This is a genomic window from Terrabacter sp. GCM10028922 (assembly GCF_042666095.1).
In the GTDB taxonomy this organism is placed as follows: Bacteria; Actinomycetota; Actinomycetes; order Actinomycetales; family Dermatophilaceae; genus Terrabacter.
Window position 1 is genome coordinate 204,246 of sequence record NZ_JBHTFG010000009.1, and the last position, 55,121, is coordinate 259,366.

Annotated in this window: 56 protein-coding genes (2 of these 56 cut by a window edge); 34 read left to right on the plus strand and 22 right to left on the minus strand. The window is 71.5% G+C overall.

Going from position 1 to position 55,121, the window contains the following annotated elements; genetic code table 11:
* A protein-coding gene (locus tag ACFQU3_RS09775) for a sugar phosphate isomerase/epimerase family protein (RefSeq protein ID WP_385909135.1) crosses the window boundary here: on the plus strand, positions 1-572 show its 3' portion. The gene continues 226 nt to the left of window position 1, outside the view; only the last 572 of its 798 coding nucleotides appear in the window; its start codon lies beyond the left edge, outside the window; the stop codon is at positions 570-572.
* Positions 573-739: 167 nt separating this feature from the next.
* On the opposite strand, the gene ACFQU3_RS09780 is transcribed toward ACFQU3_RS09775, so the two are convergent.
* Together ACFQU3_RS09780 and ACFQU3_RS09785 are read right to left on the minus strand one after the other, a co-directional pair.
* A complete protein-coding gene (locus ACFQU3_RS09780) occupies positions 740-1,966 on the minus strand; it encodes an acetyl-CoA hydrolase/transferase family protein (RefSeq protein ID WP_385909137.1) in 1,227 nt (408 codons plus the stop codon).
* Between the two features lie 128 nt (positions 1,967-2,094).
* Positions 2,095-3,069, minus strand: a complete 975-nt coding sequence (locus ACFQU3_RS09785; RefSeq protein WP_385909139.1) for a Ku protein — start codon at positions 3,067-3,069, stop codon at positions 2,095-2,097.
* 18 nt (positions 3,070-3,087) lie between these two features.
* Here ACFQU3_RS09785 and ligD (ACFQU3_RS09790) point away from each other — a divergent pair, with 18 nt between their 5' ends.
* Positions 3,088-4,035, plus strand: a complete 948-nt coding sequence (ligD, locus tag ACFQU3_RS09790; RefSeq protein ID WP_385909141.1) for a non-homologous end-joining DNA ligase — start codon at positions 3,088-3,090, stop codon at positions 4,033-4,035.
* Positions 4,035-4,919 carry a non-homologous end-joining DNA ligase gene (gene ligD / locus ACFQU3_RS09795; RefSeq protein WP_385909517.1) on the plus strand — a complete coding sequence of 295 codons (885 nt, stop codon included), beginning with the start codon at positions 4,035-4,037 and terminating at the stop codon, positions 4,917-4,919. The genes ligD (ACFQU3_RS09790) and ligD (ACFQU3_RS09795) overlap by 1 nt, the downstream gene beginning before the upstream one ends.
* 92 nt (positions 4,920-5,011) lie before the next feature.
* Here the strand turns inward: ligD (ACFQU3_RS09795) and ACFQU3_RS09800 are convergent, their stop codons facing one another.
* Together ACFQU3_RS09800 and ACFQU3_RS09805 are read right to left on the minus strand one after the other, a co-directional pair.
* The gene (locus ACFQU3_RS09800; RefSeq protein ID WP_385909143.1) at positions 5,012-5,341 is read right to left on the minus strand and encodes an Lsr2 family protein; all 330 of its coding nucleotides are present in this window, start codon (positions 5,339-5,341) and stop codon (positions 5,012-5,014) included.
* 209 nt (positions 5,342-5,550) lie between these two features.
* Entirely contained in the window at positions 5,551-5,775 is a 225-nt protein-coding gene (locus ACFQU3_RS09805) for a hypothetical protein (RefSeq protein WP_385909145.1), read from the minus strand.
* A 63-nt stretch (positions 5,776-5,838) separates the two neighbouring features.
* Between ACFQU3_RS09805 and radA the strand changes: the two genes are divergently transcribed.
* From radA to ACFQU3_RS09820, 3 genes are read left to right on the plus strand one after another with little or no spacing between them, the layout of a single operon-like run.
* Entirely contained in the window at positions 5,839-7,254 is a 1,416-nt protein-coding gene (radA, locus tag ACFQU3_RS09810; RefSeq protein ID WP_385909147.1) for a DNA repair protein RadA, read from the plus strand.
* A gap of 55 nt (positions 7,255-7,309) precedes the next feature.
* A complete protein-coding gene (gene disA, locus ACFQU3_RS09815; RefSeq protein WP_385909149.1) occupies positions 7,310-8,386 on the plus strand; it encodes a DNA integrity scanning diadenylate cyclase DisA in 1,077 nt (358 codons plus the stop codon).
* Positions 8,387-8,408: 22 nt separating this feature from the next.
* Positions 8,409-9,302 (plus strand): A/G-specific adenine glycosylase, encoded by an 894-nt coding sequence (locus ACFQU3_RS09820; protein ID WP_385909151.1) that lies wholly within the window; start codon positions 8,409-8,411, stop codon positions 9,300-9,302.
* 337 nt (positions 9,303-9,639) lie between these two features.
* Here ACFQU3_RS09820 and ACFQU3_RS09825 read toward each other — a convergent pair whose 3' ends face one another.
* Both ACFQU3_RS09825 and ACFQU3_RS09830 read right to left on the minus strand, forming a co-directional pair.
* Positions 9,640-10,029 (minus strand): PPOX class F420-dependent oxidoreductase, encoded by a 390-nt coding sequence (locus ACFQU3_RS09825; RefSeq protein ID WP_385909153.1) that lies wholly within the window; start codon positions 10,027-10,029, stop codon positions 9,640-9,642.
* Positions 10,030-10,099: 70 nt separating this feature from the next.
* Positions 10,100-10,657 (minus strand): gluconokinase, encoded by a 558-nt coding sequence (locus ACFQU3_RS09830; RefSeq protein WP_385909154.1) that lies wholly within the window; start codon positions 10,655-10,657, stop codon positions 10,100-10,102.
* Between the two features lie 79 nt (positions 10,658-10,736).
* Here ACFQU3_RS09830 and ACFQU3_RS09835 point away from each other — a divergent pair, with 79 nt between their 5' ends.
* From ACFQU3_RS09835 to ACFQU3_RS09845, 3 genes are read left to right on the plus strand one after another with little or no spacing between them, the layout of a single operon-like run.
* Positions 10,737-11,531, plus strand: coding sequence for an ABC transporter permease (locus ACFQU3_RS09835; protein ID WP_385909156.1), 795 nt, complete (start codon positions 10,737-10,739; stop codon positions 11,529-11,531).
* 4 nt (positions 11,532-11,535) lie between these two features.
* Positions 11,536-12,354, plus strand: a complete 819-nt coding sequence (locus ACFQU3_RS09840; RefSeq protein WP_385909158.1) for an ABC transporter permease — start codon at positions 11,536-11,538, stop codon at positions 12,352-12,354.
* Positions 12,351-13,283 carry an ATP-binding cassette domain-containing protein gene (locus ACFQU3_RS09845; protein ID WP_385909160.1) on the plus strand — a complete coding sequence of 311 codons (933 nt, stop codon included), beginning with the start codon at positions 12,351-12,353 and terminating at the stop codon, positions 13,281-13,283. The genes ACFQU3_RS09840 and ACFQU3_RS09845 overlap by 4 nt, the downstream gene beginning before the upstream one ends.
* A 177-nt stretch (positions 13,284-13,460) precedes the next feature.
* Here the strand turns inward: ACFQU3_RS09845 and ACFQU3_RS09850 are convergent, their stop codons facing one another.
* From ACFQU3_RS09850 to ACFQU3_RS09895, 10 genes are all read right to left on the minus strand, one after another.
* A complete protein-coding gene (locus tag ACFQU3_RS09850) occupies positions 13,461-13,985 on the minus strand; it encodes an amino-acid N-acetyltransferase (RefSeq protein ID WP_385909162.1) in 525 nt (174 codons plus the stop codon).
* Positions 13,982-15,163 carry an LCP family protein gene (locus ACFQU3_RS09855; protein ID WP_385909519.1) on the minus strand — a complete coding sequence of 394 codons (1,182 nt, stop codon included), beginning with the start codon at positions 15,161-15,163 and terminating at the stop codon, positions 13,982-13,984. Before ACFQU3_RS09855 ends, ACFQU3_RS09850 begins: the two co-directional genes overlap by 4 nt.
* Before the next feature lie 160 nt (positions 15,164-15,323).
* The gene (locus ACFQU3_RS09860) at positions 15,324-15,614 is read right to left on the minus strand and encodes a hypothetical protein (RefSeq protein WP_385909164.1); all 291 of its coding nucleotides are present in this window, start codon (positions 15,612-15,614) and stop codon (positions 15,324-15,326) included.
* 121 nt (positions 15,615-15,735) lie between these two features.
* Positions 15,736-17,073 (minus strand): FtsX-like permease family protein, encoded by a 1,338-nt coding sequence (locus ACFQU3_RS09865; protein ID WP_385909165.1) that lies wholly within the window; start codon positions 17,071-17,073, stop codon positions 15,736-15,738.
* A complete protein-coding gene (locus ACFQU3_RS09870) occupies positions 17,070-17,873 on the minus strand; it encodes an ABC transporter ATP-binding protein (RefSeq protein ID WP_385909166.1) in 804 nt (267 codons plus the stop codon). Before ACFQU3_RS09870 ends, ACFQU3_RS09865 begins: the two co-directional genes overlap by 4 nt.
* A gap of 212 nt (positions 17,874-18,085) precedes the next feature.
* Entirely contained in the window at positions 18,086-20,704 is a 2,619-nt protein-coding gene (locus ACFQU3_RS09875) for an ATP-dependent Clp protease ATP-binding subunit (protein WP_385909167.1), read from the minus strand.
* Between the two features lie 283 nt (positions 20,705-20,987).
* Complete coding sequence (locus ACFQU3_RS09880) at positions 20,988-21,473, minus strand: nucleoside deaminase (RefSeq protein ID WP_385909169.1); 486 nt, start codon at positions 21,471-21,473, stop codon at positions 20,988-20,990.
* Positions 21,470-22,222, minus strand: coding sequence for an SAM-dependent methyltransferase (locus ACFQU3_RS09885; protein ID WP_385909171.1), 753 nt, complete (start codon positions 22,220-22,222; stop codon positions 21,470-21,472). The genes ACFQU3_RS09880 and ACFQU3_RS09885 overlap by 4 nt, the downstream gene beginning before the upstream one ends.
* Positions 22,223-22,382: 160 nt before the next feature.
* Positions 22,383-23,669, minus strand: a complete 1,287-nt coding sequence (locus ACFQU3_RS09890; protein ID WP_385909173.1) for a lactate 2-monooxygenase — start codon at positions 23,667-23,669, stop codon at positions 22,383-22,385.
* Positions 23,670-23,788: 119 nt separating this feature from the next.
* Positions 23,789-24,598 carry a maleylpyruvate isomerase N-terminal domain-containing protein gene (locus ACFQU3_RS09895; RefSeq protein ID WP_385909175.1) on the minus strand — a complete coding sequence of 270 codons (810 nt, stop codon included), beginning with the start codon at positions 24,596-24,598 and terminating at the stop codon, positions 23,789-23,791.
* A gap of 162 nt (positions 24,599-24,760) precedes the next feature.
* On the opposite strand from ACFQU3_RS09895, the gene ACFQU3_RS09900 reads away from it, so the two are divergent.
* The 4 genes from ACFQU3_RS09900 (at position 24,761) to ACFQU3_RS09915 (ending at position 27,683) form a co-directional block, all read left to right on the plus strand.
* Positions 24,761-25,711: a proline dehydrogenase family protein gene (locus tag ACFQU3_RS09900; RefSeq protein ID WP_385909177.1), complete on the plus strand. Its 951-nt coding sequence runs from the start codon at positions 24,761-24,763 to the stop codon at positions 25,709-25,711.
* 9 nt (positions 25,712-25,720) lie between these two features.
* The gene (gene proC, locus ACFQU3_RS09905; RefSeq protein WP_385909179.1) at positions 25,721-26,527 is read left to right on the plus strand and encodes a pyrroline-5-carboxylate reductase; all 807 of its coding nucleotides are present in this window, start codon (positions 25,721-25,723) and stop codon (positions 26,525-26,527) included.
* Positions 26,528-26,542: 15 nt separating this feature from the next.
* Complete coding sequence (locus ACFQU3_RS09910; RefSeq protein ID WP_385909181.1) at positions 26,543-27,046, plus strand: GNAT family N-acetyltransferase; 504 nt, start codon at positions 26,543-26,545, stop codon at positions 27,044-27,046.
* A gap of 100 nt (positions 27,047-27,146) precedes the next feature.
* Positions 27,147-27,683 (plus strand): GNAT family N-acetyltransferase, encoded by a 537-nt coding sequence (locus tag ACFQU3_RS09915; RefSeq protein WP_385909183.1) that lies wholly within the window; start codon positions 27,147-27,149, stop codon positions 27,681-27,683.
* A gap of 15 nt (positions 27,684-27,698) precedes the next feature.
* On the opposite strand, the gene ACFQU3_RS09920 is transcribed toward ACFQU3_RS09915, so the two are convergent.
* A complete protein-coding gene (locus tag ACFQU3_RS09920; protein ID WP_385909185.1) occupies positions 27,699-28,367 on the minus strand; it encodes a potassium channel family protein in 669 nt (222 codons plus the stop codon).
* A 50-nt stretch (positions 28,368-28,417) separates the two neighbouring features.
* Here ACFQU3_RS09920 and ACFQU3_RS09925 point away from each other — a divergent pair, with 50 nt between their 5' ends.
* The 6 genes from ACFQU3_RS09925 (at position 28,418) to ACFQU3_RS09950 (ending at position 35,242) form a co-directional block, all read left to right on the plus strand.
* Positions 28,418-29,614: an acetoin utilization protein AcuC gene (locus ACFQU3_RS09925; protein ID WP_385909187.1), complete on the plus strand. Its 1,197-nt coding sequence runs from the start codon at positions 28,418-28,420 to the stop codon at positions 29,612-29,614.
* A gap of 414 nt (positions 29,615-30,028) precedes the next feature.
* Positions 30,029-31,336 (plus strand): aspartate--tRNA(Asn) ligase, encoded by a 1,308-nt coding sequence (gene aspS, locus ACFQU3_RS09930; RefSeq protein ID WP_385909189.1) that lies wholly within the window; start codon positions 30,029-30,031, stop codon positions 31,334-31,336.
* 183 nt (positions 31,337-31,519) lie between these two features.
* Complete coding sequence (locus ACFQU3_RS09935) at positions 31,520-31,720, plus strand: helix-turn-helix domain-containing protein (RefSeq protein WP_020145054.1); 201 nt, start codon at positions 31,520-31,522, stop codon at positions 31,718-31,720.
* A 225-nt stretch (positions 31,721-31,945) separates the two neighbouring features.
* Complete coding sequence (locus ACFQU3_RS09940) at positions 31,946-32,044, plus strand: 30S ribosomal protein bS22 (protein ID WP_003792170.1); 99 nt, start codon at positions 31,946-31,948, stop codon at positions 32,042-32,044.
* Positions 32,045-32,309: 265 nt separating this feature from the next.
* A complete protein-coding gene (locus ACFQU3_RS09945) occupies positions 32,310-33,356 on the plus strand; it encodes an NAD-dependent epimerase/dehydratase family protein (protein WP_385909220.1) in 1,047 nt (348 codons plus the stop codon).
* Positions 33,353-35,242, plus strand: coding sequence for a 1-acyl-sn-glycerol-3-phosphate acyltransferase (locus ACFQU3_RS09950; protein ID WP_385909222.1), 1,890 nt, complete (start codon positions 33,353-33,355; stop codon positions 35,240-35,242). Before ACFQU3_RS09945 ends, ACFQU3_RS09950 begins: the two co-directional genes overlap by 4 nt.
* 49 nt (positions 35,243-35,291) lie before the next feature.
* Here ACFQU3_RS09950 and ACFQU3_RS09955 read toward each other — a convergent pair whose 3' ends face one another.
* Both ACFQU3_RS09955 and ACFQU3_RS09960 read right to left on the minus strand, forming a co-directional pair.
* On the minus strand, positions 35,292-36,668 hold the full coding sequence (locus ACFQU3_RS09955) for a hypothetical protein (RefSeq protein ID WP_385909224.1): 1,377 nt from the start codon (positions 36,666-36,668) through the stop codon (positions 35,292-35,294).
* 375 nt (positions 36,669-37,043) lie between these two features.
* Positions 37,044-37,781: an RNA polymerase sigma factor gene (locus tag ACFQU3_RS09960; protein ID WP_385909226.1), complete on the minus strand. Its 738-nt coding sequence runs from the start codon at positions 37,779-37,781 to the stop codon at positions 37,044-37,046.
* Between the two features lie 196 nt (positions 37,782-37,977).
* Between ACFQU3_RS09960 and ACFQU3_RS09965 the strand changes: the two genes are divergently transcribed.
* The 9 genes from ACFQU3_RS09965 to ACFQU3_RS10005 all read left to right on the plus strand — a co-directional run bounded on the left by ACFQU3_RS09965 (position 37,978) and on the right by ACFQU3_RS10005 (position 46,941).
* Positions 37,978-38,241, plus strand: a complete 264-nt coding sequence (locus ACFQU3_RS09965) for a glutaredoxin family protein (RefSeq protein WP_385909228.1) — start codon at positions 37,978-37,980, stop codon at positions 38,239-38,241.
* A 237-nt stretch (positions 38,242-38,478) separates the two neighbouring features.
* On the plus strand, positions 38,479-39,162 hold the full coding sequence (locus ACFQU3_RS09970) for a redox-sensing transcriptional repressor Rex (RefSeq protein WP_385909230.1): 684 nt from the start codon (positions 38,479-38,481) through the stop codon (positions 39,160-39,162).
* The gene (hemA, locus tag ACFQU3_RS09975; protein WP_385909231.1) at positions 39,159-40,541 is read left to right on the plus strand and encodes a glutamyl-tRNA reductase; all 1,383 of its coding nucleotides are present in this window, start codon (positions 39,159-39,161) and stop codon (positions 40,539-40,541) included. The genes ACFQU3_RS09970 and hemA overlap by 4 nt, the downstream gene beginning before the upstream one ends.
* The gene (hemC, locus tag ACFQU3_RS09980; protein ID WP_385909233.1) at positions 40,538-41,533 is read left to right on the plus strand and encodes a hydroxymethylbilane synthase; all 996 of its coding nucleotides are present in this window, start codon (positions 40,538-40,540) and stop codon (positions 41,531-41,533) included. The genes hemA and hemC overlap by 4 nt, the downstream gene beginning before the upstream one ends.
* Positions 41,534-41,637: 104 nt before the next feature.
* Complete coding sequence (locus ACFQU3_RS09985; RefSeq protein ID WP_385909235.1) at positions 41,638-43,179, plus strand: uroporphyrinogen-III synthase; 1,542 nt, start codon at positions 41,638-41,640, stop codon at positions 43,177-43,179.
* Positions 43,180-43,191: 12 nt separating this feature from the next.
* Entirely contained in the window at positions 43,192-44,157 is a 966-nt protein-coding gene (gene hemB / locus ACFQU3_RS09990; RefSeq protein ID WP_385909237.1) for a porphobilinogen synthase, read from the plus strand.
* Positions 44,158-44,192: 35 nt separating this feature from the next.
* Positions 44,193-44,678 carry a MarR family winged helix-turn-helix transcriptional regulator gene (locus ACFQU3_RS09995; RefSeq protein ID WP_385909239.1) on the plus strand — a complete coding sequence of 162 codons (486 nt, stop codon included), beginning with the start codon at positions 44,193-44,195 and terminating at the stop codon, positions 44,676-44,678.
* A gap of 177 nt (positions 44,679-44,855) precedes the next feature.
* Positions 44,856-46,193 (plus strand): glutamate-1-semialdehyde 2,1-aminomutase, encoded by a 1,338-nt coding sequence (hemL, locus tag ACFQU3_RS10000; protein ID WP_385909241.1) that lies wholly within the window; start codon positions 44,856-44,858, stop codon positions 46,191-46,193.
* A 127-nt stretch (positions 46,194-46,320) separates the two neighbouring features.
* Positions 46,321-46,941: a putative quinol monooxygenase gene (locus tag ACFQU3_RS10005; protein ID WP_385909243.1), complete on the plus strand. Its 621-nt coding sequence runs from the start codon at positions 46,321-46,323 to the stop codon at positions 46,939-46,941.
* A 43-nt stretch (positions 46,942-46,984) separates the two neighbouring features.
* Here the strand turns inward: ACFQU3_RS10005 and ACFQU3_RS10010 are convergent, their stop codons facing one another.
* Entirely contained in the window at positions 46,985-47,602 is a 618-nt protein-coding gene (locus ACFQU3_RS10010; protein WP_385909244.1) for a LysE family transporter, read from the minus strand.
* A gap of 174 nt (positions 47,603-47,776) precedes the next feature.
* Here ACFQU3_RS10010 and ACFQU3_RS10015 point away from each other — a divergent pair, with 174 nt between their 5' ends.
* From ACFQU3_RS10015 to ACFQU3_RS10040, 6 genes are read left to right on the plus strand one after another with little or no spacing between them, the layout of a single operon-like run.
* Positions 47,777-48,448, plus strand: coding sequence for a histidine phosphatase family protein (locus tag ACFQU3_RS10015; protein ID WP_385909248.1), 672 nt, complete (start codon positions 47,777-47,779; stop codon positions 48,446-48,448).
* Positions 48,448-49,062 (plus strand): TlpA family protein disulfide reductase, encoded by a 615-nt coding sequence (locus ACFQU3_RS10020; protein WP_385909250.1) that lies wholly within the window; start codon positions 48,448-48,450, stop codon positions 49,060-49,062. Before ACFQU3_RS10015 ends, ACFQU3_RS10020 begins: the two co-directional genes overlap by 1 nt.
* Before the next feature lie 7 nt (positions 49,063-49,069).
* The gene (locus tag ACFQU3_RS10025) at positions 49,070-49,813 is read left to right on the plus strand and encodes a cytochrome c biogenesis CcdA family protein (RefSeq protein WP_385909252.1); all 744 of its coding nucleotides are present in this window, start codon (positions 49,070-49,072) and stop codon (positions 49,811-49,813) included.
* Position 49,814: 1 nt separating this feature from the next.
* Positions 49,815-51,425 carry a cytochrome c biogenesis protein ResB gene (locus ACFQU3_RS10030; RefSeq protein ID WP_385909254.1) on the plus strand — a complete coding sequence of 537 codons (1,611 nt, stop codon included), beginning with the start codon at positions 49,815-49,817 and terminating at the stop codon, positions 51,423-51,425.
* Complete coding sequence (ccsB, locus tag ACFQU3_RS10035) at positions 51,425-52,423, plus strand: c-type cytochrome biogenesis protein CcsB (protein ID WP_385909255.1); 999 nt, start codon at positions 51,425-51,427, stop codon at positions 52,421-52,423. The genes ACFQU3_RS10030 and ccsB overlap by 1 nt, the downstream gene beginning before the upstream one ends.
* 12 nt (positions 52,424-52,435) lie before the next feature.
* A complete protein-coding gene (locus ACFQU3_RS10040; RefSeq protein WP_385909257.1) occupies positions 52,436-52,732 on the plus strand; it encodes a DUF4229 domain-containing protein in 297 nt (98 codons plus the stop codon).
* Positions 52,733-52,891: 159 nt separating this feature from the next.
* Here ACFQU3_RS10040 and ACFQU3_RS10045 read toward each other — a convergent pair whose 3' ends face one another.
* Both ACFQU3_RS10045 and ACFQU3_RS10050 read right to left on the minus strand, forming a co-directional pair.
* Positions 52,892-54,115, minus strand: a complete 1,224-nt coding sequence (locus ACFQU3_RS10045) for a flavin-containing monooxygenase (RefSeq protein ID WP_385909259.1) — start codon at positions 54,113-54,115, stop codon at positions 52,892-52,894.
* Positions 54,116-54,277: 162 nt separating this feature from the next.
* Positions 54,278-55,121 carry the 3' portion of a 1,4-dihydroxy-2-naphthoate polyprenyltransferase gene (locus tag ACFQU3_RS10050; RefSeq protein ID WP_385909261.1) on the minus strand. It continues 32 nt past the right edge of the window, so 844 of the gene's 876 nt are visible here — the last part of the coding sequence; the start codon falls outside the window, past its right edge; its stop codon occupies positions 54,278-54,280.

Consider the following 55,121-nt stretch of genomic DNA (forward strand, 5'->3'; position numbering starts at 1 on the left):
CCGACCCGTGGGGCAAGGTCGACCGCTCCATCGACCTCGCGCTGGATGTGGGCGCGGGCACCGTCGTGCTGCACCCGCCGTTCCGCTGGCAGAGGGAGTATGCCGCCGAGTTCGCCGACGGGGTCGCGCACCGTGAGCACGAGTCGGGGATCCGGCTCGCCGTCGAGAACATGTACCCGTGGCGGACGGCGCGTCGAGACGTCATGGCCTACTCGCCGCACTGGGACCCGGTCGACCAGCCGTACGACAACGTGACGCTCGACCTGTCGCACACCGCGACGGCGGGCTCCGACGCGCTCGCCATGGCGCAGGCGCTGGGGCCGCGGCTCGCGCACCTGCACCTCGCCGACGGTCTCGGCTCGTTCCTCGACGAGCACCTCGTGCCGGGGCGTGGCACCCAGCCGTGCGCCGAGGTCCTCGAGCACCTCGCCGACAGCGGCTGGAGCGGCGACGTCGTCGTCGAGGTCTCGACCCGCAAGTCCGGCCGCGACCAGCGCGAGCTCGACCTCGCCGAGGCGCTCGCCTTCGCGCGGCTCGCCCTCGTGCCGACCCGCGGCGCCAGCCGCATCTGACGCAACCACCCGCCCGCCGACCGCCGTTCCCGCAACACACCGAGAAACCCCCGACTCACCGCGGTCGGAACCCGGTGCGTCACCGGTTTCTCGGTGTGTTGCGGGGGAGGGGCGCGGCGGCGGGGGCAGGGCGGCCACCCGGCGAGCCGGACGGCATACGTCCTCGGTCAGGCGAGGCCGAGGGCCGCAGCCTCCTCCCAGAGGTCGTCGCGCACGTTCGGGTGCGCACACTCCTCGATGAGGTCGCGGCACTGCTCCCTCTCGGTGCGGCCCCACAGCGGCGCGATGCCGTGCTCGGTGACGATCGCGCTCTGCTGGAAGCTCGTCACAGGTTCGTCGAGGAGCGGCACGATCGTCGACACGTCGGCCCGCGGGTGCCACGAGCGCAGGGCGATGAACGACTGCCCGCCCGGTGAGTGCAACGCGCCGACGATGAAGTCGGTCTGCCCGCCGAAGCCGGAGTGGATGCGGGCGTTGATGCGTGAGGCGTTGGCCTGTCCGAAGAGGTCGACCTCCAGGGCCGTGTTGACCGACGTCATCATCCGCTGCTGGGCGATGAGGGCCGGGTCGTTGGTGCGCTCGGTCCGCATCATCCGCACCCGCGGGTTGCCGTCGAGCCACGCGTGCAGAGCGGGGGAGCCGAAGCAGAAGGACGTCACGAGGGGGTGGTGCGGGTCGAGGGCGCCCGCCGTGTCGAGAGCCAGCACGCCGTCGGAGAACATCTCGGTCCACAGGCGGAGCCCCCGACGGACGGTGAGAGCGGCGAGCGTGGCGTCCGGCACGGCCCCGATCCCGAGCTGGAGCGTCGCGCCGTCGCCGATCATCGCGGCGACGCGTTCTCCGATGGCCCGGCTGTCGGCGTCGGTCGGGGTCGCTCCCGGCGACGCGAGGGCCTGCTCGACCTCGACGACGACGTCGACGTGCTCGAGTGGCACCTGCGCGTCGCCGAACGTGTAGGGCATCCGTGGGTTGACGACCGCCACGACGAGCCCGCCCCGCGAACGGCACGCCTCGAGCGCCGCCGGCAGGACGTTCACCTCGACGCCGAGGCTGAGCAGGCCGTCACGGGGTGGCGCGCAGTGGAGCACGACGGCATCCGGCGGGAGGGCCCTGGCGTAGAGGAGCGGCACGAGCGAGAGCCGCGACGGCACGTAGCGCAGCCCGGGGTGGCGACGCATGCCCGGTCCGACGAAGCACGTCTCGACGGTCACGCCCGGGCGTTCGGGCAGCCCGGCCGGCGCGTTGAGGGCGTGCAGGACGTAGGTGGGCTGTGCCGCGTCCAGGGCTCGCACGGCTTCCCAGGGGACCGCGTGGTTGCCGCTGACGACGACCCGCGGGTTCCCGGGAAGCATCGAGAGTCGCTGGATGAGCTCGTCGATCGTCGCCGTCCGCACGTCCTCATCCTCGCGCGACACGGCACTCCCCGAGGCCGTATGCCGTGTGGCGTGACGCAGGTCGCCCCGCGTCGCGCGTGGCCGGAGTCCCCGCCGGAGTCTGCGTCGGGCCCGAGAAAGGAGTTGGGTCAGCTGGCCTTCTTCGCGGCCGCCTTCTTCGTCGTCGACTTCTTGGCGGTCGTCTTCTTCGTGGCAGCCTTCTTGGTCGTGGACTTCTTCGCGGCGGTCTTCGACGTCGACTTCTTCGCGGACGACGCGGCCGAGTCGCCCGAGTCACCCGAGTCGCCCGAGTCGCCCGAGGCGCTGGAGCCGGACGAGCCGCCCGACTTGGCCGCCTTGGCCTTGTCGACACTGCGCTGCAGGGCGGCGAGCAGGTCGACGACCTCGGTCTCCTCACCCTTGGCCTCGGGCGTCTCCGTGATGTCACCGCCCTCGATCTTCGTCGCGACGAGCTGCGTCACGGCCTCGGAGTAGTCGTCCTCGAACTCGTCGGGCTCGTAGTCGCCCGACAGCGAGTCGACGAGCGAGGCCGCCATCGCGAGCTCCTTCGACGTCGCGTGGGTGTCCTCGGACAGCGACTCGAACTCCGGCTTGCGCACCTCGTCCGACCAGAGCAGCGTCTGGAGCACGATGACGCCCTCCCGCACCCGCAGCACCGCGAGGGTCATGCGCGTGCGCACCGACACCGTGACGAGAGCCATCCGGTCGGCCTTCTCGAGAGCGTCGCGCAGGAGCACGTAGGGCTTCAGGCCGGTCTTGTCGGGCTCGAGGTAGTAGCTCTTGTCGAACAGCAGCGGGTCGATCTGCTCGGACGGCACGAACTTCTCGATCGAGATCTCCTTCGACGACCGCGAGGGAAGGCTCTTGAGGTCCTCGTCGGTCAGCACGACCATCTGCCCGTCGGCAGCCTCGTACCCCTTGGCGATGTCGGAGTAGGGCACCTCCTCGCCGTCGATCGAGCAGACGCGCTGGTACTTGATACGGCCACCGTCCTTCTCGTGGACCTGCCGGAACTGCACGTCGTGGTTCTCCGTGGCCGAAAACAGTCGGACCGGCACATTGACGAGGCCGAACGACACGGCGCCTTTCCAGATGGCTCGCATGAGAACAAGAATGCACCCATGCGCCCCATGCTCGCGACGCCAACGTCGACCATTCCTGTCGGCGACCGCTGGCAGCATGAGGTGAAATGGGACGGGATGCGCGTCCTGGTCGACGTCTGCGACGGCGGCATGCGGCTCTTCTCGCGCACCGAACGCGACGTGACGGTCGCCTTTCCCGAGCTGCGTCGACTGGCCGACGAGTACGCCGACATGCTCGTCGACGGCGAGATCGTGTCGCTTCGCGACGGCGTTCCGTCCTTCGCCGCGATGGCGGAGCGCTTCCATGTCACCGACCCCAGGCGGGCCGCGCTGCTCGCCGAGCAGGCACCCGTGACGCTCATGACCTTCGACCTGCTGCGCCTCTACGGCGTGGACCTCTGCGCGCGCTCGTGGTCCGACCGGCGCTCGACGCTGGAGCGGCTCGAGCTGGGCGGCCGGCGCTGGCAGACCCCGCCGACCTTCGCCGACGGCGCCTCGCTGCACGCCGCGACGAAGGAGCAGGGCCTGGAGGGGATCGTGTCCAAGCGCGTCGACTCGCCCTACGTCCCGGGCCAGCGCTCGCCCCACTGGCTCAAGTCGCCGCACCGCGGCACGGTGTCCGTCGTCATCGGCGGGTGGCGGCCCGAGGCCGCGGGGTCGGGGTCGCGGCGCCTCGGCTCAGTGCTCGTCGGCGTTCCGGGACCGGCCGGACTGCGCTTCCTGGGACGGGTCGGCGCCGGTCTGGCGGGCAAGACCGGACAGGCGCTCCTGCGCGACCTCGAGCCACTGTCGGCATCCGAATCACCTTTTGCCACAGTAATTCCGGCCGAGGACTCGAACGGCGCGACGTGGGTGCACCCGGTGCTCGTCGTCGACGTCCAGTCGCTGGGTCTCAGCGGACAGGGCAGACTGCGCCAGCCGGCATACAAGGGCCTGCGCAGCGACCTCACGCCCGGTGACGTCGACGACCACGGGGATGGTGAGTGATGCCCTACGAGGCGCCGAAGGTCACGGTCGAGGTCGACGGCCGCCGGATGAAGCTGTCGAGCCTCGAGAAGGTCATGTACCCCGCCACCGGCACCACGAAGGCACAGGTCATCGACTACTACGCCCGCATCGCGCCGGTGATCCTGCCGCACCTGCGCGACCGGGCTGTGACGCGAATCCGCTTCCCGCACGGGGTCGGTGACATGCAGTTCTTCGAGAAGAACATCCCGGCCGGCACCCCGTCGTGGATCCGCCGCGCCGGCCGCGACCCCGTGTTCCCGCTCATCGACGACCTCGCCGGCCTCACCTACTTCGCCAACCTCAACTCGCTCGAGCTGCACGTCCACCAGTGGCGCTACGCGGGTGACGGGCGCGATGCGGAGGCCCTGGGTCCCGACCGGCTCGTCATCGACCTCGACCCGGGGCCCGGCACCGGGCTAGCCGAGTGCGCCCGCGTCGCGCTCATCGTGCGGGAACGCCTGGGGCGCATCGGACTCGAGACCATCCCGGTGACCAGCGGCAGCAAGGGTCTCCAGCTGTATGCCGTCCTGCCCGGGACCCACACGAGCGACGAGATCCGCGACACCGTGCAACAGCTCGCGCAGGAGCTGACCAAGCAGCACCCCGACCTCATCGTCTGGAAGATGGCCAAGGAGCTGCGGCCGGGCAAGATCTTCCTCGACTGGAGCCAGAACGTCGCCGCCAAGACGACCGTCTGCCCGTACTCGCTGCGGGGGCGGCAGGCCCCGACGGTCGCTGCGCCGCGGTCGTGGGACGAGATCGAGTCGGGTGCCGGCGGTGGCGAGCTCGTCCAGCTGACGGCCGACGAGGTGCTCGACCGGGTCGACCGCGACGGCGACCTCGCGGCGGAGATCACCGGCTGACGGCTCCGAGACCCGCGCCGGCGGGTGCGCCTGGCGACGACCGAGGGCCCGGCACCACGTGGATGCCGGGCCCTCTGTCGGTGACCGTGTCGTCAGTGCGCCTTGTCGTAGGCGGCCTGGACGTCGGCCGAGATGCGGCCGCGGTCGGAGACGTTGTGGCCGTTGGCGCGGGCCCACTCACGGACGGCGCCGAGATCGGCACGCTTGGGGGAGGCGGCCCGGCGACGCGAGCCGGCAGCCCTGGCCGAACCTGCACGACGTGCGTGCCCGGTCCACGTCGCGAGGTCGTCGCGCAGCTTACGGGCGTTCTTGTCGGACAGGTCGATCTCGTACGAGACGCCATCGAGGGCGAAGGTCACCGTCTCGGCAGCCTTTCCACCATCGACGTCGTCGATCAGCACCACTTCGACACGCTGAGCCATGTTTCTCCATCTGCAGTTGTCGGTTTTGGAGGGGGTTATCCGCGAATAGGAGCTCGCGGGCGAGATCAATTTACATGCAGCCGCTCAGGAATGCATTTCGGTCAATGGAATGACACGGATTCGTGACGACAATTGCCATACATCACGCTCGTGAGAGTGGTCCGGAAAAGCCTCGGCGGCCGGCAGGCGAAGCCGTTTGCCGCAATTGTTCAGGCGTCGGCCGACGGTGTTTGCGGAGTCGTCCCGGGCGTGGGGGAGCCTGTCTTCCCGTGGCGCTCGCGCCCGTCGTGCTCGGCCTCCCACCGGGCCTGTGCCAGGCGCTCGCGGCGGTCGCCCTCGAGGATGCTCTTGATGACGAAGTAGAAGAGCGTGCCCACCCCGATCGTCGGGACGAGGGCGAGCACGTAGGGCAGGAGCGATTCCATGAACGGCATTTTCTCACGCCTTCACGGACGGCCTGCCGGGCGCTGTCGCACCGGGGCCCTACGGTCGTGCCCATGGCTACGAGGACGACGACGCGCCGCACCCCCGCCTTTCGGTGCGGGGAGTGCGGTTGGACCACCGTCAAGTGGGTCGGCCGCTGTGGCGAGTGCCAGGCCTGGGGCACGGTGGCCGAGACCGGAGCGGCCACGCCGGCCCGCACGGCAGCGACCTCGGTGGTGACCCCCGCGCTGCGCATTGCTGACGTCGACGTCACCCAGGCCGCGGCTCGGCCGACCGGCGTCGCGGAGTTCGACCGCGTCCTCGGCGGTGGCCTCGTGCCCGGAGGGGTCGTGCTCGTGGCCGGTGAGCCGGGGGTCGGCAAGTCCACGCTCCTGCTCGACGTCGCCGCGCGCACCGCCCGGTCGGGCGCCGAGGTGCTCTACATCAGCGGCGAGGAGTCCGCGGCTCAAGTGCGCACGCGCGCCGAGCGCATCGAGGCCATGGCCGACTCCCTCTACCTCGCGGCCGAGACCGACCTCGCGACCGTCCTGGGCCACGTCGAGGCCCGGTCGCCGGCCCTGCTCGTCGTCGACTCCGTCCAGACGATCGCCAGCGCCGAGGTCGAGGGCCAGGCCGGCAACGTCTCGCAGGTGCGTGAGGTCGCCGCCAGCCTCATCCAGGCGGCGAAGGCGCGTGGCGTCGCGGTGCTCCTCGTCGGTCACGTCACCAAGGACGGTTCCATTGCCGGTCCCCGCGTGCTCGAGCACCTCGTCGACGTCGTCATCCAGTTCGAGGGCGACCGCCACTCGCGGCTGCGGCTCGTCCGCGCCGTGAAGAACCGGTTCGGACCCACCGACGAGGTCGGCTGCTTCGACCTCTCCGACGTCGGCATCACCGGCCTGCCCGACCCGAGTGGTCTGTTCCTCTCGAGTCGCGACCACGCCGTCCCGGGCACGTGCGTCACGGTGACCCTCGAGGGGCGCCGGCCCCTCGTCGCAGAGGTCCAGGCACTCGTCGCCGCGTCGACGCTGCCCTCGCCCCGTCGCACGTCGAGCGGTCTCGACTCGGCGCGGCTCGCGATGATCATCGCCGTCCTCGACAAGCGCGCCGGAGCCCCGGTCGGCTCTCGCGACATCTTCGCGGCCACCGTCGGCGGGGTCCGCATCACCGAGCCGGCCGCCGATCTCGCCATCGTCTGCGCCCTCGCGTCCTCGGTCGTCGACCAGCCCCTCGCCACCGACGTCGTCGCCTTCGGTGAGGTGGGGCTCGCGGGCGAGGTGCGCCGCGTCACGGGTCTCGACCGCCGCCTCGCCGAGGCCGCACGGCTCGGTTTCCGCCATGCGCTGGTGCCCGCGGGCAGCCTCTCAGACTCTGCGGTGCCCGCCGGGATCCGGGCCGTCGAGGTCGCCGACGTGCCGCGGGCGATCGAGGCGATGGGCCGCCTCGCCGGTGGCAGGTCTTCGGGCGCACCCGCCGTCGGCAGCGTCTAGACTGCGACCGACCGGGGTGGACGCGCTCGGCGCCCCCATTGCGAACAGGGAAGTGATGGACCGGAACGACGAGCTGCTGCTGCGTGCGGCCCTCGCCGCTGTTGCACCCGGCACCGAGCTGCGTGACAGCCTCGAACGCATCCTCCGCGGCCGCACCGGAGCCCTCATCGTGCTCGGCTTCGACCGTGTCGTCGACTCCATCTGCACCGGCGGCTTCGTCCTCGACGTCGAGTTCTCGGCGACCCGGGTGCGCGAGCTCTGCAAGATGGACGGCGCCGTGGTCCTCGACCGGGAGGGCACTCGGATCCTGAGGGCCGCGACACAGCTGGTCCCCGACTCGCGCATCGAGACCACCGAGTCCGGCACGCGTCACCGCACGGCCGAGCGCGTCGCCAAGCAGACCGGCTTCCCGGTCATCTCGGTGAGCCAGTCGATGGGCGTCGTCGCCCTCTACGTCGGCGACCTGCGACACGTCATCGAGGGCTCGCCGACCACCCTGTCGCGCGCCGACCAGGCCCTGCAGACGCTCGAGCGTTACAAGGCGCGTCTCGACGAGGTCACCGGCACGCTGTCGGCCCTCGAGATCGAGGACCTCGTCACGATCCGCGACGTCACCGCGGTGCTCCAGCGCCTCGAGATGGTGCGTCGCATCTCCGCCGAGATCCAGGACTACGTCGTCGAGCTCGGCACCGACGGCCGCCTCCTCAGCCTCCAGCTAGAGGAGCTCGTGGGCGGGCTCGGCAACGACCGTGAGCTCGTCATCCGCGACTACCTGCCGGCCACGAAGTCAGACCTCAGCCTCGACGACGCGCTCGGCAACCTCCAGACGCTCAACTCCGTCGAGCTGCTCGACCTCGCGGCCGGCGCCCGCGCGGTCGGGTTCTCGGTCGTGGGCGACAGCCTCGACGCGCCGGTGTCCCCGCAGGGCTACCGCCTGCTGACCAAGGTGCCGCGCCTGCCCACCGCCATCGTCGACCGTCTCGTGACGCACTTCGAGTCGCTGCAGCGACTCCTCGCGGCCGGCATCGAGGACCTCATGCTCGTCGAGGGCGTCGGCGAGGGCCGCGCCCGCGCCGTCCGGGAGGGGCTCTCGCGCCTCGCCGAGTCGAGCATCCTCGAACGCTACGTCTGATCCCTCCGATCGCTGCTGCCGTATGCCGTCCACCCGGGTCCCGCTGTCACCGCTCCACGAGCGCGTCAACCAGTGGTACGCCGAGGCGGGGCGCAAGCACCTGCCATGGCGCAGGCCCGAGTGCAGCGCCTGGGGTGTCTTCCTGTCCGAGGTGATGTCGCAGCAGACGCCGCTCGGGCGGGTCGAGCCGGTCTGGCGCGAGTGGATGCAGCGCTGGCCGACGCCCGCTGCCCTCGCGGCGGCCGCCCCCGGTGACGCCGTTCGGGCGTGGGGGAGGCTGGGCTACCCGCGTCGGGCACTGCGGTTGCACGAGGCCGCCACAGCGATGGTCGAGCGGCACGGCGGCGAGGTGCCCGGCAGCCCCGAGGAGCTGCTCGCCCTGCCCGGCGTCGGTGCCTACACCGCGGCCGCCGTCTCGTGCTTCGCCTTCGGCATCCCCGAGGTGGTCGTCGACACCAACGTACGGCGGGTGCTCGCGCGCACCCTCGAGGGCAAGGCGTTCCCGAACCCCACCCTGAACCGGACCGAGGCGAAGCTCGCCGCCGACTCCATGCCGACCGATCGTGACACCGCCAACACGTGGAACGTCGCCGTCATGGAGCTCGGCGCACTCGTCTGTGTGGCTCGCGGGCCCCGGTGCGACGCGTGCCCCGTGGCCGACCTGTGCGCGTGGAACGTCGCCGGCCGGCCGGCGTACGACGGACCGCCACGTCGCGGCCAGTCGTGGCACGGCACGGACCGTCAAGTGCGCGGTGAGCTGCTGCGGCGGCTTCGCGAGGCGCACGCGGCCGTGCCGCTGTCCCACCTGGAGAGCTCCGCGGACGACGCGGCCCAGGTGATGCGGTGCCTCGACTCGCTGGTCGTCGACGGGCTCGTGGAGCCGTTGTCCCGCAAGCGGTTCCGTCTCCCCACCTGACCTCCCCCCTCCCGTCGAGTGGGCAGTTTCCACCCGCCCCTCCCGTCGAGTGGGCAGTTTCCACCCGCCTCGCACGTCGAGTGGTCACTTTGCACCGGGCCGGAGCCGGGTGAAAGTGCCCACTCGACCCTGGGATGGGGTGGGCAGTTTGCATGCGCCTCGCACGTCGAGTGGGCAGTTTCCACCGGGCCGGAGCCGGGTGAAAGTGCCCACTCGACCCTGGGATGGGGTGGGCAGTTTGCATGCGCATCGAACGTCGAGTGGGCGGTTTGCACCGAGCCGGAGCGGGGTGAAAGTGCCCACTCGACTCTGGGGTGGGGTGGGGTGGCGGGGAGGGTCAGAGGTTGCCGAGCACCGTCTGGACGTCGACGACGATGACGACGCGCTCGGGGTTGGGGCGCGGCTGCCGGTAGCGGGCGGCATACCGTTGCTCGGCGTCGGTGACTGCGGCGGGGTCCGCCATGACGGTCGCGGTGCCCTCGAGCGAGAGCCAGTGCCGGCCGTCGACCTGGCAGAGCACGGCCGGGCAGCCTGCCGCGGCGTTGCGCGCCTTGCGGCTGCCGCGGCTCGTGATGACCCGGGCGACGGAGGCCTCGGGATCCCACGTGAACCCGACGGGCACGACGTGAGGCGAGCCGTCGGGGCGGAGCGTGGTCAAGGTCGCCAGGTGCCGGACCGTGAGGAAGTCGAGCGCTTCCGGGGAGAGGTCGCGGGGCTGCGTCGCCATCGCCGCTACCGCACGACCTCGAGGATGCCCAGCAGCCCCGTCGGGAGGGCGGTGGTCGGGGTCGTGAATGTCATACCTGGTCCTTCCGGATGCCGAGTGCCCGCAGGGATCGGTCGAGCACCTGGGCGGCGGTGCCCTCGTTGGTGACGCTGACGCCGGGCTCGTCGGGCTCGAGCGGCTCGAGGGCGGCCAGCTGGCTGGGCAGGAGGGACGGCGGCATGTAGTGGCCGGGACGGTGCTCCATGCGGTCCTGGATGACCTCGCTCGGCGCCTCGACGTGAAGGAAGCGCACATGCGGGCGGCCCTCGCGGAGCAGGTCACGATAGACGCGGCGCAGCGCCGAGCAGGTCACGACCGCGGACTCGCCCGCCGCCTCCTTGTCGCTGATCCACTCGCCGATCGAGCGGAGCCACGGCCACCGGTCGTCGTCGGTGAGCGGCTGGCCGTTGCGCATCTTGGTGACGTTGGCCTCGGAGTGGAAGGCGTCGCCCTCGGCGAACTCCCACCCCAGAACCGTCGAGATGCCTTTGGCGACAGTGCTCTTGCCGCTGCCGCTCACGCCCATGACGATGACGACAACGGGCTGGGTCGCCGAGGTAGGTGGCTGCTCGTCCTCGGCGTCCGACATGTCCCCGAACTTATCCCCGTTGAAGCTCAAGCGCCTCATCGGTAACGTGGCCCCTTGTGCCTGCCCCCGTCCGACCGTCGTGAAGACCTTCTGGCTGCTCGTCGGAGCAGGTTTCAGGAGGCACTCGACGTATCGGCTGGCACTGCTCGCCGGCATGACGACGAACTCTGTCTTCGGCATCATCCGGTCCTCGATCCTGATCGCGGCGCTGGCCTCGGCCGGGACGTCGATCGGCGGCTACGACCTGCCGACGACGATCGCGTTCGTCTGGTGGGGCCAGGCGCTGCTCGGCACCGTCAACCTCTGGGGCTTCGCGGAGGTCAAGGACCGTGTGCGCACCGGTGACATCGCGGTCGACTTCCTTCGACCGATCAATCCCCAGTTCGCTTATCTCGCAGGCGATCTCGGACGGGCAGGGATCAATCTCATCGGCCGTGGCGCCCCGGCCATCCTGCTCGGCTCCCTGCTCTTCGACCTGACGTGGCCGCCGTCGACCGCCGCCTGGGTGGTGGGCGGCGTCTCGGTGATCCTCGCCGTCGTCGTCGCCTTCGCGGGCGGCTTCGTCATCAACCTGCTCGCGTTCTGGCTCGTCGAGATCCGCGGCATCCAGCTGCTGTGGATGATCACGGGTGGCCTGCTGTGCGGGCTCTACCTGCCGGTGCCGTGGTTCCCCGACTGGCTGCGCACCATCGCCCAGTGGTCGCCGTTCCCATCGATGCTGCAGAACCCGATCGACATCCTCGCGGGCCGCGTCGTCGGCATCGACATCGCCTCGGCGGTCGCGGTCCAGCTCTTCTGGGCCGTTGTCCTTCTCGTCCTAGGCCAGCTCGTGCTCCGGGCCGGCCGCCGCCATCTGGAGGTGCAGGGTGGCTGACCGGGTGGCTGACTCGACGCTCGCAGAGCGGCTGCGCCCCTACCGGGTGCTGCTCGCCTCGCGCGCCCGTGCGCAGATGCAGTACAAGACGTCCTTCGTGACCGACGTCCTCGGAACGATCGGCGTCGGCCTCGCGGAGTTCGCGGAGGTCTGGGTCATCTTCCACAACGTCGACGTGCTCGGCGGCCTCGACTTCACGGCGGCGCTGCTCGTCTTCGCGCTGTCCAACCTGGCGTTCTCCCTCGCGGACATGTTCGTCGGGCACCTCGACCAGCTGCCGCGCTTCATCCGCGCCGGCCAGGTCGACGCGTTCTACGTGCGCCCACTGCCGTTGCTGACACAGCTCATGACGAGCGACCTGTCGCTGCGTCGCATCGGACGCCTGTCGGTCGCCGCCGTCGCGCTCGTCGTCGCGCTGACGACCGCGGACATCGCGTGGTCCCCGGCCACCGTGGCCCTCATCGTGCTGACCGTAGCGAGCGGGACGGCAATCTTCTCGGCGCTGTTCACGGCGGCCGGCGGCCTGCAGTTCTTCCTCGTCGACGGCGCGGAGTTCACCAACGCCTTCACCTACGGCGGGTCGTATGCCGCCCAGCAGAGCCAGCAGGTCTTCCCCGACCCGCTGCGGATCTTCTGGACGTTCGTCGTGCCGACCGCCTTCGTCGCCTACGTCCCGGCGGTCGCCATTCTCGACCTGCCGGGCGACCAGCTCGCACCGCCGTGGCTGGCCTGGTGGACGCCCCTCGCCGCCCTGCTCGCGTGGGGCATCGCCGGCCTCTGCTGGAGGGCCGGGACCCGTCACTACCAAGGAGCCGGCGGATGAGCATCATCGTGACCCGCGACCTCGTGCGCGACTTCAAGAAGACCCGCGCGGTCGACCGGATGACCTTCTCGGTCGAGCCCGGTGAGTCGGTCGGCTACATCGGCGCGAATGGTGCCGGCAAGTCGACGACGATCAAGATGCTGACCGGCATCCTCAAGCCGACCGCGGGTCACGTGCGCACGTGCGGTCTCGACCCGATGCGTCAGCGCATCGACGTCGCACGCCGGGTCGGTGTGGTCTTCGGGCAGCGATCGCAGCTCTGGTGGGACCTCCCGCTCCGCGAGTCCTTCACGATCCTCGGCGCCATCCACCGCCTCGACGAGGCGGTGGCTCGGGCGCGCACCGACGTCCTCGTCGAGCAGCTCGAGATGGGGCCGCAGCTCGGCATCCCGGTGCGGTCGCTGTCACTCGGGCAGCGCATGCGTGCCGAGATCGCGGCGGCGCTGATCCACTCGCCGGAGCTGCTCATCCTCGACGAGCCGACGATCGGTCTCGACGTGCTCTCCAAGCAGCGGCTGCGCGAGTTCCTCGTCGCCGAGCGACGCGAGCGGGGCACGACGCTCCTGCTCACGACGCACGACATGGGCGACATCGAGCGCCTGTGCGAACGCGTGCTCGTCGTCGACCACGGCCGGCTCGCCTTCGACGGCACGCTGCCGGGGCTCGCCGCGACGGTCGGCGCGCAGCGCATCGTCGTCATCGACCTGGCGGCCCCGACGCCCGACCTCGTGGACGTGCCGGGCACGAGGCTCGTCGAGAGCGAGCCCGACGGGCTGCGCCAGAGCCTGGCGTTCGACTCCGAGGTGACGACCGCGGCCGCGGTGCTCGCCCACATCTCCGCGCGTCACGAGGTGCGCGACCTGGCGATCGAGGAGCCCGACATCGAGGACGTCGTCAGACGCATCTACGCGGCCTCGGGCCGCACCTGACCCACGCCACTCCCCCCGTCGAGAGGCCAGAACCTGCCGCCTCCACCCGTCGGAGAGGCCACCAACGGCTGCGTGCGCTCGTCGAGGCGCCACCGCATATGGCCTCTCGACGGCGGGAGGCGACGAGAAATGGCCTCTCGACGGGTGGGAAGGCGCGAGAGCTGGCCTTTCGACGGGTCAGAGGGTGCGGAGCATGCGGGTGTTGCCGAGGGTGTTGGGCTTGACCCGCTCGAGGTCGAGGAACTCGGCGACGCCCTCGTCGTAGGAGCGCAGCAGCTCGGCGTACACGTCCATCGGCACGGCCTGGCCCTCGATGGCCTCGAACCCGTGCCGGGTGAAGAACTCAATCTCGAACGTCAGGCAGAACAGCCGCTGCACGCCGATCTCGCGCGCGTCCTGGACGAGCTCCTCGAGGAGCCGGCCGCCCAGGCCGGAGCCGAGCAGCTCGGGTGCCACGGCGAGGGTGCGGATCTCGGCGAGGTCCTCCCACATGACGTGCAGGGCGCCGCACCCCACGATGCGATCGTCGAGCTCGGCGACGCGGAACTCGTGGAGGCTCTCGAAGTACGTGACCGCCTCCTTGCTGACGAGCACCCGGCGCTCGGCGAGCGGTGCGATGAGAGCGCGGATGCCGCGCACGTCGGCCGTGCGAGCCCGCCGGATGACGGGCCGACCCGGGGCGACCGACGCGTCGCCGCTCACGAGAGGTTCCCGTCGCGGAACTCGGCGAAGAGCCGGCGGGCCTCGCTGCCGAGGACGACGATCGACTGCTGCCCGGCCCAGCCGAAGCCGCCCTTGGCGACGCCGCGCCCGACCTTGAGTGGGCTCAGCTGGTGCAGGCCCGCGGTGAAGGTGAGGATCTGCTCGGCCGACAGGTTGCTCTTGCCGACCTTGCTGAAGCTCGTGAGGGCCGAGGGGATGGCGATCGGACCGGCGAGCTTTGCCTTGATCGCCGCGGCCATGATGACCTCGCCCTGGTGGCGTGAGCGGCCGAAGTCGCCGTCCGGCAAGGTCTTCCGCTCGCGCGCATACGCGAGGGCCTCGGCCCCGGAGAGGGTCTGTGCGCCCGCCTTGATGACGAGGTCGCGGGCGTGCGAGGCGACGACGGTCTTGGGGACGACGATGGGGATGCCGCCCTGCGCGTCGACGATCTTCTTGAAGCCGGAGAAGCCGAGGACGACGTAGCCCTCGATCGGCAGCTTCGTCACGCTCTTGACGGTGCTCACCTGGGCGCGGGGCCCTCCGAGGACCATGGCGGAGTTGATCTTGCCCCTGCCTCCGGTGGACAGCGGCACCCACAGGTCGCGTGCCATGCCCATGACACCTCCGCCACCCTTGCCGTCCACGCCGATGACCTGGAGCACGTCGGCGCGGGTGCGTTCGAGCGGCTGGCCCTTGCGCGCATCGGAACCGATGGCGAGGACCCAGCGTGGGCCCTTGCCGAGGCTCGGCCTGGTCACGCCGAGCGAGGGCCACCAGCCGCCGACGACCTTCCAGGTCGGACCGACTGCGAGGGTGACGTCGTCCCCGGACGTGACGACCGCGACAGGCGTGCCCATCCACGAACCGACCTTCGCCGTGGCCGACACCGCCTTGGTCGCGGGGGTGCGTGCCTTGAGCGCAGCGGCGGCGGTGGGGGAGGCCGTACGCGTGAGGTCGCCGCCGGCGTACAGGGTGCTGACGAGCGCGGCCAACGGAGCCGGAGCGCCCGCGACCCTGACGCCTGAAGCAGGCGTCGTGGCGTCCGAGCTGCTCGAGCGGGTGCCCGTGCTCGCCGACGAAGTGGCGGGCGCCGCCGGTTCGGACGTGCACGCGCCGAGCGCGAGGGCCACGAGCGCTGCCGTGGCGACGGGGCGATGGCGACGGCTGCCTGGGATCATCACGCTGCAACCCTAGATGACACGCAGGCTCATACCTGCGGCGCACACACGGCTCGGGTCCGGCCCGTCGGTCGCCCCCGGCACCGGACACGGCGGGAGCCCCGACGCTCGGCGTCGGGGCTCCCTGTCCGCCGGCCCGGTCAGGCCGGCGGACACACGATCAGCGGTACTGGATGTCGTGCAGGCGGATGTTGTTGCACTGCATCGTGATTGCCTTGTCGACGTACCACGGCGCCTGGTCCTCCCAGCGCGACCAGCGCAGGCCGTCCGGGCACGAGGCCACGACGCGGTACTGCGTGCCGGGTGCACTCGGGTAGCACTTGACGGTCATCGTGTCGCTGCTCTGCGAGACGATGCAGTCACCGGCGGCTGATGCCGTGGACGGAGCGGCGACGGCGAACGAACCGGCAAGGGCACCTGCCACCGCGAGTGAGGTCAGGATCTTCTTCATGGGTTCCCCTATCTGTGTCGCCGGCACTGCTCGTCTCGAGAGTGCCGACTGCGCGAGTCGCTCTCGCGCGGCGCTGAGACGGAGACCCGTGGGGGAAGGTTCCCGCACGTTGTACGTGGGTTCACGCGACGCGGGAGGCCGTCCGCACGAGCGAGTGCGACGCCACGACCGACGCAAGCACCACCGCCCCGGCGATCGCCGACGTCACGACGAAGCGCACGACGAGCCCGCTGTCGAGAGCGCTCGAGAACGGCAGCATGAGCACGAGGACGAACCCGGCCGCGAGCCCGATCGTGATCGCGAGAGGCAGCGCGACCTCGAGCGCGCGGGCCCGGTGGAGTGAGCGTTCGCTCGTGCCGGCGAGGGCGAGGGCGCGGTACTGCTCGCGTTGGTCGAGCACGCGCGCGGCCTGGACGACGCCCGTCGACGTCGCCCCGACGACGGTGATGATGACGAGCGTGACGAGCGCGCCGGTGCCGAGGTCGTCGGCGAGGTAGCGCTCCAGCGGCGTGGCCGGGTCGTCGACCTGGGCGAGGCTCGTGAAGCCCACGACGACGACGGCGAGACCGAGCGCCCCGACGGCGCGCCAGGTGCTCTTGGGGTCGTCGGCGATGCGTCGCGCGGCGAGCAGGGTCGAGGCGGTCGGTGCGACCCGGGAGGCGATCCGCCCCGCCACCATGACGACGAACGGGCCGACCGCGTTGACCGCGAGGATCATCGCGCCGAGGACGAGCACGATCGTCACACGTTCGGGCTCCTTCATCGGCGTGATGACGAGCACCCAGGCGCCGCCCGCGGCCGCGGCCACGAGGACCCGGAGGAGACTGAGCCGCTTCGGGCTCGTGCGGGCCGCGACCCCGAGCGGACTGATCGCGACTCTGGCGAGGCTGGACGCACCCGACACGACAGCCACGACGACCACCGCGGCCACGACGGCGCCGGTCTGCCACAACGGCAGCACGAGCTCGCTCAGCTCGAACGGCCGGCCCTGGAAGGTCAGGCGGGCCACGAGCGGCAGGACCGCGAGGTAGAGGACCACGCCGGTCAGAGCGCCGACGAGCGCCTGCGTGGCGGCCTCCGCGAGCGTCATGAGCGTGACCTGACCCGACGTCGCGCCGGCCAGGCGCAGGGCCGCGAGGCGCTGGTCGCGCCGCGCGATCGCGAGCCGCGCCGCGACGCCGCCCAAGGTGAGGATCGGGATGACCATGCACGTGGTGGCGATCCAGGCGAGCGTCACGTAGAGGTCGCCGATCGTGGCCTGCTCGATCGAGAGGCCGCCGCCACCGCCCCCACCGGACAGCGCGGCGTTGCGGGACTCGAACGCCATGAGACCCGCGACGGAGACGAGAAGTGCTGCGGTCGCCACGGCGAAGGACGCGACGGCGAGCACGCCGGGCACGCGGTTGTCGGCAGTATCGGCGCGACGCAGCCGCCACCACAGCGAGACGGCCGCGTTCACCGGGCCACCCCCACGGACGCGGCGCGCTCGACGATGCGGCCGTCGCGCACGCGGGCGACGCCGTGGCACCAGGCCGCGACGTTCTCGTCGTGGGTCACGACGACGAGCGAGGCGCCGGTGTGGGCGGCGAGCTGGGTGAGGTGGTGCATGACCTCGGCGCTCGTCGTCTGGTCGAGCGCGCCCGTCGGCTCGTCGGCGAACACCACACCCGGCCGGGCAACGAGGGCCCGCGCGATCGCGACGCGCTGCGCCTGACCACCGGACAGCTCACCGGGACGGCGCTTCTCGAGCCCGGAGAGCCCGAGCGGCGGGAAGAGCGTCGCGGCGCGCCGGGTCGCCTCGGCGCGGGAGACGCCGTCGAGCATGAGCGGCAGGGCGACGTTCTCGATCGCGGGCAGCTCGGGCAGCAGCATCCCCTGCTGGAAGACGAACCCGAAGTCATTGCGGCGCAAGACTGTTCGCTCACGGTCCGACATGCGCGCAATGTCCCGGCCGCGCCAGAGCACCTGGCCACCGGTCGGTCGCAGGATGCCCGCGAGCACGTGCAGCAGTGTCGTCTTGCCCGACCCGGACGGACCCATGACGGCCAGGCTCTCGCCCGCGCCGATCGTCAGGTCCACGCCGCCGAGGGCGGGCGGGCCGGCGGACGTGCCCTTGCCGTAGGTCATGACGAGGTCGCGGGCGACGAGGTCGCGCGAGGCGTCCACGGGCACAGGGGTGGACAGGGGCCCGGCGAGGGCGGGGGAGGGGGCGCGTTCTGGCGCGGCGGACGGCATACGGGCGGCGTCGTGGTGGCTCATGGCCCAACCCTCGCGGCTCGGCCCACGTCGACACATCGGTCGCAGGTCGCCTCCCGCGGGAGGCGGCGTACGACCCGGGTATGAGGCGTACCCTCCCCGTCCCTCACCGAGGGCGTATGCCGCCGGGCTCGGCCCCCGGGAACGGCGAAGGGGCCGGGGACCTCGGTCCCCGACCCCTTCGGTCGGCCGTGCTGCGGCGGGCGAAGAGCCGGTCAGCGCTCCGTGCCGGTCAGCCCCGAGTCGGGGTAGATCTGGTCGTCCGGGACGTTGGACGGCGCCGTGACGTTGACCCCGAGCGCCTCGTCGAGGGCCGCGCCCTCGGGAAGCTCCGGAAGGTCGTCGGCCGGGCGGTGGCCCTTGTCCGGGTGGGCCATGTCGGAGAACGTGAACGTCTCCTCCTTGCCTTCGCCCTCGGTGTCGACCTTGACGTACTGGCCGGACGAGAACTGGCCGAACAGGATCCGCTCGGACAGGGCGTCCTCGATCTCGCGCTGGATGGTCCGGCGGAGCGGGCGCGCACCGAGCACGGGGTCGTAGCCCTTCTTGGCGAGCAGGTCCTTCGCGGCCTGCGTGAGCTCCATGCCCATGTCCTTGTCCTTGAGCCGATTGTCGAGCTTGGCGATCTCGAGGTCGACGATCTGGATGATCTCCTCGCGGCTGAGGTGCGGGAAGACGATCGTGTCGTCGACACGGTTGAGGAACTCGGGCCGGAAGTGCTGCTTGAGCTCGTCGATGACCTTCGCCTTCATCCGCTCGTAGTCGGAGCGGGTGTCGGGTCCGGCCGAGAAGCCCATGCTGGCCTTGGAGATGTCCCTCGTGCCGAGGTTGGTCGTCATGATGATGACGGTGTTCTTGAAGTCGACCATCCGACCCTGCGAGTCGGTGAGTCGGCCGTCCTCGAGCACCTGCAGCAGCGAGTTGAAGATCTCCGGGTGGGCCTTCTCCACCTCGTCGAAGAGCACGACCGAGAACGGCTTGCGGCGGACCTTCTCGGTCAGCTGGCCGCCCTCTTCGTATCCGACGTAGCCGGGCGGGCTGCCGAAGAGGCGGCTCACCGTGTGCTTCTCGGAGAACTCCGACATGTCGAGCTGGATCAGCGCGTCCTCGCTGCCGAAGAGGAACTCGGCGAGCGTCTTGGCCAGCTCGGTCTTACCCACACCGGTGGGACCGGCGAAGATGAACGAGCCTCCCGGGCGGCGCGGGTCCTTCAGGCCTGCGCGCGTGCGACGGATCGCCTGCGACAGGGCCTTGACCGCGTCGTCCATGCCGACGATCCGCTTGTGCAGCTCGTCCTCCATGTGGAGCAGCCGGCTCGACTCCTCCTCGGTCAGCTTGAAGACCGGGATGCCGGTGCTCGCCGCCAGGACCTCGGCGATGAGCTCCTCGTCGACCTCGGCCACGACGTCCATGTCGCCCGACTTCCACTGGGCCTCACGGGCAGCCTTCTCCTGGCGCAGGCGCTTCTCGTCGTCGCGGACTCGGGCCGCGCGCTCGAAGTCCTGGCCGTCGATGGCGGACTCCTTCTCGCGGACGAGCGCCGCGATCTTCTCGTCGAACTCGCGAAGGTCCGGCGGAGCCGTCATGCGGCGGATGCGCAGGCGCGCGCCCGCCTCGTCGATGAGGTCGATCGCCTTGTCGGGCAGGAAGCGGTCGTTGACGTAGCGGTCGGCCATGTTGGCGGCCGCGACGAGCGCGCCGTCGGTGATCGTGACGCGGTGGTGCGCCTCGTAGCGGTCGCGCAGACCCTTGAGGATCTCGATGGCGTGCGGCAGGGTCGGCTCCTGCACCTGGATCGGCTGGAAGCGCCGCTCGAGGGCCGAGTCCTTCTCGATGTGCTTGCGGTACTCGTCGAGAGTCGTCGCACCGATCGTCTGCAGCTCACCGCGGGCGAGCATCGGCTTGAGGATCGACGCGGCGTCGATGGCGCCCTCGGCGGCACCCGCACCGACGAGCGTGTGGATCTCGTCGATGAAGATGATGATGTCGCCGCGGGTGCGAATCTCCTTGAGGACCTTCTTCAGCCGCTCCTCGAAGTCACCGCGGTAGCGGCTGCCTGCGACGAGCGAGCCGAGGTCGAGGGTGTAGAGCTGCTTGTCCTTGAGCGTCTCGGGCACCTCGCCCTTGACGATGTCCTGGGCCAGGCCCTCGACGACGGCGGTCTTGCCGACGCCGGGCTCGCCGATGAGGACAGGGTTGTTCTTCGTGCGGCGGCTCAGCACCTGCATGACCCGCTCGATCTCCTTCTCACGCCCGATGACCGGGTCCAGCTTGCCCTCGCGGGCAGCCTGCGTGAGGTTGCGACCGAACTGGTCGAGCACGAGGGAGCCCGCGGGCGTCCCCTCGGTCTGGCCCTGGCCGACGCCGGCGCCGGCCTTCTCGCCGCTCTGGCCACCCTGGTAGCCGGAGAGCAGCTGGATGACCTGCTGGCGGACCTTGTTGAGCTCCGCGCCGAGCTTGACGAGGACCTGGGCGGCGACGCCCTCGCCCTCGCGGATCAGGCCCAGCAGGATGTGCTCGGTGCCGATGTAGCTGTGGCCGAGCTGGAGCGCCTCGCGGAGCGAGTACTCGAGGACCTTCTTCGCGCGGGGCGTGAAGGGAATGTGGCCGGTGGGGGCCTGCTGCCCCTGGCCGATGATCTCCTGGACCTGGGCCCGGACCGCTTCGAGCGAGATGTCGAGCGATTCGAGGGCCTTCGCGGCGACGCCTTCGCCTTCGTGGATCAGACCCAGGAGGATGTGCTCGGTCCCGATGTAGTTGTGGTTGAGCAGCCGCGCCTCTTCCTGGGCGAGGACAACCACCCTTCGGGCCCTGTCGGTGAACCGTTCGAACATGTTCTTCTCCTGACTGATCGAGAGACATCTCGATGCTATCCGTGCCCGCTGTCGACGAGCACACCCCGACCAACGCCAGTCGGATCCCTCCTGTTCCCCATCCTGAGCGTGATCGGCTCAGGTTCGGCCGCTGTTCGCCGTGAGCGGACAGGCGCCGCATGGTGTGTCGGCATGTTCTTACACCTTGTTCGTACCCGGCGGGCCCGCGCGTCTTACCCGCGTGGGCCGAGCTGGGGGACCGAGGCGGGCAGCCCAGCCGACGACGTATGCCGCCGGGCCCGGGTCAGGCGAGGCCGCGGGCGAAGCGTTCGTGGAGCTCGCGCATCTCGTCCTCGAGCTCGGGAACCGGTCCGTCGACGACCGCGTCCGGCACGACGTCGCGGATCGACAGCGGCGCGACGGGAGACGGCGCCGAGCCCCACGCCGAACGCCAGGCCCTCAGCTGGGCCGAGCTCACGGCATACACGATGCGGCCCAGGCCGACCCAGGCGTGCGCGGCCGAGCACATGGGGCAGTGCTCGCCCGACGTGTAGACGGCGGCGGCAGCTCGCTCCTCGGCGGACAGGTGCGCACCGGCCCAGCGCGCGATGGCGAGCTCCGGGTGCTGGGTGGCCTCGAGGGCGACGACGTGGTTGTGGTCCTCGAAGAGCACCCGGCCGTCGCCCGACACGAGCACCGAGCCGAAGGGCTCGTCGCCGCGCTCGAGGGCCAGCCGCGCCTGGCTGACGGCGCGTCGCAGGTGGACGAGGTCGGTCGGCGAGACGGTCATGCCACCCTCCCTGTGACGAGTGCGAACGTCACGAAGGCGCCCCCGTCGGCCTCGAGCATCGACTGCACGGGTGACGTCGGCTGGCCCTTGAGCTCCATCACGGCCCGCTCCCAGAGGAGCCAGTTGGCGCAGGCGTCGGGCTGGTTGCGTCCCGTCACGGCGGCGAAGGCGCGGCTGAACTCCCACTGGCTGCGCAACCAGTCGGTCGTGTGCCACGCCGCGGTCTCGGCGCCGACGACGTTGTCGATGTGGTCAGGGATCTCGCCGAGCTCACGCACCTCGGTCGTGAGGGCGGGCGTGGCCACCCCGAGCTGGCCGCCCGGCTTGAGGAACTTCGCGAGGTAGGGCGGGTAGTGGTCGCCCGTGCCGAAGTACTCCCACGCGTCGATGCTGACGATCGCGTCGAACGTGCCGTGGCCGAAGGGCAGGGAGTGGGCGTCGACCCGCATCGGCAGGACGCTGTCGTCGACCCCGGCCTTGCGGAACACCTCACCGGCCTCGCTCGGGTCGACCCACAGGTCGGCGGCGATGACGCGCACGCCGTACTCCCGGGCGAGGAAGACGGACGTCGCGCCGAGGCCCGAGCCGAGGTCGAGGACGCGCATGCCGGGGCGCAGGTCGAGGTCGGCGGCCAGGTCCTCGAGCAGCCAGAGCGGGTGCGGGCCCATGTCGAGGTCGACGAGCCACTTCGCGTCGTACTTCGAGGACTTCGGGTACGCGTCCCGGGTCAGGTGGTCGAGGGCTGGCATGTCCTGATCCTTGCCGCTCGCGGGGGAGCAGTCGACCGGGATTCACCGACCGAACGCGCTGCTTGTGCCCGAACGTGCTGCCGGGTCTCGAACGCGCTGGTGCACCGACGTGTTCGGCACCGAACGAGTCGTTCGAGCAGCACAGGGTGGCTGGACGGAGTCAGCCGACGCGGACGAGGCGCTCCGGTGTCAGGTCCACCAGGGAGGTGCAGCCGGTCAGCGCGAGCTGGAGGTCGAGCTCGGCGCGCAGGTTGCGCAGCACTTCCGACACGCCCTCGGCGCCGGCGAGAGCCAGCCCGTAGACATGCGGTCTGCCGATGCCAACAGCCGTGGCCCCAAGCGCAAGGGCCACGAAAGCGTCTGCGCCGCAACGGATCCCGCTGTCGAAGATGACCGGCATCGACGACCCGCTCGACCGCACCGCCTCGACGACCCCCGGCAGGGCCTCGAGCGCAGCGAACGACCGGTCGACCTGCCGCCCGCCGTGGTTGGAGACGTAGATGCCGTCGACCCCGGCCTCGACGGCCCGGCGCGCGTCGTCCGGGTGCAGGATCCCCTTGAGCACGATGGGCAGCCGGGTCAGCGCGCGCAGCCGCGGCAGGTCGTCCCAGGTGAGGGAGGGCCGGCTGAAGACGTCGAGGAAGGTCTCGACCGCGGCCCGCGGCTCGGGAGCCGTCAGGTTGCGCCGCAGGTCTCCGGGGTGGTTGCGGCTCATCGACAGCAGCGTGGCGACGGCGGCCGGCGTCGGACGCGGGCGCGGCTCCGGCGACCCCGCCGCCACGCGCTCGGCGACGAGACGCCGGAAGACGGGGTCGGACGTGTACTGAGCGATGCCCTCGCCGCGCGCGAACGGCAGGTGCCCGAGGTCGAGGTCACGCGGTCGCCACCCGAGGCATGCCGTGTCGAGCGTGACGACGAGGGCGTCGCTCCCGCACGCCTCGGCGCGCGAGACGAGGCTCTCGACGAGGTCGTCGTTGCTGCTCCAGTAGAGTTGGTACCAGTGGCCCGACCCCGCGAGGGTGCGCGCGATGTCCTCCATCGGCACGGACGCCTGGGTGCTGATGATCTGCGTGACGGACTGCTCCCGGGCGGCATGCGCGACGGCGAGGTCGGCGTCCTCATGAGCCATCGAGAGCACCCCGACCGGCGCGAGGAGGAACGGGCTCTCGTGCCGCCGCCCGAAGAGCTCGACAGCGGTGTCGCGCTCCGTCGTGTCCACGAGCATGCGCGGCACGACCTGCCACCGGTCGAAGGCCGCGACGTTGGCCGCTGCGCTCACCTCGGAGCCCGCCGACCCTGCGACGTAAGCGAATCCGCGGCGTGACATGACCTTGCGCGCAGCCTCCTCCAGCTGCGTGCCGTCGGTCGGCACCTCGGGGCGGTGCCCGAACGCACCCGCCCGGTAGATGGCGGACTGAACGGTCCGGCCGAACGACTCCCACGGCATACGCGCTCCTCTCCGGAGCCGGTCGTCCCACGCCCGGCGCACGAGGTCGTCTCGTGCGGGCAGTCTGCCGCAGCCCGCCTCGCGGGTCGACCGGACGGCGCCGTCGGACGGCGGCCCGGTCACCAGGTGACGGAGATGGTGTCGCGCCACCAGCGCTCGAGCTCGTCCGCGGGCTCGGACCGGCGACGGCTCCACAGCCTGAGGTAGAGGTCGACCGGCTCGCCGGTCAGGGTGAGGTCGGCGCTGCCCGCCTCGGGCGACTCCGGCCGCACCCGCCGGGTGACGATGGGGCGCCCGGTCGCGAGCTCGACGAGCCAGGCGACGTCGACGTCGTCGGGCCGCACGAGCACCGACGTGTCGTCACCGGGCGACGCGCCGCGGCGGCTGCGGGTCACGAACCCGACGAGCAGCTCGTCGATGCCATCGACGGCGATCTCTGGCCGGATCCACGTCTCGTCCGGGCGGGCCGAGCGACCGAGCCGCGCGGACAGGGCGTCGACGGCGTGGATCGTCGTCTCGTGGCACTGCCGCCGGGTCCAGAAGAGCCGGGCGGCGGGTGCGTCCTGGAGGAAGACGAACGCCTCCAGGTCGTCGGGGGCGTCGACGACGGCCTGGAGCAGGGCCGTCGCCCCCTCGTCGAACCAGCCGAGGACATCGGGCGCGTCCCGGCCCTCCTGCTCCAGGGCGGCAGTGTCCTCGATCGGCGCACCGGACAGGTGGCTGGCGGCCCAGCGATGCACCATCCCCTGGTGCGCCACGAGGTCGAGCACGGTCCAGTCGGGACACGTCGGTACGGGCGCGTCGAGGCCGGCGGCCATCGCGTTGGCGCGCAGCACGGTCGAGGCCGCACCGAGCGCGTCCCCCAACTCCTCGAGGCCGACTCCCAGCGGCCCCGGTGTCGCAAGGCTGTGGTCGTCGATCGAACGCATGGCAGCGAGTGTGCCGCACCGTGGCGCTGCCCGGCGGACGTCGCCGGGTCGCGTGCTTGGCCGGGGTGCCGTGGCGGCGGCGGTAGATTTGCCCGGCGGGGGCGGTCACCACCGCACACCGTCCGTCATCCGAGCGACATCCCAGCACCTCCGGAGGCCTTTGTGGACGCCAGCGACCTGCTGCGCAATGCGCTCCTGCAGCTGTCCAAGCAGGAGAAGATCCGAGACGTCGTCGAGAAGGCGCCGGTGTCGCGCTCGGTCGTCAAGCGCTTCGTGCCCGGCGCCCGGAACGCCGATGTCGTCGGTGCCGCCTCGGAGATCGCGGCGTCGGGCCGCCTCTCGACGATCGACTACCTCGGAGAGGACACGACCGACCTCGAGCAGGCGCAGCACACCCGCGACGCGTACGTCGCGCTCCTCACGGCGTTGCGCGACCAGGGGCTCACCGAGGGCGGCAAGGTCGAGGTGTCGCTCAAGCTCAGTGCCCTCGGCCAGGCCCTCCCGGGCGACGGCAACGCGATCGCCCTCGAGCACGCCCGGGCGATCTGTGAGGTCGCGCGTGAGGCCGGCACCACCGTGACCCTCGACATGGAGGACCACACGACGACCGATCTCACGCTCGAGGCGCTGCGTGAGCTGCGGGCCGACTTCCCGACCGTCGGCGCGGTCCTGCAGGCGTACCTCTACCGCACCGAGGCGGACTGCCGTGACCTCGCCTACGCCGGGTCGCGCGTGCGCCTGTGCAAGGGGGCGTACAAGGAACCAGAGTCGGTCGCCTTCCAGGCCGGTGCCGAGGTCGACAAGTCCTACGTGCGCTGCCTCAAGATCCTCATGCAGGGCGAGGGCTACCCGATGGTGGCGTCCCACGACCCGCGCCTCATCGAGATCGCCGGGGCGCTCGGTGGACAGGCGGGCCGCGACCCGAAGTCGTTCGAGTACCAGATGCTCTACGGCATCAGGCCCGAGGAGCAGAAGCGCATCGCCGACCGCGGTGACCAGATGCGTGTCTACATCCCGTACGGCGAGGAGTGGTACGGCTACCTCATGCGTCGCATGGCGGAGAAGCCCGCCAACGTCATGTTCTTCCTGCGCGGCGTCGCGACCAAGGGCTGAGAGGCGGACATGACGACGACGGCAATCTTCGGTGCGGGGGTCATGGGCGAGACGCTCGTCTCCGGGCTCATCCGCTCGGGCCGCACACCCGGTGACCTCATCGTCACCGGGCGCACGCCCGACAAGGTCAACGCGCTCGCCGCGCGCCACGGCGTACGCGTGCTGCCGAACCGCGAGGCGGCCGACGCCGCCGACACGCTCGTGCTGTGCGTCAAGCCCCAGGACATGGCGTCCCTGCTCGACGAGATCCACGACCACGTCGCGCCCGGCAACACCGTCATCTCCCTGGCGGCGGGCATCACGACCGAGTACCTCGAGTCGCGGCTGCCCGAGGGCACATCGGTCATCCGTGTCATGCCCAACACGCCCGCCCTCGTGGACCAGGGGATGGCCGGCATCGCGCCCGGCAGCCACTGCACGGACGACCACCTCGAGGAGGCCGAGGCGCTGCTCAGCTCGTGCGGAGCGGTCGTGCGCCTCGCCGAGAAGCACCTCGACGCGGTGACGGCGATCTCGGGAAGCGGTCCCGCGTACATCTTCTACGTCGTCGAGGCGATGATCGAGGCCGGCGTCGTGCTGGGGCTCCCGCGCGCCACGGCGACCGAGCTCGTCGTCCAGACGCTCTACGGTGCCGCCACGATGCTCAAGGAGACGCGCGAACACCCGACCGTCTTGCGCGAGCAGGTCAGCTCGCCGGGCGGCACGACCGTCGCGGCGCTGCGCCAGCTCGACGACCACAAGGTCCGCGCGGCCTTCGTCACGGCCATCGAGGCCGCCGCCGCGCGGTCGAAACAGCTGGCGTCCGGCCAGGTCTGAGGGCACTGTGGGGTGATGGGAGAGCCGCACCCCGCGATGCACCTGCACACCGTCCGTCCCGACGACTGGCGGTCCTACCGGGACGTGCGCCTCGAGATGCTCCAGGAGGAGCCCGACGCGTTCTGGTTCACCTACGCCGACGAGGCCATCTACGACGAGGCCGACTGGCGTCAGCGGATCGAGGGCGCGTGGCTGGTCCAGGCGCGCGACGCCGAGGGTGTTCTCGGCACTGCGGGCCTCGGATCGCACTGGGAGCCCGAAAGAGCAACGACCGCAACGCTGTTCGGCATGTATGTCGCGCCCCGCGCCCGTGGCCGCGGCGTGGGGGAGGCGCTCGTCCGCGCGGTCCTCGACGAGGCCAGGCACATGGGCAAGTCCGAGGTCCTCCTCGAGGTGACGAGCTCGAACGCCGCTGCCGAGGCGCTGTACGCACGCTGTGGCTTCCAGCGCACGGGCACCGTCCACGAGCACCCGCGCCGGCCCGATCTCAACGAGATCGAGATGGTCCACCGGCTCTGACGACCCGCCACCCCCCGCCCGCCCGGGCCGGAAGAGCATCCCGAACGTTCACCCGACCTCGGGTGTCGGTTCGACAGCCTGTCGTGCGAAGGTGGACCCCATGACCGACATCACCGTGCGTTCCCTCGGCGAGGACGACTGGCAGGACTACCGTTCCGTCCGGCTCGCCGCACTGCGTGAGTCGCCCGAGGCGTTCGCGGCCTCGGTCGACGAGGAGGAGGCCTACGACGAGGCCTTGTGGCGCGAACGGATGAAACGCTCCGCGCGGCTGGTCGCCGAACGCGCCGGCCAGGCCGTCGGCGTCGTGAGCGTCGGCACCGCCAGGGCCAGCGAGGGCACGGCCGCCGAGCTCTTCGGCCTCTGGGTGCGCCCGGAGGCGCGCGGCTCAGGAGTGGCGACCCGCCTCGTCAAGGACAGCGCGGCCATCGCCACCGAACGGGGCCAGACGCACCTCGTCTACTGGGTCGGCACCGAGAACGGTCGGGCCGTCGCCTTCGCCAGCGGCATCGGCTTCCGGCCGACGGACTACCGCCGCCCGATGGGGGTCGTCAGCGAGGAGGACGGCGAGGAGGAGATCGCCATGGTCCTCCCGCTCGGCGCGGACCCGGGGGCCTCGACCCCGCCGCTGACCCCCTGAGCTGCCGCCGCCGCGCTAGGGGCGAGCGGCGAAACGCTCGAGCAGCTCGGTGGGCCCGCTGACGATGAGCATGTGGTGCGCTGAGATCTTCGTCTGCGGCACGGCATACGTGAAGTCCTCGCCCGGTGCCTTGACTCCGACGACGGTGACGCCGTACTTCCGACGGATCTGGCTCTGCTCCAAGGTGAACCCGATCGCCTCGCTCGGCGGCTTGATCTTCACGATGGCGAAGCCGTCGTCGAACTCGATGTAGTCGAGCAGCTTGCCGTTGACGAGGTGGGCGACGCGGCGGCCCGAGTCGGCCTCGGGCGAGATGACGTGGTGCACCCCGATGCGGTCGAGGATCCGCTTGTGCTCGGGGGAGAGGGCCTTCGCCCAGATCGACGGCACCCCGGCGTCGACGAGGTTCGCCGCCGCGAGGACCGACGACTCGACCGACGAGCCGATGCCGACGATGGCGATCTTCGGCTCGACGTCGCGGATCATGTCCAGGGCCGTGGCCTGCGCCATGTCGGCGTGCACGACCTTGGCCACCTTGTTCACGTAGCTCTCGGCAATGCCGTTGTCGCGCTCCACCGCGATCACCCGGTGCCCGAGCTTGGTCAGCTCGAGCGCCACGGCCGAGCCGAAGCGTCCCAGCCCGATGACGATCACGTCGTCGTCGAAGAGACGGTTGCGGCCCATGGGTTGTACCTCCGTCGTTCATGGCGCGTTTCCGCGATAGCGTCTCAATCATGCCAACTCAGGCCCGGGTCGTCTGGGACACCTCCTTCACGAGGTACAACTTCGGCCCCACCCACCCGATGGCCCCGGTGCGGCTGGACCTCACGGCGCGCCTGTGCGACGCACTCGGGATCTTCGACGCCGAGGGTGTCGAGGTGGTCGGCGCCGAGGCCGCATCCGACGAGGTGCTGGCGACGATCCACGACGACGACTACGTCGCAGCGGTCAAGGCGGCCTCCGACGACCCCAGTGCGGCCGACCCCGCGTACGGCCTCGGCACCGAAGACGACCCCGCCTTCCCCGGCATGCACGAGGCGAGCTCGCGGATCGTCGCCGGCACGGTGGACAGCTGTCGCGCCGTCTGGGAGGGCACGGCCGCGCACGCGGTCAACTTCACGGGCGGCCTGCACCACGCGATGCGCGGGACGGCCAGCGGCTTCTGCGTCTACAACGACATCGCCGTCGGCATCCAGTGGCTGCTCGACCACGGCGCCGAGCGCGTCGCGTACGTCGACGTCGACGTCCACCACGGCGACGGGGTCGAGCAGATCTTCTGGAACGACCCCCGCGTCCTCACGATCTCGGTGCACGAGACCGGGCGCGCCCTCTTCCCGGGCACCGGCTGGCCGGGCGACATCGGCGGCCCCGATGCGGAGGGCAGCGCCGTCAACGTCGCTCTCCCACCGGGGCTCAACGACGCGGGTTGGTTGCGAGCCCTGCACGCCGTCGCCGACCCGCTTATCCGTGCCTTCCGTCCCGACGTGCTCGTGACCCAGCACGGCTGCGACACCCACACCGAGGACCCGCTCGCCCACTTCGCCGTGACGGTCGACGCCCAGCGCGCCGCCGCCGACGCGCTCCACCGCCTCGCCCACGAGGTGTGCGACGGGCGGTGGGTTGCCCTCGGCGGCGGTGGCTACGAGGTCATCGGTGTCGTGCCGCGCACGTGGACCCACCTGACCGCGATCGCCGCGCACGCGCCGATCAAGACCACCGCCCCGATCCCGGAGGGCTGGCGCGCCCACGTCGAGCAGGTCTTCGGCCGACCCGGCCCGCGACGGATGGGCGACCTGACTCCGGAGGACGGCCCGCTCTGGTGGCGCTCCTGGGACATGGGTTACGACCCCGGGAGCGAGGTCGACCGCGCCATCATGGCGACCCGCTCGGCCGTCTTCCCCCACCACGGCCTCGACGTCCACTTCGACTAGCCGGCTCGGATGGGCGGTGGAAACTGCCCACTCGACGGTTGTCGGGGTTGACCTGTCGAGGCCGGCGGCCGGGTGAAACTGCCCACTCGACGGTTGTCGGGGTTGACCTGTCGAGGCCGGCGGCCGGGTGGAACTGCCCACTCGACGGTCGAGTGGGCACTTTCCACCCGCACGGACGGCTCGGGAAAGCGGCTGGACCCGTGGATCGGGCGTCTCGTACGCTTGCGGGACGGCGACGACGGGCCTGACGATCCTGAGCCGAGCACGACAAGAGGCCATCGCACTTCCGCGATGGCGAAGGTGTGGTGGCACAGCGACATTCCCCATCGCCCACACCTCCGGGGCATCAACCCTCCGGAGGTGAACGGAATGCAACCCACCCATCCACCCGCTACGACGACCAGCACGACCGGCATGACCGGTTCGAGCAGCCCGACCCGCGTCCTCGCCCGCGACCTCATGACCGCACAACCCGGCGAGCGCGCCACGCTCGCCGGCTGGGTCCACCGGCGCCGCGTCCTCGCCAGCGTCACGTTCCTCGTCCTGCGCGACCGGTCCGGCCTGGCCCAGGTCGTCGTCAAGGAGCCCGGGACGCTCGAGCAGCTCGCCCGGCTGCCCGAGGAGACGGTCGTCGAGGTGACCGGCACGGTGTCGGCCAACCCATCGGCCCCCGGCGGCGCCGAGCTCGTCGAACCGTCCGTCACACCGCTCACCGAGCCGGCCGTCGCACCGCCGACCGAGCTGTGGCGACCGACGTTCGGGGCGGGCCTGCCGACGCATCTCGACCACGCCGCGGTGACGCTGCGCCACCCGCGGCACCGCGCGGCGTGGCAGCTGGCGAGTGCCTCGATGCGCGGCTTCCGCGAGGCGCTGGGCGCGCTCGAGTTCACCGAGATCGCGACCCCGAAGCTCGTCGGCACGGCCACCGAGTCCGGTGCCAACGTCTTCACGGTCGACTACTTCGGCCGCACCGCCTACCTCGCCCAGAGCCCGCAGCTCTACAAGCAGATGCTCGTCGGGGTGTTCGAGCGGGTCTTCGAGGTGGGCCCGGTGTTCCGCGCCGAGCCGCACGACACCGTGCGCCACCTCGCGCAGTACACCTCGCTCGACGCCGAGCTCGGCTTCGTGCGCGACCATCGCGACGTCCTCGCCGTCCTGCGCGCCGCGATCGCGGGCATGGTCGAGGCCATCGGCACGTATGCCGGCGAGGCCGCTTCGCTCCTCGGTGTCGAGCTGCCGAGGGTGCCCGAGGAGTTCCCCGTCATCCACTTCCGTGACGCCCTCGCGAAGGTTGGCGCCGACCCGGACGAGCCGGACCTCAGCCCATCGCACGAGCGCATGCTCAGCGAGTGGGCGCGGACGGCTTTCGGCTCGGACTTCCTTGCGGTGGAGGGCTACCCGATGGCCAAGCGACCGTTCTACACGCACCCGCAGCCGGGGGACGAGCGGTGGAGCAACAGCTTCGACCTGCTCTTCCGCGGGCTGGAGCTGACGACGGGTGGGCAGCGTCTGCACCGGCCGTCCGACTACGCGGCGGCGACCACGCGGACGGGCACCGGACCGTCCCTCATCGCCGGCTACCTCGAGGCCTTCGCGCACGGCATGCCTCCGCATGGCGGATTCGCCATCGGTCTGGAAAGGTGGGTGGCGCGCCTGACGGGAGCAGAGAACATTCGCGAGGTGAGCCTCTTCCCTCGCGACCTGCACCGTCTGGAGCCGTGACCAGCCGGGAGATCCACAGGGGCCCACCGGCGTGTCGAGTTGCGCCCGGACGGCGAGTTTGTCAACTCCACTTCCCCTCCAGTCACATCTGCCCCTAATGTTGCTTCTTGCACCTGCGTGCTCTTTTCGCCGGAGGGGAAGCCGTCGACACGCGGGTGCAACCACTGAAGATCGGGGTTTCACATGTCGAATGAGCGTCAGCTCGCCGAGGTGCGGTTCCTGACCGTCGCCGAGGTCGCCTCGATCATGCGCGTGTCGAAGATGACCGTCTACCGGCTCGTCCACGGCGGAGACCTTCCGGCCGTACGCGTCGGCCGCTCCTTCCGGGTTCCGGAGGACGCGGTGCACAAGTACCTCCAGACGTCCTACATCGACACCGCGTGAGCACAGCGTTTCCACGCACACCGAGGGGGCGGCCAGGACCACGAGGTCCGGCCGCCCCCTCGGCATTCGTGCAGGTCGGCTCCACGAGCGCTTTTGGGCTCAGGCCCCGCACGCGCTACGCTGTGGAGCCTGTTCGGCTCGTACTTCGACCTGCCCTTGTATACGGCGTGTCGACGCAGGTCGGCATCAGCTCAGTCAAGGATCAGTCGCACGGCAAGGACAACTATGGGTTCTGTCATCAAGAAGCGTCGCAAGCGGATGGCGAAGAAGAAGCACCGCAAGCTGCTGCGCAAGACGCGTCACCAGCGTCGCAACAAGAAGTGACCTGACCAGCTCAGGAACCGGCGGTATCGCCCGCTCGCTCTCGACCCTCACGCAACCGTGGGGGTCGTTCGCGTTTGGGGCAGCGGTCCCTTCCCGTGGCCCTCCTCGGGAGAGGCTCGCCACATCGGCAGGGGTGCGCGAGGACGTATGCCGTGGGCCTCGGTAGGCTTCACGTGCGGGGGAGCGAGCCTTCCCCGTCGCACGTGCAGGGCCCGGGCGCGACGCGTCCGGCGCGACCGACGAGAAGCGAGCACAGGAGGAGCCGATGGCCAAGGTCGTCCTGGTCACGGGGGTGTCCCGCTACCTCGGTGGTCTCTACGCCCGCAGGCTCTCCACCGATCCGACCGTCGAGCGGATCCTGGGCGTCGACGTGGTGCCGCCCAAGCACTCGATCGGTCGGGCAGAGTTCGTCCGCGCCGACATCCGCAACCCGATGATCGGGCGGATCATGGCGCAGGCCGAGGTCGACACGGTCGTGCACATGAACGTCATCGCGACCCCCAAGGACACCGGGGGCCGGGTGACGCAGAAGGAGATCAACGTCATCGGCACGATGCAGCTGCTCGCCGCGTGCCAGAAGTCCGAGTCGGTCAAGCGTCTCGTCGTGAAGTCGTCCGCGGCGGTCTACGGCTCCTCGCCGCGCGACCCTGCGATGTTCAGCGAGGACATGAACCCCAAGACCCTGCCGCGGGCCGGTTTCGGCAAGGACTCCGTCGAGGTCGAGGGCTACGTCCGCGGCTTCTCGCGCCGCCGGCCCGACGTCGAGATCACGATGCTGCGCTTGGCCAACGTCGTCGGCCCGAGCATCCACACCGCCATCACCGACTACTTCTCGCTCCCCGTCGTGCCGATCCCGCTCGGCTATGACGCGCGGTTCCAGTTCATCCACGAGGACGACGCCACGGCGGCGATGATCCTCGCGACCACCGGTCCTGCGGTCGGCATCGTCAACGTCGCGGGCGACGGCTTCCTCACCGTCACCCAGTGCACCGCGATCGCCCGGCGACCGGTGCTGCCCGTCCCGCTCGGGGCGGCCGGTGTCATCGGCAGCCTCGTCAAGCGCAGCGGTCTCGCCGACTTCTCCTCAGACCAGCTCACCTTCCTCGCCTTCGGCCGCGGACTCGACACGACCCGGATGCGCACGGTGCTCGAGTTCGAGCCGCACTTCACGACTCGGGCGGCGTTCGAGGACTATGCGAGCCACCTGCGACCGGCGGTGCCCGGCGTCGAGGGAGTCGGTGACGTCGTCAGCGACGCCGCCGGCGGCACCGCCGCAGCCCTCGCCCGCGTCTTCGACAGGATCCAGCCGTGACCGCCGATCCGAACCAGCCCGCCCCCGCGCAGGGCAGGAAGGGTGCCCAGTCCGCCGAGTCCGCGCCGCCGAAGCAGGCCCGCGCGGCAAGGGCCACCAGCAGGACACCGGGCTCCGGGGCCAAGGCCCCGGCGAAGAGGGCGGCCAGGAGCCCGGCGAGGAAGCTGGCAAGGACGTCCGCGAAGAAGCCCGCCGAGAAGGCCGCGAAGACGGCAGCGAGGAAGCCCACCGACAAGCCGGGCAAGAAGCCGGCCGAGAAGGCCGTGAAGAAGACGGCCACGAGGACCACGCCGGCAGCCTCGGCGGCTCCGGCGGCATCGGCGGCGGCAGTCCCGACGGCCGCGGCGCGCCCCGTACGCGGTGCCTTCGCCGCCGGCGCCGCTCGGGCCTCGGGCGAACGCCGCCGGCGCGCCGGCACTCCGTTGATCCCCACCGAGCCCGTCGAGGTGAGCACCGCGCGGCGGCTCGCGGCCGGGACGTCGACGAGCACGACACCCGCCGACGAGGTCGCCACCGTGGGCGACGCGACGCATGACTCCGAGCCGTCAGAGGTCGCCGCGGACCAGCCGATGACCCCTCCGCCGGCCGACGAGCCCGTGACCGTCGAGGACACGAAGGCGACCGAGGCCACCGAGGAGACCGGGGCGACGCAGCCACCCGAGGCCCCCGAGGGACATGAGGGTCCGGACGGGCCCGACCGGCCGTCAGCCGGTCGCACCCGGCCGAGCCGCGCATCGATGCGGTCGACCCGCCGCCCGAGCACCGGCGAGCCGAAGCGGCTGCGGGCCGTCCCGCCCGTCGAGGACCTCACCCCCTTGGACGAGACGGTCAGCGCGACGCCGACCACCCGGCATACGGCCCCGGGCGAGGCGGAGGGCTGGGAGCACGCGTTGACGACGGGGCTGCAGTCACGCGCGGAGAAGCTCATCGGCAGCGTTCTCGAGGGAGCCGAGTTCTCGTCCGAGTCACGACCCGGGCCCGCCGAGCTCGTCGAGCTCGCCGTCAACGTGCTGCGCGCGGCGGCGACCTCCGCCGGTGTGCCCGCGGAGGACGTCGAGCGGCAGGTCGCCGAGACGCTCGCGTACGTGCGCCGCCGGCTCACGGGCGACTACGTCGTCGACGAGTTCGGCTTCGACGAGGACTACACGATCAACGTGCACCTGCCCCTCCTGAGGCCCCTGTACAAGAAGTGGTTCCGGGTCGAGGTGCGCGGCATCGAGAACATCCCCGACGTGGGCGGCGCCCTCGTCGTCGGCAACCACTCCGGCACCGTCGCCATGGACTCACTCATGACCCAGGTGGCCGTCTACGACGAGCACCCGAAGAACCGCCACCTGCGCATGCTCGGTGCGGACCTCGTCTTCCAGATGCCGTTCATCGGCACCATGGCCCGTCGCTCCGGCACGACCCTTGCGGCCAACACCGACGCGGAGCGGCTCCTCAGCACCGGCTCGCTCGTCGGCGTGTGGCCCGAGGGCTTCAAGGGCGTCGGCAAGCCGTTCAGCGAGCGCTACAAGCTCCAGCGTTTCGGCCGCGGTGGGTTCGTGTCGGCGGCGCTGAGGGCCGGCGTCCCGATCGTGCCGGTGTCGATCGTCGGCGCGGAGGAGATCTACCCCATCATCGGCAACATGCCGGCCGTCGCACGACTGCTCGGCCTGCCGTACGCGCCGATCACGCCGACGTTCCCCCTGCTCGGGCCGCTCGGCATGGTGCCGCTGCCGAGCAAGTGGCTCATCGAGTTCGGGCCGCCCATCCAGACGACGAGCTTCGGACCCGACGCGGCCGATGACCCCATGCTCGTCTTCGACCTCACCGACCAGGTGCGCGAGACGATCCAGCAGACGCTCTACAGCCTGCTCATGCAGCGCAAGTCCGTCTTCCTCTGACGACCGTCCCGGCTGGTCGAGGTCTACCTGGTCGACGTTCCGACCGCCCTCAGGGGAGCAGCTCGGTCGGCAGTGCGAGTGAGGCGGACGGCAGGGTCGGGGCGCCGAGCTTGATGGTCGGCACCGTCACGGTCACTCCGGGCAGCGTCACGCCGCCACCGCCGGCACCGATCGTCGAGGACGTGATGCCGACGCTCGGCAGGCTCACGGTCGCGCCGGGCAGCGTCACGCCGCCGCCACCGGCGCCCACGGAGGAGGACGTGATGCCGACGCTCGGCAGGTTGACGGTGCCGCCCGGCAGCGTCACGCCGCCGGTCGCCGTGACACCGGGGAGCCCCGGGATGCCGGGCACCCCGGCGTCGGGGACCGTGGCCGAGGGCAGCGGCAGACGCGGCAGCGACGCCGAAGGTGTCGGCGTACCCGTCGGAGGGCGGGTGCCCGGGGCGGGGGAGCTGCCGCCCGGCGTGGTGGGTCGGACGGCCCCGGTCACGGTGCTCAGCACCTGCCGGGCCTGCAGGGCGCGGTCACCGCAGTCGGTGCAGGCCGCCAGAACGCGCAGTGTCGCGAGCTGGCCGGCCCCGAGCAGGTCGCGCAGGCGCTGCCAGGCCGGCGTCGACTCGGCGGGCACGCGCGGCCGCATGGCCTCGACCTGCGGGATCGCCCGGGTGTAGAAGTCAGCAAGCTCGGTCAGCGCCTCGGTGCGCTTCTCGGTCGTGTAGACGTCCATGAGGATCGTCTGGGCCCGCCGGGTCGCGTCGCCGGCCGCGTCGTATGCCGTGTCGAGGTCGTGCGTCGACGGGTCGCCCCGGTCGAGCAGGTCGCGGGCGTCCTCGATGTGCTCCTGCGCCTGCGCGAGGTAGGTGAGCCCCTCGTCGAGGCGCGAGCCCGCGATCTGCACGGCAGCGCGGTCGAGCAGCTGCTTCACGCCGTACAGGGCGTCGCCGGGCAGAGCCGTCCGCGACGCGACGCCGAGGGCTCCACCGACGACGAGGATGCTGGCTGCCGCGGCCGCGAGGAACTTCAGGGGCCGGGCCGCGACCCGCAGCACCGACACGGTGCCACCCTCGCCACCCTCGCCACCCTTGCCGTCCTCGCGGCCGTCGCCATGGGGCTCGTCGGGCGTCGACGTGCCGGTCACCGGGCCGGTCGAGGTCGATGTGGTCTCGGAGTCGGGGAAAGCCCCGGCGCCACCGGTGTCGCCCGGCGGCGGCACCGGCGTGACCGGCAGCACGGCCGTGCCGCCGTCGGCGAGCAGCCGGGCACGCAGGTCGGAGACGAACTCGGCGCGGGGCGCGAGCCCGGCCTGGTCGACGGCCTGCACGGCGTGGAGCACGGCGACGAGCTCGAGGATTCCGGGCTCGGTCACGCGTTCGCCGTCGAGGGCGCGCTGCAGCAGCTCGCCGTCGGCGTTGGCGCCGAGGTCCATGTCCCCTCCTTCGGTCTGTCGGTGCTGGTGAGCGGTCTGGTCGTGCTGGGTCGGGCTGGTGGTGCGGGGTCGTGCTGGTCGTGCTGGTCGTGCTGGTCGGGCTGGGATGCGCGGTCCCGGGAGCCCGTCAGGGCGTGCGGCCTCCCGGGACCGCGCCAGGCGGCCCGGACGGGCGCGCCGCGGCACGGCATACGGCGAGGGGTGGGTCGTGCAGGTCACTCGTCAGTGGCTCGAGCACTGTCGTCACTGCCATCGAGCCGCCTGCGTTCACGCGATCCACGGTCGCGCCGGTCGGCGCGCCGAGCGTCGGTCCGGGCCCACACGCACCGTCCCTCCGCCGTGAGAACGACGAGGGTGCCGATGGGGTTACGCCCGTCACAGCTCGACTCCGTCGAGCGACTTGCGCAGGGCCCTGGTGGCGCGCAGCTGGAGCTGCTTGACGGCGCCCTCGGACTTGCCCAGCACCTTCGCGGTGTCGGCGAGCGACAGGCCCTGCAGGAAGCGGAGGGTGATGCACTCGGCCTGGTCGGGGCCGAGCTCGCGGATGGCCGAGACGAGCCGCTCGTCACGCAGCCGGTTCAGCACCTCGGCCTCGGGGGCGTCGACGCGTTCGTCGGCATCGCGCATGTCGGCCGTCGCGACCTCGAAGCGGAACTTCGCCGACTTCACGTGGTCGGCGATGAGGTTGCGCGCGATGGTGACGAACCACGCGGCGATGTCCTTGCCCTGCCACGTGAAGGAGTCGATACGGCGCATGGCGCGCAGGAACGTCTCGGACGTGAGGTCCTCGGCGAGCGCGCGGTTGGCCACGCGGACGAGGACGTAGCGGAAGACCGTGTCGACGTAGACGTCGTAGAGCTGGGCGAACGCCTCCTTGTCGCCGCGCTGCGCGAGCTCGACGAGGGCGGCGACGCGGGCCTGCTGCTCGACGTCGCGCACGGGGTGGGCGCGTCCCGGGCCGGGGTGTCCCGCCCCGCCACGGGTCAGCTCGACGCCCTCGGTGCCCTCGCCCGCGAGGGCGGCCCAGATCAGGTCCAGGGCGCTGCGCCACGTCGGGAGGGTGGTGGTGAGCGGACCGCCCACTGCGGAGCCGGCGGTGGGTGCAGCGGCCACAGGGACAGGCGTCATCGACACCAGCGCCGGGACCCTTCCCGGCGCGGGGACAGGGCCGAGCCGGCGAGCCGGCGTCCTGTTCGCGCGCATTGTGGACAGTGTGGCCGAATCGGCCCTCAGTTTGGGCCTCGATGGGCTTTTGTGGTGCACCCGACGTTGCCTGCTGTCCGCGCGCCACCCGGCATACAGTGGGCCGGTGACGAGTGATCCGACCGTGGGGGCCGGCGAGCCCCGCGTCGTTCTGCTCGGCCGAGCCGGGTGCCACCTCTGCGACGAGGCGCGGGCCGTGGTCGAACGCGTCGCCGCCGAGGTGGGCGTGAGCTGGCGGGAGGTCTCCGTCGACGAGGACCCCGAGCTGCTGCGTCGCTACGCCGAGCAGATCCCGGTCACCTTCGTCGACGGCCGTCGCCACGACTTCTGGAGGGTCGACGAGGCCCGCCTGCGGGCCGCCCTCCGATGACCCTTCCATGGTCCGCACGCCGGTCCGGACGCCGGTCCGCACGCCCGCCCCCCACGTGCGACGCTGTACCGAACGCTCCATGGCCCCGGGGGTGACCTGCCTCACCGGGCCGTCCCATGCCGTGGTAGGCCGCCGAAGTCAACTTTGTGCATGGGTTCACAAACGTCTAGCCTGATCTGGTCCCCACGTGCTCCGCGTTCGGGAGAACGCCTCGTTGAGAGGAGCCGGTGAGCAAGCGTGTCCGCCGACCCTGCACTGCGTCGAGAGATCCCCGACGCGACCGTCGCGCGGCTTCCCGAGTACCTCCGAACGTTGTCGCGTCTCGCTGAGGACGGCGTTGTGTCGGTCTCGTCCGAAGAGCTCGCGGCCGAGGTCGGCGTGCGTTCCGCGCAGCTGCGCAAGGACCTGAGCCACCTCGGCTCCTACGGGGTCCGGGGGGTCGGCTACGAGGTCGAGACGCTCGCCCTCGAGATCTCCCGCGCGCTCGGGCTCACCGAGGACTGGCCCGTGGCCATCGTCGGGATGGGCAACCTCGGGCACGCCCTCGCCTCCTACTCCGGCTTCGTCACCAAGGGATTCCGCATCGTCGGGCTCTACGACGACGACCCGGCCCTGGCCGACGAGCGCATCGTGGGGGTGCCCATCCGGCCGCTCTCCGAGCTCGCCGACCACCACCAGCTCGACCCGATCGCCATCGGCGTCATCGCGACCCCGGCCGCCGCGGCGCAGGCCGTGTGCGATGCCCTCGTCGCGGCCGGGATCAGCTCGATCCTCAACTTCGCCCCCGCGGTCCTCGCCGTGCCCAGCGGCGTCGACGTCCGCCGCGTCGACCTCTCCACGGAGCTGCAGATTCTCGCCTTCCACGCCCAGCGCAAGTCCCTCGCCGCTGGCGACCTACGGTCGGCGGTGGTCGCCCCGTGAACCTCCTCGTCATCGGACTGTCCCACCACACCGCTCCGCTGTCGGTGCTCGAGGCCCTCTCGGAGAGCCCCGACCGCGCCGAGGCCATCGCCGCCTCGGTCCTCCGGTCGGCGACCGCGACCGAGGCCGTCGTGCTGTCCACGTGCAACCGCCTCGAGGTGTATGCCGCCGTCCCCGCCTTCCACCCGGCGGTGGCCGCCATCGGTGAGGCGCTCGCGCTCGCCGCCGGCATCGAGCCTGCCTCCGACGCCCGGCCCGCCGCCGACGTGCTCCCGACCGACCCGGCCGAGGCACTCGCGTCGCGCGCCGAGGCGCTCGCGGAGCACCTCTACGTCCGCTACGACGACGCCGCGGTCGCCCACGCGTTCACGGTCGCGTGTGGTCTCGACTCGATGGCCGTCGGGGAGTCGCAGATCCTCGGGCAGATGCGCGACGCCCTCACCGGCGCCCAGCGACGCGGCCAGGTCGCCGAGTCGCTCAACGCGCTCTTCCAGGCCGCCCTGCGCGTCGGCAAGCGCGCCCACACCGAGACCGACATCGACCAGCACAGCGTCTCCCTGGTGCAGATCGCCCTCGAGGAGGCGACCACCGTCCTCGGCCCGCTCGAGGGCGCCTCGGCCGCCGTCGTCGGCGCGGGCGGGATGAGCGGCCTTGCGGCCGCAACCCTGGGCCGTGCGGGTGTCGCGTCGCTCACCATCGTCAACCGCACCGCCGAGCGCGCCGAGCGACTGGCCGCAGCGACGTCCGGCACGGCGCGGCGGTGGGACGACCTCGCCGACGTGCTCGCAGAGAGCGACCTCGTCGTCGTGTGCACCGGCGCCGTCGGTCACGTCATCACCGCACCCATGCTCGCCGAGAGCGCTGCCCGCCGTGGGGGGCGGCCGCAGGTCGTCGTCGACCTCGCCCTGCCCCGCGACGTCGAGCCGCTCGGGTCGTGGCCCGAGCCCCTGCCGAGCGTGACGCTGGTCGACCTCCAGGCTCTGGGCCTGCTCCTCGAGGGCCGGGCCGACATGACGCAGGTCGCGCGAGTGCGCGAGCTCGTCACCGGTGAGGTGGCCGACCACCTCACCCGGCGCATGGAGAAGTCCGTCGCGCCGACCGTCGCGGCCCTGCGGGCCCGAGCGGCCGAGCTCGTCTCGTCCGAGATGGATCGTCTCGACCAGCGACTCCCGGGTCTCGACGAGGCCACCCGCGCCGAGGTGGGCCTCGCTGTCCACCGCATCGTCGAGAAGCTGCTCCACACGCCGACCATGCGCGTCAAGGAGTTCGCGATGGAGGGCAGCGGCGACGACTACGCCGCGGCCCTGCGCGAGCTCTTCGACCTCGAGCCCAAGGACGTCGCCAACGTCTCCGCGCCGCCGAAGCGGGTCCAGTCATGACCGCCCTGCGCCTCGGCACGCGCCGCTCCGCCCTCGCCACCACGCAGTCCGGCTGGGTGGCCGACCGACTGCGCGCGGCCGGCCACGAGGTCGAGCTCGTCGAGATCACGACCGAGGGCGACGTGTCAGGTGAGCTGCTGACCGCGATCGGGGGCACCGGCGTCTTCGCCGCGGCCATCCGCCACGCCCTGCTCGACGGCCGCATCGACGTCGCCGTCCACTCCCTCAAGGACCTCCCGACCACTCCCGAGCCGGGCCTCGTCGTCGCCGCGGTGCCGGTCCGTGAGGACAGCCGCGACGTGCTCGTCGCCCGCGACGGCCTGACCCTCGGCGAGCTGCCCGCGGGCGCGGTCGTCGGCACCGGCTCGCCGCGTCGCACGGCTCAGCTGGCCGCTCTCGGGCTCGGTCTCGAGGTCCGACCGATCCGCGGAAACGTGGACACGAGAATCGGTTTCGTCACCTCGGGGGAGCTCGACGCCGTCGTCCTGGCGCGTGCCGGGCTCGCCCGGCTCGGCCGCCTCGACGAGGCCACCGAGGTCATCGACCCCATCCAGGTGCTGCCTGCCCCGGGGCAGGGAGCCCTCGCCGTCGAGTGCCGCTCCGACCGTTCCGACGTCGTGGCCGCCGTGGCGGTCCTCGACGACGCCGACACCCGGGCGTGTGTCACCGCCGAGCGCTCCCTGCTCGCTGCGCTCGAGGCCGGGTGCACGGCGCCCGTCGGCGCGCTCGCCGAGGTCGTCGAGGGGGACGACGGCCTCGAGCTGTCCCTTCGCGCCTTCGCCGGCACCGAGGACGGCTCCGTCGAGCTGCGCCGATCGCTCGTCGGCCCGTACTCCGAACCGGAGTCGCTCGGCGTGCGCCTGGCCCGGATCCTGCTGGAGGATGGCGCCGCCGACCTCCAGACCGCACCCGTCGACTCCACGCCGGCCCCGGCGGCCGACGTCGCTCACCTCCCAGACCCCGCCCCACACCAACCGGAGCAAGTTTCGTGACTCCTTCCCGCCAGCCGTCGGAGCAGACGGTCTCGCCCCCCACGCACCCGACGACACCCGCCCGTGTCGCCTTCGTCGGGTCCGGTCCCGGTGACCCCGGCCTCATGACGCTGCGAGGTCGCGACCTGCTCGCGGCCGCCGACGTCGTGGTGATCGACCGGATCGCCCGCGACGACGTCGTGCTCCAGCACGCGCGGCCCGACGTCGAGATCGTCGACGCAGGGCATGGCGAGCAGGGCCAGGAGCTGACCCACGCCGGCCGCGCCAAGCTCGTCGTCAAGGCCGCGAAGTCGGTGACCCCCGGCGGCCTCGTCGTGCGCCTCATGGACGGCGACCCGGCGACCTTCAACGGCCTCGTCGAGGAGGTGCGCGCCTGCCGCAAGGCCGGCATCACCTTCGACATCGTGCCGGGTGTGTCCGCGCTGACCGCCGGACCCACGTATGCCGGGGTGCCGCTCACCTCGAAGTCCACGGGCGTCGTCCACGTCGTCGGCGTCGACCGCTCGGGCGTCGACTACTCCGCCTACCGTTCCGACGACGACGCGCTCGTCCTGCTCGGGACCAGTCACGGCATCCGCGCCGCCCTCGCCGCGCTGCTCGGCTCCGGCCGGCCCGCCGAGTCGCTCGTGGCGCTCACCGCGCACGGCACGACTGTGCGCCAGTCGTCGGTGACGACGAGCCTCGGCGAGGCGGACGGCGTCTTCGCCGGCAAGGGCGCCCTCGAGGTGTCGCTCGCCGTCGTGTCACCGAATGTCGCTCTGCGCGAAGAGTTCTCGTGGTTCGAGAACAAGCCGCTCTTCGGCTGGAAGGTTCTCGTGCCGCGGACGCAGGCCCAGGCCGGCTCGATGGTCGACCGGCTCGCCGCCTACGGCGCGACGGCTGACGTCGTCCCGACCATCTCGGTGGAGCCGCCGCGCACGCCGCAGCAGATGGAGAAGGCCGTCAAGGGCCTCGTCACGGGTCGCTACGAGTGGATCGGCTTCACGTCGGTCAACGCCGTCCGCGCCGTGCGCGAGCGGTTCGAGCAGTTCGGTCTCGACGCCCGCGCCTTCGCGGGGCTCAAGGTCGCCGCCGTCGGTGGCGTCACGGCCGACGCCCTGCGTGAGTGGGGCATCAACCCCGACCTCGTGCCGACGGGAGAGCAGTCGGCCGCCGGCCTGCTCGAGGCCTGGCCCGAGTTCGACGAGGTGCTCGACCCGATCAACCGCGTCCTGCTTCCCCGGGCAGACATCGCCACCGAGACGCTCGTCGCCGGCCTGCGCGACATGGGCTGGGAGGTCGACGACGTCACGGCCTACCGCACGGTGCGTGCGGCCCCGCCGGCCGCGTCGATCCGCGACGCGATCAAGGGTGGCGACTACGACGCGGTCCTCTTCACGTCGAGCTCGACGGTTCGCAACCTCGTCGGCATCGCCGGAAAGCCCCACGCCGCAACGGTCGTCGCGTGCATCGGTCCGGCGACGGCCAAGACGGCGCAGGAGCACGGGCTCCGTGTCGACGTCCTCGCGCCGGAGGCCTCGGCGCTCAGCCTCGTCGACGCGCTGGCCGGCCACGGTGTCGGTCTCGCCGTCGCCGCGGCCGAGGCGGGCCAGCCGGTCCAGCGACCGAGCGACAAGCGCCCGGCCTCGCGCCGCCGCGCCCGCTGAGCCGGGTCACCGATGATCGAGCGTCCTCGCCGCCTGCGGCAGAACCCCGTCCTCCGGTCCCTCGTCGCCGAGACCCGGCTGCACCCGCGTGACCTCGTGCTTCCCGTCTTCGTCGCGGAGGGGCTCACCGAGCCGCGCCCGATCGCGAGCATGCCCGGCGTCCAGCACCACACGCTCGAGAGCGTCGTCGATGTCGCCCGGCGCTGCGTCGCGGCCGGACTCGGCGGCATCATGCTGTTCGGCGTGCCGCTCGAGAAGGACGCGACCGGGTCGGGGGCGGTCGACCCGGACGGCATTCTCAACGTCGCGCTCCGCGCGGTGCGCGAGGCCGTCGGCGACGACCTCCTGGTCATGGCCGACACGTGCATCGACGAGTTCACCGACCACGGGCACTGCGGCGTGCTCGACGAGCACGGCCGCGTCGACAACGACGCGACCAACGCGATCTACGCCGAGATGGCCGTCGCGCAGGCCCGCGCCGGAGCCCACGTCGTCGCGCCCTCCGGGATGATGGACGGCCAGGTTGCCGTCATCCGTGAGGCGCTCGATGCCGACGGGCTCACCGACACCGTCATCCTCGCGTACGCCGTCAAGTACGCCTCGGCCTTCTACGGGCCCTTCCGCGACGCCGTGCAGTCGAGCCTGCAGGGTGACCGGCGCACCTACCAGCAGGACCCCGCCAACGTCGTCGAGTCGCTCCGCGAGATCGACCTCGACATCGCCGAGGGTGCCGACCTCGTCATGGTCAAGCCCGCGATGTCCTACCTCGACGTCGTCGCCGCCGCCGCCGAGCGCTCCTCGGTGCCCGTCGCGGCATACCAGGTGTCGGGCGAGTACTCCATGATCCACGCGGCCGCCGCGAACGGCTGGATCGACCTGCGCGCCGCAGCGGTCGAGTCGCTGACCTCGATCCGCCGGGCAGGCGCCCAGGTGGTGCTGACGTACTTCGCGCTCGACGTGACCGAATGGACTGCCTGACACCACTACCATCTGTGAAGTCACAGGAGGTTGACATGGCAGGTTCAGGGGATGACGACGTGCGTTGGCTGAGTGACTCGGAGCAGGCGTCGTGGCGCGCCATCCTGCGTGGGACCCGTCTGCTCGAGCAGGCCCTCGACGACGCGCTCGGCGACGCCGGCCTGCAGCTGAGCGAGTACGAGATCATCTCGATGCTCTCCGAGAGCCCGAACCACCGGCTGCGCATGTCCGAGCTCGCCGACATGGTCGTCCAGTCGCGCAGCCGGCTCACCCACACCGCGAAGCGCCTCGAGGACCGCGGCTGGGTGACGCGCGAGCAGTGCTCCGACGACAAGCGCGGCGTCCTGCTCGTCCTCACGACGGGCGGCCTGACCGCCGTCCGCGACATCGCGAAGATCCACGTCCAGAGCGTTCGCGACAACCTCATCGACATCATGACGCCCGGGCAGTTCACCGCGATCGGTGACGCGATGGCCATCGTGCGCGACCATCTCGACCCCGACGAGGTCAGCGGCCACTGACGGGCCCACCACGTTCTGATTCGCAGGCGTCCAGGGGGAGCACGGCGTGACCTCGGAGGTGCAGCCTTCCGCCGGAGGTGCGGGCTGCACCGCGCACCCTTGGCGGAGACGGGCACTCCTGCGGGTGGTCCGCACCCCTGCCCGGGTCACCCGGCCGGGGTTGAGACAATGCCGGACATGAGCTCGCAGCCCGTCACCGTCCAGACCTCCACCGACGCCCCGGCGTCCGCCGCGCTCCTCGCGCGGGCCGGCAAGGTGATACCGGGCGGCGTCAACTCGCCCGTCCGTGCCTTCCGGGCCGTGGGTGGCACACCCCGTTTCATGGCGAGTGGCAGCGGCGCGTGGCTCACCGACGCCGACGGCAAGCGCTACGTCGACCTGATCTGCTCGTGGGGCCCGATGATCCTGGGACACGCCCATCCCGACGTCCTCGCGGCCGTGACCGAGGCTGCCGCACGAGGCTTCTCGTTCGGCACGCCCTCCGAGAACGAGGTGCTCCTCGCCGAGGAGATCGTCGCCCGCGTCGAGCCCGTCGAGCAGGTGCGGCTCGTCAACTCGGGCACCGAGGCCACGATGTCGGCGATCCGCCTGGCGCGCGGCTTCACAGGCCGCGACGTCATCGTGAAGTTCGCCGGGTGCTACCACGGCCACGTCGACGCACTCCTCGCCTCGGCCGGCTCCGGCGTCGCGACCTTCGCGCTGCCCGACTCGGCAGGTGTGCCGCGCTCGAGCGCCCGCGAGACGATCGTCCTGCCCTACAACGACCTCCCCGCCCTCGAGGCGGCCTTCGCGGAGCGCGGGCACGAGATCGCCGCCGTCATCACCGAGGCGGCGGCCGGCAACATGGGCGTCGTCCCGCCGGCGGCGGGCTTCACGGAGGGGCTGCTGCGCCTGACGAAGGAGCACGGTGCGCTCCTCGTGTCCGACGAGGTCATGACGGGCTTCCGCTGCAGCGCCTCCGGCTTCTACGGGCTCGAGGGGCCGTATGCGGCGGGGGCGCCGGACCTCTTCACGTTCGGCAAGGTCATGGGCGGCGGCTTCCCGACCGCGGCCTTCGGCGGCCGCGCCGACGTCATGGCCCTGCTCGCCCCGCAGGGCCCGGTCTACCAGGCCGGCACGCTCTCCGGAAACCCGGTCGCGTCCGCCGCGGGTCTTGCGACGCTCCGGGGCTGCACGCCAGCCGTCTACGAGCGGCTCGACACGGTCTCGCGCGCCATCGCCGACGCGGCCTCCGCCGAGCTCACGGCCGCGTCCGTGCCGCACACGATCCAGTGGGCCGGCTCGATGTTCTCGGTCTTCTTCCGTGACGGCGCGGTCGCGGACTACGACGCCGCCAAGGACCAGGACACCGCCGCCTTCCGGAGGTTCTTCCACTCGATGCTGAGCCAGGGCGTTCACCTGCCGCCGAGCGCCTTCGAGTCGTGGTTCGTCTCCGCCGCGCACGACGACGAGGCCGTCGACCACGTCATCGGCGCGCTGCCGGCCGCAGCCCGGGCGGCCGCCACCCCCGACTGACGGCAGGGCCGGTAGGGACGGCGCCACCCGGCATACGCCAGGGCATTGTGGCGAGGGCCGACCCGGAGGACGCTGGTCGGTGACGGCGGCGCCGTCGGGGTGCCGCCTCGATCGAGGGAGGTGGGCCGTGCACGCACGATCCACGACAGTCATGGGCCGTCCCGGGATGATCGAGACCGGCATCTCACACGTCCAGGACGTGGTGATGCCGCAGGTCAGGCAGATGGACGGCTGCATCGGGCTCTCCATGGTCGCCGATCGGGTCAGCGGTCGGTGCATCGTCACGACCGCGTGGCGGGACGAGGCCGCGATGCGGGCCACGGCCGACGCCGTCGCTCCGTTGCGGTCAGAGGTGGCGGACCTGCTCGGCGGAGAGGCGACCGTCGACGAGTGGGAGATCGCCTACCTGCACCGCGACCACCGGGCCGCCGACGGGTGCTGCGCACGCGTCACGTGGACCGAGTCCGACCCCGAGTCCATCGACCGCGTCCTCGACGCCTTCAAGATGGGCATCATGCCGCGCGTCGAGCAGCTCGAGGGGTTCTGCAGCGCGAGCCTCTTCGTCGACCGGGCCTCCGGCCGCGCCTGCGTCACCGCGACCTACGACTCGGTCGAGGCCATGATGACGACCCGCAACGCCGCGATGGGCCTTCGTGCCGACCTCGCGCAGGACACCGGCACCCGGATCATGGAGGTGGGCGAGTTCTCGCTCGCCATCGCGCACCTCGACGTGCCGGAGCTCGTCTGAACCACCGTGCCGGCCGCGTCCTCGGCCCCGGCCGGGGACGCGGCTAGCGCACCGCCGCGAGCAGGACGCCGACGCCGACGAACAGGCTGCCGAAGACGCGGTTCACCGCTCGGTGGCCCGTCTCGCGTTGCGTCAGCCGGCCCAGGCCACGAGCGGCCGCGGCGAAGAAGAACCACATGACGACGACGTCGATCGCGACGACGGTCGAAGCGAAGACGGCGTACTGCGGCAGGAGCGACTGCCCCGGTCGGATGAACTGCGGCGTGAAGGCCAGGAAGAAGACCACGGCCTTGGGGTTGGTCAGGTTGACGAGCAGCCCGCGGCGGAACATCGACCACGCGGACTCGCGGGCCACCGGCCCGACCTGGCCGCCGACCGCTCGCGAGCGGAACTGTCGGACACCGAGGAAGACCAGGTAGGCCGCACCGGCGTACCGGATGACGTTGAACAGCAGCGGTGAGCCGGCGACGAGGACGCCGACACCGGCCGCGACGACGGCGATGTGGGCGACGAGGGCCAGCTGCTGCCCGAGGATGCCCCAGATCGAGCGGGTCCACCCCGACCCGAGCGAGTTGGCCATGGTGTTGATCGCGCCCGCGCCGGGGGTCAGCGAGATCAGCGTCCCCGTGACGACGAGGGTGAACCAGAGCGACCACGACACGCCTCGGAGTGTAGACGGGGCGTCCTCGCCTACACGCCGAGGCGGGTCCTCGTCCGGATGCCGTCGGGCCCGGCACCGTGCGGCCCACGCCCGGGCTCGTGGGGCGCGTCACAGGCACTGCACGGGCGGGACGCGGATTCGGTCCTGAGCACGACGTTTGAGAGACTGTCGCCCATGGGCCAGAGCACGGACGGGGTGACGTCGCGCGAGGTCGGCGACCTCACGGTCGTGCACCTCATGCGGCACGGCGAGGTCGACAACCCCGGAGGCGTCCTCTACGGACGTCTCGACGGGTTCCACCTCTCCGACCTCGGCCGTGAGATGGCGCAGCTCGTCGCGGCGCACCTCGAGGCCAACGACATCACCCATGTCGTCGCCTCGCCCCTGGAGCGCGCCCAGGAGACGGCAGCCCCCATCGCCGCCGACCACTCGGTCGGCATCACGACCGATGCGCGCGTCATCGAGTCGCAGAACCACTTCGAGGGTCGCGCCGTCGGTGCCAGGGACCTGCTCCACCCGCGCAACTGGCACCTCTTCACGGACGTGACGAAGCCCTCGTGGGGCGAGCCCTACGAGGACATCGCCGCCCGCATGCTGGCCGCCATCGCCGACGCCCGCGACGCCGCACGCGGCCACGAGGCCGTCATCGTGAGCCACCAGCTGCCCGTGTGGACGGTGCGCAACAAGCTCGTGGGCCGGCGACTGTGGCACGACCCCCGCAAGCGCGAGTGCACGCTCGCCTCGTTGACGTCCCTCACCTACGACGGCGACGAGCTCGCCTCGATCACGTACTCCGAGCCGGCCGTCGCGCTGCTCGCGAGGGCGAGCAAGAGCGTGGGCGCCTGATGGAGCACCTCGACAGACGCACCGCACTGCGGTGGGGGGCCGTCGCCGTGGCCGGTGGCCTCGCAGCTGCCGTCTCGGCGTGCTCGTCCGACCCGAACTCCGTGGCCGACCAAGCGCGTTCGGGCGACCGCAAGGGCTATGTCGCCGGCGACGGGTCGATCGAGCAGCTGCCCGCCACCGAACGCGGTGAGCCGGTGAAGCTCAGCGGCACGACGCTCGAGGGCAAGCCGTGGAGCCTCGCCGAGCGCGCCGGCACCGTCCTGGTCGTCAATGTGTGGGGCTCGTGGTGCCCGCCGTGCATCGAGGAGACCCCTGCCCTGCAGAAGGCTTGGGAGGCCGTGCAGTCCAAGGGCAAGAAGGTCGAGTTCGTCGGCCTCGACAAGCTCGAGGGCCCCGAGACCGGCCTCGCCTTCCAGACCGCCAACAAGGTCACCTACCCCTCGCTCGCCTACGACGGCGGCGTGCCGCTGCTCGCCCTCCAGGGCAAGGCCTCGGCGACGCCGACGACCCTCGTGCTCGACCACGAGGCCCGTATCGCCGCGCGCGTGTCGGGTCCCGTCTCCACGACGACCCTGCTCGGACTCATCGACGACGTCCTCGCCGAGAAGGCCTGAGGCCCGCGTGGGTGCCGAGCTCGCCTCCGGGTCGCTCCTCGTCGCCGCGGTCGTCGCGCTCGCGGCCGGGTTCGTCTCGTTCGCGTCGCCGTGCGTGCTGCCGCTCGTGCCCGGCTTCCTCGGCTACGTGACCGGCCTGTCCGACACCTCGCTCGAGCAGCGCTCGCGGGGTCGGCTCGTGCTCGGTGCCCTGCTCTTCGTCCTCGGCTTCACGGCGGTCTTCCTCGTCGCAGCCGCGGCGGTGTCGGCCGTCGGGCTCGCCTTCCGCGAGCACCAGAGCATCCTCCTCAGGGTCGGCGGCGCGGTCGTGCTCGTCATGGGCGTGCTCTTCCTCGGCGTCGGACGCTCGTATGCCGTCCCGGTGAGCTGGCGACCGCGCGCAGGTCTCGCAGGCGCACCGCTGCTCGGCGCCGCGTTCGCGGTGGGCTGGTCGCCGTGCATGGGCCCGACGCTCGGCGCGATCCAGGCGATGGCCGCCCCGATCTCGGCGCAGTCCGGCTCGATCGGGCGGGGGCTCGTCCTGGCCGCGATCTACTCGATCGGGCTCGGCCTGCCGTTCGTGCTCATGGCCGCGCTCTGGGAGCGGGCCGGGCGCGCGAGCGACTGGCTGCGCCGCCACCGCCGCGCGCTCCAGACCGTCGGCGGGCTGCTTCTCGTCGTCGTGGGTCTGCTCATGCTGACCGGCGTCTGGGAGACGGTCGTCGTGTGGGTCCAGGTCCAGCTCGTCAACGGCTTCCAGGTGGCGATCTGACATGGCGACGGACACCGAGGTGCTGCCGAAGGCGCAACGACCCGAGCCGGCCCTGCCCGAGCTCGGCCCGCTCGGCCTGCTGCGGTGGGGCTGGCGCCAGCTGACGAGCATGCGCACGGCGCTCTTTCTGCTCCTGCTGCTGTCGATCGCCGCCGTGCCCGGCTCGATCTTCCCGCAGCGCAACATCGACGCAGGCCGCGTCGCCGACTACATCGCGCAGAACCCCACGACGAGCCCGTGGCTCGACCGCCTCGGCTTCTTCGACGTATACGCGTCGGTGTGGTTCTCGGCGATCTACCTGCTGCTCTTCGTCTCGCTCGTCGGGTGCATCGTGCCGCGCACCAAGGTGCACGTCGCCGCCCTGCGCGCGCGGCCACCGCGCGCCCCCGCCCGGCTGCACCGCCTCGACGAGCACGCCGAGGTCACGACGTCGCTGACTCCCGACGAGGCGCTCGACGCGGCCCGGGACGTCCTGCGGCGCAAGCGTTTCCGGCTGCACTCGCACGACGCGACGAGTCTCTCGGGGGAGTCGGGGCATCTCCGCGAGACCGGCAACCTGCTCTTCCACCTCGCCCTGACCGGCATCATCGTGGGCATGGCCGTCGGCCACCTCCTCGGCTGGCGCGGCGACATCATCCTCGCCGAGGGGGACAAGTTCGCGTCGTCCGCGGGCACCTACAACACGATCTCGCCCGGGCCGTGGGTCGACACCGAGACGCTCCCGCCGTTCGTGCTCTCGCTCGACAAGCTCGACGTCGAGTTCAACGAGACGCCCGGCCGGTCCTTCGGCACACCCCGCCTCTTCGACGCCCAGACGACGGTGCAGCGCGACCCGGATTCGCCGGTCAGTCGGGAGACCGTGTCGGTCAACCACCCGATCACCGTCGACGGCGCCGACATCTTCCTGCTCGGCAACGGCTACACACCCGTCATCACGGTCCGCGACGGGACCGGCACGGTCCTCTACCGCGAGGCCACCCCGTTCCTGCCCCAGGACGGCAACTACCGCTCGGTCGGCGTCGTCAAGGTCCCGGCGGCCGCGCCGAAGCAGCTCGGCTTCACCGGCTTCTTCCTGCCGACCGCCGAGCCGACCTTCCAGGACGGACCGGTCTCGCTCTACCCCGACACGAAGAACCCAGAGCTCGCCCTGTCGGTCTGGGAGGGCAACCTCTTCCCGGGCGGCGCACCGCAGTCGGTCTACACGCTCAACACCGACGAGATGAAGCAGGTCGCCAAGGCCGACGGCTCGCCCGCCCTCATCCGCCTCAAGCCCGGCCAGACCTACCAGCTGCCCGGCGACCGCGGGTCGATCACCTTCGACACCGTCAAGCGGTTCGCCGGCCTCTCGGTCCGCACCGATCCCGGTGCGCCGGTCAGCCTGGTCAGCGCCATCCTCGCGACCCTCGGCCTCATCCTCGGCCTGACCATCAAGCGCCGCCGCGTCTTCGTGCGCGTCACCCCGGCCCCCGAGACTGTGGGGGCCGACGGCCGACCGGCTACCGTGGTCACCATCGGTGGCCTCTCGAAGGACTCCGACCCCGGGCTCGCCGCGATCATCTCCGCGATCGCCACCGCCGTGCCCGACCGCCTTGCAGAACGGACCGACCGCTAGTGCCCACCACGCTCGCTGCCAACGCCAACGCCGCGCTCTACGCGTCGATGATCGTCTACACGCTCGCCATGCTCGCCTTCGCATGGCACCTCGCCGCCCGGGCGCCGAAGGTCGCCGAGTCCAAGGTCACCGCCGACGCGACCGAGCGCGAGGACGTCCTCGTCGGCGCCGGGGGTCCACACCCGTCGGAGCGCCGGCCCGCCACGCCGTATGCCGCCGGGCCGGGCTTCGAGGAGAGCCTCCAGAGCCGCCAGCGCGGCAACATCGCGCTTATGCTCGCCTACCTCGCGTCGGCCCTGCTCGTCGCGTCCGTCGTCATGCGCGGCCTCGCCGTGGAGCGTCCCCCATGGGGCAACATGTTCGAGTTCGCGACCGCGGCAGCCGCCGCGGTCGGGGCGGCCTACAGCCTGCTCGCCAAGCGCAACGGGTGGCAGTGGCTCGGCGTCTTCATCGTCACGCCGATCCTGCTCGTGCTCGGGCTCTCGCTCGCCGTGCTCTACACCGAGGCCGGCGAGCTCATGCCGGCCCTCAAGTCGTACTGGCTCGGCATCCACGTCTCGGTGGCCTTCCTCGCCGTCGCCTTCTTCACGCTCGCCTTCGCGATCGGGCTGCTCTACCTCGTGCGCCGACGCCGCGAGGAGACGCCACCCGCGAAGCCGAGCTTCATCGAGTCCCTGCCCTCGTCGGCGGCACTCGAGCGCACGGCATACAGCCTCAACATGGTCGCCTTCATCCTGTGGACGTTCACGCTCATCGCGGGCGCGATCTGGGCCAAGCAGGCGTGGGGTGCCTACTGGCAGTGGGACCCCAAGGAGGTGTGGACCTTCGTCATCTGGACGGTGTTCGCGGCCTACATGCACGGACGGGCCACCGCGGGCGTCGACCACCGCAAGTCGATGTACATCGCGCTCGCCGGCTACGTCTGCGTCATCGTCAACTTCACGCTCGTCAACCTCGTGTCGACGTTCGTCGGCATGCACAACTACTCGGGCATGTGAGGGTCGTCTGACGTGGTCCGCTACTCCCTGCTGCGCATCCTGATCTTCTTCGGGTTCGTCTTCCTCTTCTGGCTCATCGGCCTGCGCGACAACACCCTGCTGCTGCTCGGGGCCTCCGCTCTCGCGTCCGCCGCGGCGTCCTACATCCTGCTGCGCGGCATGCGCGACGAGATCACGGCCAAGCTCCTCGAGCGCCACGAGGCGAAGCTCGAGGCGCAGCAGACGTCCGGTCCCGACCCCGACAGCGACGAGGCCGCCGAGGACGCCGAGATCGATCGGGCCGACGACCCCCGCAACGCCGACCGCTGACCCACACCCAGCCTCCCCGCCCAGTCGACTGGGCAGTTCGCACCGGGGCGGGGGCGGGTCAAAGTGCCCACTCGAGCGAGACCCCCTGAGTCGAGTGGGCAGTTCGCACCGGGGCGCGGCGGGTGAAAGTGCCCACTCGACGGGGGGTGCGGGGGTGAGTCAGGTGGGGGCGAGCCGGGAGGCGATGCGCTGGGCCGTCGCCGCGGCGTCGTCGCCGACGCCGAAGAGCAGCGAGGACCGGCGGCGCCGCAGGAAGTGCACGCCCACGAAGTGCAGGTCGGGAGCGACCGTGCTCTCACCGTCGACGTGGACCGGGAAGCCCTGTTCGTCGACGAGTCCCGGCACGTCGATCCACTCGGTGTAGCGGGACCGGAACCCTGCCGCGACGACGACGGCGCCGAAGCCTCGGAGGTCGACCTCGGTCGGCGCGGTCGTGTCGAGCGCCCCGGGCTCGGGGATGTCGGGCACCGGCCGGCCCGTGCGTGTGCAGCACTCGACGACGAGCCGGCCGATGAACTCGAAACCGGCGTCGCCCGCGGCGATGATCTCCGGAAGGTCCGGAGCGAACCGCGCCGTGTGGCCGTCAACGTCCCCGAGGTGCCCCACGAGGCGAACGCCGAGCGCGGCGAGCGTGCGGTAGTGCAGGTCGTGGCCGCCGCCGGCGCCGCTCGCCTGGGGGTTCGCGCCGTGCCGGGCGGCGGGGCTGGGCAGCTGGTCGACGGTCTGCTCGAAGAACTGCGTGTCGAGCATCCACTCGAACAGGTCGCGGTCACCGACCCGCCGCAGGAACCAGGGCGCGCGTCCGCAGGCCATGACGACGTCGCGTCCGGAGAGCACGAGCTCCTCCGCGATCTGGCAGGCGCTCTGGCCGCTGCCGACGACGAGCACCGCACCCTCGGGCAGGGCGCCCGGGTTGCGGTAGTGCTGCACGTCGACGCACAGGATCTCGCGTGAGAGCCCCGCCAGGGCCGGCGGCACGTGCGGCTTCTGGTACGCGCCCGTCGCCGCGACGACGAGGCGGCTTCGGACCGTGTCCCCGTCGGTGCGCAGGTCGAAGCCACCGCGTTCGCGCGGGACGAGCGCACGCACCGGCACGCCCTCGCGCACCCGACCGAGCCGGCCGGCATACGCCTGGAGGTGGTCGGCGATCTCGGTGCGCGACATGAACCCGCTGGGGTCGGCGCCGGCATATGGCGCGCCGGGCAGTCGTACCGTGTGGTTGGGACCGACCAGGGTGAAGCTGTCCCACCGGCCGAGCCACGACGATCCCGGCACCGTCGACTCGAGGACGACGTGCTCGATGCCGTGCCGGCCGAGCTCGTGGCTCGTGGCGAGACCGGCCTGACCGGCCCCGATGATGACGACGTCGATGTCCTCGGGCACGCTGACCCCTTCGAGACGGTGGACACCACCGTGGCACCGGTGGCTCGCTCGCGTCAGCGAAACGGCGACGCACGGTTCTCCCGGCCGTTCGAGGTGTGCCGTCGCGCCGGGTCGCGACGCGACACCTCGACCCGACGCGGGCCGGGGTCACGGGCAGTCAGGTCAGGCGCGGCCGACCGCGAGGCCGAGCGCCAGCAGCAGCGACCACACGAGCTGGAACCGGCCCGTGCCCGCCAGCGCCGGGATGAGGCCCGGACCCGACGCACCGCCGACGACCGCCTGCATCGGACGCACGACCAGTGGAGCCGCGAGGACGGCGAGGAGCGCCCACGGCGACGTGAAGGAGGCAAGGCCCGTCATGACGAACGCGACGGCGACGAGCGCCACGTAGAAGATCCGCGTGCCGTTCTCGCCCATCCGGACGGCGAGCGTGCGCTTGCCGTGCTCGCGGTCGGTCGGGATGTCGCGCAGGTTGTTGGCGACGAGGATCGCCGAGGCGAGGGCTCCCACACCCACCGCGCCCCACCAGCCTGCGGACGTCGGCGGGGTCATCGTCGCCATGGTGCCGAGCGTCGCGACGAGCCCGAAGAAGACGAAGACGAACACCTCACCCAGGCCGAGGTAGCCATAGGGCCGCGAACCGCCGGTGTAGTACCAGGCCGCCACGATGGCGGCCGCCCCGATCGGGATCATCACCCAGAGGCCGGAGAGCCCGACCAGGGCCAGGCCCATGAGCCCGGCAAAGAAGAAGCAGGCGAAGGCCGCTATCTTGACCGAGCGGGGCGCGGCGAGCCGCTGGCCGACGAGGCGGACCGGCCCGACGCGGACCTCGTCGGTGCCGCGGATGCCGTCGGAGTAGTCGTTCGCGTAGTTGACGCCGACCTGGAGGGCGAGGGCCACGACGAGGGCGAGGACGGCATACGCCCAGACGACGTGACCGGTCTGGTAGGCGGCACCCGTGCCGACGAGGATCGGCGAGACGGCGGCGGGGAGCGTGCGGGGGCGG

What these genes read in the sequence shown, in the direction of transcription:
- ACFQU3_RS09785 (WP_385909139.1), bottom strand. Translation starts at nt 3,069, where the DNA reads ATGCGAGCCATCTGGAAAGGCGCCGTGTCGTTCGGCCTCGTCAATGTG.
- ligD (WP_385909141.1), top strand. Translation starts at nt 3,088, where the DNA reads ATGCGCCCCATGCTCGCGACGCCAACGTCGACCATTCCTGTCGGCGAC.
- ligD (WP_385909517.1), top strand. Translation starts at nt 4,035, where the DNA reads ATGCCCTACGAGGCGCCGAAGGTCACGGTCGAGGTCGACGGCCGCCGG.
- ACFQU3_RS09800 (WP_385909143.1), bottom strand. Translation starts at nt 5,341, where the DNA reads ATGGCTCAGCGTGTCGAAGTGGTGCTGATCGACGACGTCGATGGTGGA.
- ACFQU3_RS09805 (WP_385909145.1), bottom strand. Translation starts at nt 5,775, where the DNA reads ATGCCGTTCATGGAATCGCTCCTGCCCTACGTGCTCGCCCTCGTCCCG.
- radA (WP_385909147.1), top strand. Translation starts at nt 5,839, where the DNA reads ATGGCTACGAGGACGACGACGCGCCGCACCCCCGCCTTTCGGTGCGGG.
- disA (WP_385909149.1), top strand. Translation starts at nt 7,310, where the DNA reads ATGGACCGGAACGACGAGCTGCTGCTGCGTGCGGCCCTCGCCGCTGTT.
- ACFQU3_RS09820 (WP_385909151.1), top strand. Translation starts at nt 8,409, where the DNA reads ATGCCGTCCACCCGGGTCCCGCTGTCACCGCTCCACGAGCGCGTCAAC.
- ACFQU3_RS09825 (WP_385909153.1), bottom strand. Translation starts at nt 10,029, where the DNA reads ATGGCGACGCAGCCCCGCGACCTCTCCCCGGAAGCGCTCGACTTCCTC.
- ACFQU3_RS09830 (WP_385909154.1), bottom strand. Translation starts at nt 10,657, where the DNA reads ATGTCGGACGCCGAGGACGAGCAGCCACCTACCTCGGCGACCCAGCCC.
- ACFQU3_RS09845 (WP_385909160.1), top strand. Translation starts at nt 12,351, where the DNA reads ATGAGCATCATCGTGACCCGCGACCTCGTGCGCGACTTCAAGAAGACC.
- ACFQU3_RS09855 (WP_385909519.1), bottom strand. Translation starts at nt 15,163, where the DNA reads ATGATCCCAGGCAGCCGTCGCCATCGCCCCGTCGCCACGGCAGCGCTC.
- ACFQU3_RS09860 (WP_385909164.1), bottom strand. Translation starts at nt 15,614, where the DNA reads ATGAAGAAGATCCTGACCTCACTCGCGGTGGCAGGTGCCCTTGCCGGT.
- ACFQU3_RS09870 (WP_385909166.1), bottom strand. Translation starts at nt 17,873, where the DNA reads ATGAGCCACCACGACGCCGCCCGTATGCCGTCCGCCGCGCCAGAACGC.
- ACFQU3_RS09875 (WP_385909167.1), bottom strand. Translation starts at nt 20,704, where the DNA reads ATGTTCGAACGGTTCACCGACAGGGCCCGAAGGGTGGTTGTCCTCGCC.
- ACFQU3_RS09880 (WP_385909169.1), bottom strand. Translation starts at nt 21,473, where the DNA reads ATGACCGTCTCGCCGACCGACCTCGTCCACCTGCGACGCGCCGTCAGC.
- ACFQU3_RS09885 (WP_385909171.1), bottom strand. Translation starts at nt 22,222, where the DNA reads ATGCCAGCCCTCGACCACCTGACCCGGGACGCGTACCCGAAGTCCTCG.
- ACFQU3_RS09890 (WP_385909173.1), bottom strand. Translation starts at nt 23,669, where the DNA reads ATGCCGTGGGAGTCGTTCGGCCGGACCGTTCAGTCCGCCATCTACCGG.
- ACFQU3_RS09895 (WP_385909175.1), bottom strand. Translation starts at nt 24,598, where the DNA reads ATGCGTTCGATCGACGACCACAGCCTTGCGACACCGGGGCCGCTGGGA.
- proC (WP_385909179.1), top strand. Translation starts at nt 25,721, where the DNA reads ATGACGACGACGGCAATCTTCGGTGCGGGGGTCATGGGCGAGACGCTC.
- ACFQU3_RS09910 (WP_385909181.1), top strand. Translation starts at nt 26,543, where the DNA reads ATGGGAGAGCCGCACCCCGCGATGCACCTGCACACCGTCCGTCCCGAC.
- ACFQU3_RS09915 (WP_385909183.1), top strand. Translation starts at nt 27,147, where the DNA reads ATGACCGACATCACCGTGCGTTCCCTCGGCGAGGACGACTGGCAGGAC.
- ACFQU3_RS09920 (WP_385909185.1), bottom strand. Translation starts at nt 28,367, where the DNA reads ATGGGCCGCAACCGTCTCTTCGACGACGACGTGATCGTCATCGGGCTG.
- ACFQU3_RS09925 (WP_385909187.1), top strand. Translation starts at nt 28,418, where the DNA reads ATGCCAACTCAGGCCCGGGTCGTCTGGGACACCTCCTTCACGAGGTAC.
- aspS (WP_385909189.1), top strand. Translation starts at nt 30,029, where the DNA reads ATGACCGGTTCGAGCAGCCCGACCCGCGTCCTCGCCCGCGACCTCATG.
- ACFQU3_RS09935 (WP_020145054.1), top strand. Translation starts at nt 31,520, where the DNA reads ATGTCGAATGAGCGTCAGCTCGCCGAGGTGCGGTTCCTGACCGTCGCC.
- ACFQU3_RS09940 (WP_003792170.1), top strand. Translation starts at nt 31,946, where the DNA reads ATGGGTTCTGTCATCAAGAAGCGTCGCAAGCGGATGGCGAAGAAGAAG.
- ACFQU3_RS09945 (WP_385909220.1), top strand. Translation starts at nt 32,310, where the DNA reads ATGGCCAAGGTCGTCCTGGTCACGGGGGTGTCCCGCTACCTCGGTGGT.
- ACFQU3_RS09955 (WP_385909224.1), bottom strand. Translation starts at nt 36,668, where the DNA reads ATGGACCTCGGCGCCAACGCCGACGGCGAGCTGCTGCAGCGCGCCCTC.
- hemC (WP_385909233.1), top strand. Translation starts at nt 40,538, where the DNA reads ATGACCGCCCTGCGCCTCGGCACGCGCCGCTCCGCCCTCGCCACCACG.
- ACFQU3_RS09985 (WP_385909235.1), top strand. Translation starts at nt 41,638, where the DNA reads ATGACGCTGCGAGGTCGCGACCTGCTCGCGGCCGCCGACGTCGTGGTG.
- hemB (WP_385909237.1), top strand. Translation starts at nt 43,192, where the DNA reads ATGATCGAGCGTCCTCGCCGCCTGCGGCAGAACCCCGTCCTCCGGTCC.
- ACFQU3_RS09995 (WP_385909239.1), top strand. Translation starts at nt 44,193, where the DNA reads ATGGCAGGTTCAGGGGATGACGACGTGCGTTGGCTGAGTGACTCGGAG.
- hemL (WP_385909241.1), top strand. Translation starts at nt 44,856, where the DNA reads ATGAGCTCGCAGCCCGTCACCGTCCAGACCTCCACCGACGCCCCGGCG.
- ACFQU3_RS10015 (WP_385909248.1), top strand. Translation starts at nt 47,777, where the DNA reads ATGGGCCAGAGCACGGACGGGGTGACGTCGCGCGAGGTCGGCGACCTC.
- ACFQU3_RS10020 (WP_385909250.1), top strand. Translation starts at nt 48,448, where the DNA reads ATGGAGCACCTCGACAGACGCACCGCACTGCGGTGGGGGGCCGTCGCC.
- ACFQU3_RS10030 (WP_385909254.1), top strand. Translation starts at nt 49,815, where the DNA reads ATGGCGACGGACACCGAGGTGCTGCCGAAGGCGCAACGACCCGAGCCG.